45 protein-coding genes and 2 pseudogenes (1 of these 47 running past the window's edge) are annotated in these 57,671 nt (G+C 70.8%); 21 read left to right on the top strand and 26 right to left on the bottom strand.

Annotated features, from left to right (window positions below; translation table 11 throughout):
• Nucleotides 1-680: the 3' portion of a helix-turn-helix domain-containing protein gene (locus tag ACWCQ6_RS05625; protein ID WP_451085724.1), read on the top strand. 169 nt of this gene lie to the left of the window's left edge; the window shows 680 of its 849 coding nt (coding positions 170-849); its start codon lies off the left edge, out of view; it ends in the stop codon at nt 678-680.
• A gap of 13 nt (nt 681-693) precedes the next feature.
• Nucleotides 694-885, top strand: a complete 192-nt coding sequence (locus ACWCQ6_RS05620) for a hypothetical protein (protein WP_451085722.1) — start codon at nt 694-696, stop codon at nt 883-885.
• Between the two features lie 57 nt (nt 886-942).
• On the opposite strand, the gene ACWCQ6_RS05615 is transcribed toward ACWCQ6_RS05620, so the two are convergent.
• Both ACWCQ6_RS05615 and ACWCQ6_RS05610 read right to left on the bottom strand, forming a co-directional pair.
• Nucleotides 943-2,304 (bottom strand): hypothetical protein, encoded by a 1,362-nt coding sequence (locus ACWCQ6_RS05615; RefSeq protein WP_451085720.1) that lies wholly within the window; start codon nt 2,302-2,304, stop codon nt 943-945.
• 445 nt (nt 2,305-2,749) lie between these two features.
• Nucleotides 2,750-6,112: pseudogene (locus ACWCQ6_RS05610) on the bottom strand (protein kinase domain-containing protein); the annotation flags it as partial.
• A 316-nt stretch (nt 6,113-6,428) separates the two neighbouring features.
• Between ACWCQ6_RS05610 and ACWCQ6_RS05605 the strand changes: the two are divergent.
• The 7 genes and pseudogenes from ACWCQ6_RS05605 (at nt 6,429) to ACWCQ6_RS05575 (ending at nt 14,877) form a co-directional block, all read left to right on the top strand.
• Nucleotides 6,429-7,229, top strand: a complete 801-nt coding sequence (locus tag ACWCQ6_RS05605) for a hypothetical protein (RefSeq protein WP_451085718.1) — start codon at nt 6,429-6,431, stop codon at nt 7,227-7,229.
• A gap of 196 nt (nt 7,230-7,425) precedes the next feature.
• Entirely contained in the window at nt 7,426-7,842 is a 417-nt protein-coding gene (locus ACWCQ6_RS05600; protein ID WP_451085716.1) for a hypothetical protein, read from the top strand.
• Nucleotides 7,839-8,645, top strand: a complete 807-nt coding sequence (locus ACWCQ6_RS05595; RefSeq protein WP_451085714.1) for a caspase family protein — start codon at nt 7,839-7,841, stop codon at nt 8,643-8,645. Before ACWCQ6_RS05600 ends, ACWCQ6_RS05595 begins: the two co-directional genes overlap by 4 nt.
• A gap of 137 nt (nt 8,646-8,782) precedes the next feature.
• A complete protein-coding gene (locus tag ACWCQ6_RS05590; RefSeq protein WP_451085712.1) occupies nt 8,783-11,608 on the top strand; it encodes a DEAD/DEAH box helicase in 2,826 nt (941 codons plus the stop codon).
• 59 nt (nt 11,609-11,667) lie between these two features.
• On the top strand, nt 11,668-12,624 hold the full coding sequence (locus tag ACWCQ6_RS05585; RefSeq protein WP_451085905.1) for a DUF2397 family protein: 957 nt from the start codon (nt 11,668-11,670) through the stop codon (nt 12,622-12,624).
• Nucleotides 12,621-13,958 carry a TIGR02678 family protein gene (locus ACWCQ6_RS05580; protein ID WP_451085710.1) on the top strand — a complete coding sequence of 446 codons (1,338 nt, stop codon included), beginning with the start codon at nt 12,621-12,623 and terminating at the stop codon, nt 13,956-13,958. The genes ACWCQ6_RS05585 and ACWCQ6_RS05580 overlap by 4 nt, the downstream gene beginning before the upstream one ends.
• Nucleotides 13,844-14,877, top strand: a pseudogene (locus ACWCQ6_RS05575) (DUF2399 domain-containing protein). The gene ACWCQ6_RS05580 and the pseudogene ACWCQ6_RS05575 overlap by 115 nt, the downstream one beginning before the upstream one ends.
• 445 nt (nt 14,878-15,322) lie before the next feature.
• On the opposite strand, the gene ACWCQ6_RS05570 reads toward ACWCQ6_RS05575, so the two are convergent.
• The gene (locus tag ACWCQ6_RS05570; protein WP_451085903.1) at nt 15,323-17,533 is read right to left on the bottom strand and encodes a HelD family protein; all 2,211 of its coding nucleotides are present in this window, start codon (nt 17,531-17,533) and stop codon (nt 15,323-15,325) included.
• 238 nt (nt 17,534-17,771) lie between these two features.
• On the opposite strand from ACWCQ6_RS05570, the gene ACWCQ6_RS05565 reads away from it, so the two are divergent.
• Nucleotides 17,772-17,987 carry a hypothetical protein gene (locus tag ACWCQ6_RS05565; protein ID WP_451085708.1) on the top strand — a complete coding sequence of 72 codons (216 nt, stop codon included), beginning with the start codon at nt 17,772-17,774 and terminating at the stop codon, nt 17,985-17,987.
• Between the two features lie 685 nt (nt 17,988-18,672).
• The gene (locus tag ACWCQ6_RS05560; RefSeq protein WP_451085706.1) at nt 18,673-19,479 is read left to right on the top strand and encodes an SGNH/GDSL hydrolase family protein; all 807 of its coding nucleotides are present in this window, start codon (nt 18,673-18,675) and stop codon (nt 19,477-19,479) included.
• A 202-nt stretch (nt 19,480-19,681) separates the two neighbouring features.
• On the opposite strand, the gene ACWCQ6_RS05555 is transcribed toward ACWCQ6_RS05560, so the two are convergent.
• Both ACWCQ6_RS05555 and ACWCQ6_RS05550 read right to left on the bottom strand, forming a co-directional pair.
• Nucleotides 19,682-20,071: a nuclear transport factor 2 family protein gene (locus ACWCQ6_RS05555; protein WP_451085704.1), complete on the bottom strand. Its 390-nt coding sequence runs from the start codon at nt 20,069-20,071 to the stop codon at nt 19,682-19,684.
• A 40-nt stretch (nt 20,072-20,111) separates the two neighbouring features.
• Complete coding sequence (locus tag ACWCQ6_RS05550) at nt 20,112-20,948, bottom strand: class I SAM-dependent methyltransferase (RefSeq protein ID WP_451085702.1); 837 nt, start codon at nt 20,946-20,948, stop codon at nt 20,112-20,114.
• A gap of 70 nt (nt 20,949-21,018) precedes the next feature.
• On the opposite strand from ACWCQ6_RS05550, the gene ACWCQ6_RS05545 reads away from it, so the two are divergent.
• Both ACWCQ6_RS05545 and ACWCQ6_RS05540 read left to right on the top strand, forming a co-directional pair.
• The gene (locus ACWCQ6_RS05545) at nt 21,019-22,893 is read left to right on the top strand and encodes a S9 family peptidase (RefSeq protein ID WP_451085700.1); all 1,875 of its coding nucleotides are present in this window, start codon (nt 21,019-21,021) and stop codon (nt 22,891-22,893) included.
• Between the two features lie 107 nt (nt 22,894-23,000).
• A complete protein-coding gene (locus tag ACWCQ6_RS05540) occupies nt 23,001-23,885 on the top strand; it encodes an SURF1 family protein (protein WP_451085698.1) in 885 nt (294 codons plus the stop codon).
• A 133-nt stretch (nt 23,886-24,018) separates the two neighbouring features.
• Here ACWCQ6_RS05540 and ACWCQ6_RS05535 read toward each other — a convergent pair whose 3' ends face one another.
• Entirely contained in the window at nt 24,019-25,263 is a 1,245-nt protein-coding gene (locus ACWCQ6_RS05535) for a hypothetical protein (RefSeq protein WP_451085696.1), read from the bottom strand.
• Nucleotides 25,264-25,302: 39 nt separating this feature from the next.
• Here ACWCQ6_RS05535 and ACWCQ6_RS05530 point away from each other — a divergent pair, with 39 nt between their 5' ends.
• Nucleotides 25,303-25,506 carry a hypothetical protein gene (locus tag ACWCQ6_RS05530; RefSeq protein ID WP_451085694.1) on the top strand — a complete coding sequence of 68 codons (204 nt, stop codon included), beginning with the start codon at nt 25,303-25,305 and terminating at the stop codon, nt 25,504-25,506.
• Here ACWCQ6_RS05530 and ACWCQ6_RS05525 read toward each other — a convergent pair.
• The 7 genes from ACWCQ6_RS05525 to ACWCQ6_RS05495 form a co-directional block, all read right to left on the bottom strand.
• Nucleotides 25,452-26,027: a SigE family RNA polymerase sigma factor gene (locus ACWCQ6_RS05525; RefSeq protein WP_148840622.1), complete on the bottom strand. Its 576-nt coding sequence runs from the start codon at nt 26,025-26,027 to the stop codon at nt 25,452-25,454. The genes ACWCQ6_RS05530 and ACWCQ6_RS05525 overlap by 55 nt on opposite strands.
• Before the next feature lie 357 nt (nt 26,028-26,384).
• Nucleotides 26,385-27,449: an aspartate-semialdehyde dehydrogenase gene (locus ACWCQ6_RS05520; protein WP_451085691.1), complete on the bottom strand. Its 1,065-nt coding sequence runs from the start codon at nt 27,447-27,449 to the stop codon at nt 26,385-26,387.
• Nucleotides 27,446-28,717, bottom strand: a complete 1,272-nt coding sequence (locus ACWCQ6_RS05515) for an aspartate kinase (RefSeq protein WP_451085689.1) — start codon at nt 28,715-28,717, stop codon at nt 27,446-27,448. Before ACWCQ6_RS05515 ends, ACWCQ6_RS05520 begins: the two co-directional genes overlap by 4 nt.
• Nucleotides 28,718-29,323: 606 nt before the next feature.
• Complete coding sequence (locus ACWCQ6_RS05510; RefSeq protein WP_451085687.1) at nt 29,324-31,438, bottom strand: LamG-like jellyroll fold domain-containing protein; 2,115 nt, start codon at nt 31,436-31,438, stop codon at nt 29,324-29,326.
• 106 nt (nt 31,439-31,544) lie between these two features.
• The gene (locus ACWCQ6_RS05505; protein WP_451085685.1) at nt 31,545-32,204 is read right to left on the bottom strand and encodes a DUF5063 domain-containing protein; all 660 of its coding nucleotides are present in this window, start codon (nt 32,202-32,204) and stop codon (nt 31,545-31,547) included.
• Nucleotides 32,205-32,347: 143 nt separating this feature from the next.
• Nucleotides 32,348-32,947 (bottom strand): recombination mediator RecR, encoded by a 600-nt coding sequence (gene recR, locus ACWCQ6_RS05500; protein WP_266417409.1) that lies wholly within the window; start codon nt 32,945-32,947, stop codon nt 32,348-32,350.
• Nucleotides 32,948-33,011: 64 nt separating this feature from the next.
• A complete protein-coding gene (locus ACWCQ6_RS05495) occupies nt 33,012-33,347 on the bottom strand; it encodes a YbaB/EbfC family nucleoid-associated protein (protein ID WP_451085902.1) in 336 nt (111 codons plus the stop codon).
• Nucleotides 33,348-33,719: 372 nt separating this feature from the next.
• On the opposite strand from ACWCQ6_RS05495, the gene ACWCQ6_RS05490 reads away from it, so the two are divergent.
• Complete coding sequence (locus ACWCQ6_RS05490) at nt 33,720-34,466, top strand: SLATT domain-containing protein (RefSeq protein ID WP_451085900.1); 747 nt, start codon at nt 33,720-33,722, stop codon at nt 34,464-34,466.
• A gap of 107 nt (nt 34,467-34,573) precedes the next feature.
• Here ACWCQ6_RS05490 and ACWCQ6_RS05485 read toward each other — a convergent pair whose 3' ends face one another.
• The 4 genes from ACWCQ6_RS05485 to ACWCQ6_RS05470 form a co-directional block, all read right to left on the bottom strand.
• The gene (locus ACWCQ6_RS05485) at nt 34,574-35,224 is read right to left on the bottom strand and encodes a hypothetical protein (RefSeq protein ID WP_451085898.1); all 651 of its coding nucleotides are present in this window, start codon (nt 35,222-35,224) and stop codon (nt 34,574-34,576) included.
• A gap of 125 nt (nt 35,225-35,349) precedes the next feature.
• Nucleotides 35,350-36,108 carry a GntR family transcriptional regulator gene (locus ACWCQ6_RS05480; protein WP_451085682.1) on the bottom strand — a complete coding sequence of 253 codons (759 nt, stop codon included), beginning with the start codon at nt 36,106-36,108 and terminating at the stop codon, nt 35,350-35,352.
• Between the two features lie 146 nt (nt 36,109-36,254).
• Nucleotides 36,255-37,619, bottom strand: coding sequence for an aminotransferase class III-fold pyridoxal phosphate-dependent enzyme (locus ACWCQ6_RS05475; RefSeq protein ID WP_451085680.1), 1,365 nt, complete (start codon nt 37,617-37,619; stop codon nt 36,255-36,257).
• A 477-nt stretch (nt 37,620-38,096) separates the two neighbouring features.
• Complete coding sequence (locus ACWCQ6_RS05470) at nt 38,097-39,368, bottom strand: hypothetical protein (protein WP_451085678.1); 1,272 nt, start codon at nt 39,366-39,368, stop codon at nt 38,097-38,099.
• Between the two features lie 331 nt (nt 39,369-39,699).
• On the opposite strand from ACWCQ6_RS05470, the gene ACWCQ6_RS05465 reads away from it, so the two are divergent.
• Nucleotides 39,700-41,562: a serine/threonine-protein kinase gene (locus ACWCQ6_RS05465; protein WP_451085676.1), complete on the top strand. Its 1,863-nt coding sequence runs from the start codon at nt 39,700-39,702 to the stop codon at nt 41,560-41,562.
• A gap of 308 nt (nt 41,563-41,870) precedes the next feature.
• Here the strand turns inward: ACWCQ6_RS05465 and ACWCQ6_RS05460 are convergent, their stop codons facing one another.
• Entirely contained in the window at nt 41,871-42,701 is an 831-nt protein-coding gene (locus ACWCQ6_RS05460; RefSeq protein WP_451085674.1) for a phosphotransferase family protein, read from the bottom strand.
• 471 nt (nt 42,702-43,172) lie between these two features.
• Here ACWCQ6_RS05460 and ACWCQ6_RS05455 point away from each other — a divergent pair, with 471 nt between their 5' ends.
• Nucleotides 43,173-44,651, top strand: a complete 1,479-nt coding sequence (locus ACWCQ6_RS05455; RefSeq protein WP_451085896.1) for a helix-turn-helix domain-containing protein — start codon at nt 43,173-43,175, stop codon at nt 44,649-44,651.
• Between the two features lie 196 nt (nt 44,652-44,847).
• On the opposite strand, the gene ACWCQ6_RS05450 is transcribed toward ACWCQ6_RS05455, so the two are convergent.
• The gene (locus tag ACWCQ6_RS05450) at nt 44,848-46,131 is read right to left on the bottom strand and encodes an adenylosuccinate synthase (RefSeq protein ID WP_451085672.1); all 1,284 of its coding nucleotides are present in this window, start codon (nt 46,129-46,131) and stop codon (nt 44,848-44,850) included.
• A gap of 185 nt (nt 46,132-46,316) precedes the next feature.
• On the opposite strand from ACWCQ6_RS05450, the gene ACWCQ6_RS05445 reads away from it, so the two are divergent.
• Nucleotides 46,317-47,174, top strand: coding sequence for a diacylglycerol kinase (locus tag ACWCQ6_RS05445; RefSeq protein ID WP_451085670.1), 858 nt, complete (start codon nt 46,317-46,319; stop codon nt 47,172-47,174).
• Nucleotides 47,175-47,306: 132 nt separating this feature from the next.
• Here ACWCQ6_RS05445 and ACWCQ6_RS05440 read toward each other — a convergent pair whose 3' ends face one another.
• On the bottom strand, nt 47,307-47,852 hold the full coding sequence (locus tag ACWCQ6_RS05440; protein WP_451085668.1) for a GbsR/MarR family transcriptional regulator: 546 nt from the start codon (nt 47,850-47,852) through the stop codon (nt 47,307-47,309).
• 101 nt (nt 47,853-47,953) lie between these two features.
• Between ACWCQ6_RS05440 and ACWCQ6_RS05435 the strand changes: the two genes are divergently transcribed.
• The 3 genes from ACWCQ6_RS05435 to ACWCQ6_RS05425 all read left to right on the top strand — a co-directional run bounded on the left by ACWCQ6_RS05435 (nt 47,954) and on the right by ACWCQ6_RS05425 (nt 50,915).
• Nucleotides 47,954-48,886: an ABC transporter ATP-binding protein gene (locus tag ACWCQ6_RS05435; RefSeq protein WP_451085666.1), complete on the top strand. Its 933-nt coding sequence runs from the start codon at nt 47,954-47,956 to the stop codon at nt 48,884-48,886.
• The gene (locus ACWCQ6_RS05430) at nt 48,883-50,517 is read left to right on the top strand and encodes an ABC transporter permease (RefSeq protein WP_451085664.1); all 1,635 of its coding nucleotides are present in this window, start codon (nt 48,883-48,885) and stop codon (nt 50,515-50,517) included. Before ACWCQ6_RS05435 ends, ACWCQ6_RS05430 begins: the two co-directional genes overlap by 4 nt.
• Nucleotides 50,518-50,585: 68 nt before the next feature.
• Nucleotides 50,586-50,915: a hypothetical protein gene (locus ACWCQ6_RS05425; protein WP_451085662.1), complete on the top strand. Its 330-nt coding sequence runs from the start codon at nt 50,586-50,588 to the stop codon at nt 50,913-50,915.
• A gap of 50 nt (nt 50,916-50,965) precedes the next feature.
• Here ACWCQ6_RS05425 and ACWCQ6_RS05420 read toward each other — a convergent pair whose 3' ends face one another.
• The 6 genes from ACWCQ6_RS05420 to ACWCQ6_RS05395 all read right to left on the bottom strand — a co-directional run bounded on the left by ACWCQ6_RS05420 (nt 50,966) and on the right by ACWCQ6_RS05395 (nt 57,402).
• On the bottom strand, nt 50,966-52,195 hold the full coding sequence (locus ACWCQ6_RS05420; RefSeq protein ID WP_451085660.1) for a cytochrome P450: 1,230 nt from the start codon (nt 52,193-52,195) through the stop codon (nt 50,966-50,968).
• Between the two features lie 62 nt (nt 52,196-52,257).
• Nucleotides 52,258-52,935, bottom strand: a complete 678-nt coding sequence (locus ACWCQ6_RS05415; RefSeq protein ID WP_451085658.1) for a response regulator — start codon at nt 52,933-52,935, stop codon at nt 52,258-52,260.
• Nucleotides 52,932-54,233, bottom strand: a complete 1,302-nt coding sequence (locus ACWCQ6_RS05410) for a sensor histidine kinase (protein ID WP_451085656.1) — start codon at nt 54,231-54,233, stop codon at nt 52,932-52,934. The genes ACWCQ6_RS05415 and ACWCQ6_RS05410 overlap by 4 nt, the downstream gene beginning before the upstream one ends.
• Before the next feature lie 118 nt (nt 54,234-54,351).
• Nucleotides 54,352-55,227, bottom strand: a complete 876-nt coding sequence (locus ACWCQ6_RS05405) for an alpha/beta hydrolase (protein ID WP_451085653.1) — start codon at nt 55,225-55,227, stop codon at nt 54,352-54,354.
• Between the two features lie 122 nt (nt 55,228-55,349).
• Nucleotides 55,350-56,561 (bottom strand): kynureninase, encoded by a 1,212-nt coding sequence (gene kynU, locus ACWCQ6_RS05400; RefSeq protein WP_451085651.1) that lies wholly within the window; start codon nt 56,559-56,561, stop codon nt 55,350-55,352.
• Nucleotides 56,554-57,402, bottom strand: coding sequence for a tryptophan 2,3-dioxygenase family protein (locus ACWCQ6_RS05395; RefSeq protein ID WP_451085649.1), 849 nt, complete (start codon nt 57,400-57,402; stop codon nt 56,554-56,556). Before ACWCQ6_RS05395 ends, kynU begins: the two co-directional genes overlap by 8 nt.
• Nucleotides 57,403-57,671 lie beyond the last annotated feature (269 nt).

Raw genomic sequence — 57,671 nt, 5'->3', positions numbered from 1 at the left:
GGGTGCGGACGCTCGCTACGAACTACGGCTGCAACGACGAGAGCTACGTCAAAGCGCTCGTCGCCATGACCGAACCCCGCCCGAAGGGTTGGTGGGAGACCTACAGAGGACAGTTGCCAGCAGGACTGCTCGACATCACCGAGATGGAGTGGCACGCCACGGCGGTGAGAGCTGGAGTGTTCCTGCACGCGCCAGGGCTGCTGCAGACGGACGGGTACGTCAGAGCAGTGGGCACCGCCGCCTTGCCGCCTCTCTCGGAGCACGAGATCGAGCCCCGAGTCGCCATGCGTATGCAGCGACAGCAGCCGCTGCATACGCCCGACCCGATCTCGTACACCGCCTACATCCATGAAGCGGCCCTGCGGATCGAGTTCGGCGGAATGAAGGTCATGCGAGCCCAGTTGCATCATCTGTGCGAGATGAGCGAGCTACACCACGTGGACGTACGGGTGGTGCCGTTCTCGTCCGGCGCGTTCCCCGAGGCGGGGCAGGCATTCCTCTACGCAACGGGAGTCGTGCCCCAACTGGACACGGTGCAGCTCGATTCCGCGCACGGACCCGGGTTCACCCACGCTCCGGCCCAGCTCGACAAGTACCGTGCGCAGCTGGACTGGATGGAGGCCGTGTCCTTCAACCCCGGCAAGTCCCGGGACTTCATACTTGCCCTCGCCAAAGCCTGATGGGAGACGTCACGTGCCGGACATCGTCTGGGAAGATCCCTACTGCGCGGAGAGCTCGAACTGCTTTCGCGTCGGGACCGACGCGAAAGGCAACGCGTACATAGCCGTAGCCGGCCAAGAGGGCACCTACCTCGCGGACACGCGTGAAGCCCTGCGCGCGCTCGTCCGCGACATCAAGGCGGGCAAGGCCGACCACCTGCTGTAGCGGTCCGGGGAGGGCTCTCGCGCCACACGACTGCCACCACCCCGGAGGGCTGTGACGTCAGTCGGCCTCCGGCTCGGCCGGATGGCGCGGGCCGTGACCGGGCGGCGGGGTGAGCGTGGAGGTGTAATTCTCGCCGTCCACCAGGGGCGTGCTGAGGCTAAGGCCGGCGACGGCCATGCGGTCGTACTCGGCTAGGACGAGATCCTTGGTGCGGTAGTGGCCGTACTTGGCGATCTCATTGTTCTTGAGGCCGCCGGTCTCCGACTGGAAGGTTTCCAGGATGTAGTCCGTGTCGTCGCGGCTGATTCCGTAGAGGTGGAAGAAATACGCGTCAAGTTCGGCACGGATCTGGGCGCGGCGGGTTTCGTCCCAGCGGAAGGGGGCGCCCTGGTCCCCGAGGTCACGGGCGAAAGGTGCCATGTCGAACGTCGAATAGAGGAGTTCGGTGGTCCGCGAAGCCAGAAACGCGATGTGGGGCTCTATTACCCTCGGGCTCGGAACCGGCAGCTGTTTCCAGATGAAGAGCCCCATGCTGGTACTACCAATCTTCTGCCTACTGACGTAGTCGAAGACAAGAGAACTCTGAGCTGTGAGCAATCCAGCGAAGAGCTCCGGTGGCATGGCAGAAAGCATCAAAGGGAACTTGTGGCCTACAGCTGCGCGGGGCAGGACTGTTGCAATCGCGGTGCGCTCATCGGTGGCGCGACACACATCTCTCCACCCGTAAAGCCAATCACGCTCCCATGCGAGATCAGAAAGCCGCCCTTGAATTCCAAGAACCTCGACCTCCTTGCCCTTGCGTACAGTCGGAATCTCTTCGGCGTCCTCAATCCAGTACCGAGGCATGGCCGCCACGCTGGCATCCTGCTTCTCAGCTAGGCTGAGGCGTCGGCGGTCCTCGTTGCCTGTGTCGTAGTAGCTGTTCCACCGGTGGTCGAAGTGGTGAGCCATCTTTCCTTCGTACAGGGGAAGCATCCGCCTGCTATTCCGCGTGTACACATTGGCGCGCGGCTCCCACCCCTCCCCCTCCAGCTCCTCGCGGGTGCGAAACAGGTCGGAGTCATCAGACATGTTGAAGAGGTTCTTGAAGACGACGCCCCACGGGTTGCCATCCCTCTCCCCTTCGTTCCACAACACCGGAACCCGCCGATAGATCCCCACCGTAAGATCCGCATCCCGCCGCCCACGGAAAATCGGCAACGTCCCCGTGTTCGGGTTGATGAGCGTGATCTCCTCAGGGCTCAATGCGAACACCCGCTCCGCGTCGCCCAGATCCGCTGGGTCCTCCAGGAAGAACGCGAAGCGCGCCGCAGGATCCCGTAGCTCCCGGCCGGCCAATGCCAGCAGGCAGAACTTATAGCTGGAGTGCACTCCGACGAACAACGGCTTCCGGTTCTCGAAGTCGTACAGCGCCGCCACCGCCCCCCGCCAGGTGAAGTCGCTGAACAGGTACTGCGCCCCCGCCCCCGTCGCGATAGCCGTCGGCACGATGCAGCCGAAGCGGCTCCTGGGAGCGGCGATCGTCGCGAAACGTTCCGCGAACAGCTGGTCCGTCTGGAGAGAGTTGACGCCCTTGATCGTCAGCCCCTTCCCACACAACGGAAACGCCCCCGACGCCCCCGCGAACAGGAACGTCGACTTCACCATCCGCCGCGCCAGCCGGTACCGCCGACCCGCCTCGGGGTTTCCGGCCTTCTCGTTCTCGGCCTCCCACTCCGCGATCTTCGTGCGCCGCGCCGTGCCCGCGATGGCCGCGATCGACGGCTCGACCACGCTGAAATACTTTTTGTCCTCGAAGTCCACCTTGTCCCACGGTGGATTCCCCACCACACAGGAGAACCCACCCGACCAACCTGTAGCGGGGTTCACAGCGCAGTGGGGCGTCAACCTGGCGCAGCGCCGGGTGGGCCCGCTCCCAGCGGTCGTCCCGCTCGGCGAGCCACTGGAGGTCGGCGTAGTCGATCTCCAGGAGGCCGGTCTGCTCCAGGTTCGGCATGGTGACGCGCCAGCCACGTTCCAGATCGAGGTAGAGACGGAAGGCGATCACCTCCCGCAGGATCTTCGCGGCGGCGGCTGTCAGGCGAGGCGGCAGGTCGGCCTCTCCTGTGTAGACGGCGGGGTCGAGTGCCAGCGCGTTGGCGACACGCGTGGCCAGTTCCTCGTGCTGGATGCCGTCCGTACCGGCGTCCACGGCCGCCCGGTACAGCGCCCCACGCAACTCGGTGACCTGGACGAAGTCGTTGAAGTGACCGGCCTGGAGCGAGGCGTCCTGGCGGTTGTCGACGAACGTTAGGAGCTTGCGGGCCTCCTTGGGCAGTGCCGCCTCCGGCACGCTGTCCAGGGACCGCACCACGGAGGCGGAGATCAGCGAGGTCGCCGACGAGCGGCCCTCCTGGTCCAGGGTCGCCAGCTTGGCGAAGTCCTTGCCGCGGGTCTGCTCGTAAGAGATTGAGCACTGCGGGCAGAACAGGAAGGGGGCGGGGATGAACGCCGCGTGCAGTTCGCCCCTGCCCTCGTTGCCGTACGGATCGACGGTGACGGCACGGGGCAGCCGGTCCCGGTAGGACTTCTTGACGACCTCCTGTCCCCGGTCGTCGATCTCCAGCCAGGACTCGGGCAGCCTGCGGTCCGCTATGGCCTCGTCCGGCGTGAGGGGCCAGGGGGAGGTGTCGGGGAAACGGTCAGTGTCGATGTAGAGGTAACCGTCGCCCGCTCGCCCGCCGGTGGCGACCGCGTCGCGGCGCGGTTCGTAACGGATCTCGCCGTCCTTCTCCGTACGCCACACGGTGAGGTAGTCCTGACCGCACTCGCGGCAGAAGGCGAGCGGCATCAGGGCGTGGCCGTCGGTGCCGGGCCGCACACGCTGGTAGTCCCGGGTGACGTGGCGGTCGGCCTTGCTCTCCAGAGTGACGTAGACGGTGTCGCCCTTGGACAGGAACTGGTGCAGCCGGAAGGCGAACAGGGGGCGCTCGGTGACCGGATGGTACGCCTGCGAGCCGGCCTCCAGGGTGTCCCGCAGAGCGTCCGCACAATCCTTCTCGGCGACACCGCTCAGCCGGTGCAGTTCGGCGGCGGCGTCCTCGATCCTCCGGGGCTTCTGCCGTACGAGCAGTCCTGTCGCCTCGTCGGCCGCCAGACCGAAGTACGTCTCGATCCAGCGCGCGAGGGGGTCGGTGACAAGTTCCGCGTAGGCGCTGGGGGCGGCGCGGGCGAGACGTTCGGCGGTCACGGTGGCCGGGGCCTCACCGGTGGCCCGGACGAGCGTCTCGCCGATGACATGCTCCGGGCTAACCTTGGTGCCGAAGAGCTTGGAGGCCATGTCGGCCACCACGTCCTTCTGCTGTTCCAGGCTGCCCTCGGTGGACATGGTCGCGGAGGTACCGATGCACTGCACGTCGTCGGCACAGCAGGCGTCGCGCACGCGGCGAATGAGGAGAGCCACGTCCGCGCCCTGGCGGCCGCGGTAGGTGTGCAGTTCGTCGAAGACGAGGAACCGCAGTCCCTCGGCCATGGCGACGAGACTGTCCCGGTCGTCGGGCCGGGTGAGCATCAGCTCCAGCATCACGTAGTTGGTGAGCAGGATGTCCGGCGGGTTCTTACGGATCTTCCGCCTGGTCTCTTCGTCCTCCTGGCCGGTGTAGCGGGCGAAGGTGACGGGCTCGTCGCCCTCGCCGTACCCGTGGCGCAGGTACTTCTCCAACTCCTTGAGCTGGCTGTTGGCGAGCGCGTTCATCGGGTAGACGATGATCGCCCGAACCCGCTTGGGCGCGTCGGGGCCGGCCTCCTGCCGCTCCTTGAGCACCTGGTTGACGATCGGGACCATGTAGGCGAGGGACTTTCCGGACCCTGTTCCCGTGGTCAGGACGTAGGAGACCCCGGCCGCCGCCGCGTCGATCGCCGCGCGCTGGTGCCGGTGCAGGGTAAGTGGGCGTCCGTCGCACACGGTGGAGTCCTCGGACTTGCCCGCCTGGAAGATCCTCGCGCACTCGGCGTGCAGGACCTGCTGGGCGGCCAGTTCGGCGACCGTGCCGGCGGCGGCGAAGAAGGGGTTGAGCGACAGCCAGGGGTTGGGCCACTGGGACTTTGCGTCGAGGTCCTTCTTGACGAAGTCCTTCACACGCTCGTCGCGGATGACTGTGCCCGCCTCGGTGAACGAGCGGTAGTCGTCGATGAGCTTCGCGTGAACGCCGAAGACGTCCATGGCGGAGCCGAACAGGGGGCGCTTCGCAAGCTCCAGTACCGCCGGGGCGGCGGGCTGAGACTCTGCCACCGTGACGGCCTCCTCGGTCGAGCGCAGCAGCCACTTCACGGGGTCGAGGTCCTGCCCCTGCCACACCGGGAGGGAGGCGCCCTCCGTCACGAAAGGCAGCAGGGCATCCCGTACGGCGACGGCGTCGGCCGGACGGTCGGCCGGGTCCTTGGCGAGGAGGCGGTCCACCAGACGAGCCAGGGCCTCCGGCACGTCCGCACGGACGAGCCTCACGGGCGTCGGCGCCTGGTTGCAGTGTTTGTCGCGGAAGTCGAAGGCCGTGTTGCCGACAAAAGGCGGGGTGCCCAGGAGCATCTCGTGCAGCACGCACCCGAGGGCGTACAGATCGGCGGCCTGGGTGACGAGGCCGGCATCGAACTGCTCCGGCGCCATGTAGCGGGCCGTACCGACCGTCATGCCCGTGCTGGTCAGCTTTGTTCCGTCGGGATCGTCGACGATGCGCCCGATCCCGAAGTCCAGAACCTTGACCACGCCGCCACGGGTGAGCATGACGTTGCGGGGCTTGAGGTCGCGGTGGACCACGTCGGCGGCGTGAGCGGCGGCCAGGGCGTCGGCCATCTGCGCCCCGACGGCGGCGACCCAGGAGACCGGGAGCTGCCCCTCGTCGGCGATCAGGTCGGCGAGCGTGTGGCCGTCCAGGAACTCCATGGCCAGGAACGGCAGATCATCATTGATCTCGTCAACTCCGCCGTCGATGGTGCGGGGCAGGTTGGGATGGCTCAGCCGGCGCATGATGCGTACCTCGCGGGCGAACCGCTCCACCGCGTGCGGGGCTGCCTGGGTCTGCATGAGCGCGCCCGAGCGGCGGCGGCGGATGAGCTTGAGGGCGACGATCCGCGAGGGTGAGTCCTCGGCCTCGTCCAGGTCCTCGGCGCAATGCACCACGCCCATGTTCCCGGAATCCAGGGGGCTGAGCAGACGGAACCGCCCCGCGATCGTCCCGGCGTCCTCGCTCATCCCGCTGCCTCCCCGTACTGCCCTGCGAGAGGGCCTGTGGCTTCCCCGTGTGACGGGCGCGTCCATCGTGGCAGACGGCACCCTGGAGGCAAACGTACACGCAGCACCGAACCCGCACAACTATCATTATGTTTACATCGTCAACGCATTGACCATGGTAGCGTGCTGCCATCGAGCTCTTCCGCCCTGGAAAGCGCAAGGGGCCGAGGCAGCAGCGCGTCCGGACGAGAGCGGGCGAAGGTGTGCTGCCCCGGACCGGCGAAGGTGCTGGATAGGCCGGGCAAGCAGATCATCGCAGCCGAAACGGAGACACGACATGGGCGATCTGGCCAACACGGTGGCGAAACTCGAAGAAGAGGCAGCGAACGGCCGCGAGCTGCGGAAGATCGTGGAACGGCTCGACACGGAGATGTCCTTCCGCATGGAAACGATCGAGGAGGTCGGCGGGGAGCTCCTCGAACTCCACGGATCTCTCGACGACCAGATCGCCGAGCACGACTACATGGCCGTCGAACAATCCGCCGCGTCCGTGCGAGGGCTCGTGGACGTGGAGACCGTCCTCCCCGCAATCGACACCGTGCTTCTTCTCACCGCGCTGCGCGACGACGGGGCCATGCCTGAGCTCACCCTGCCTCTCGCGTCCTTCGCCGACGATGACTCCTGGGACCACCCTCGGCTCACGCAGGGAGACCTGGACCGCGCCTTCGAGGCCGCGCTGGTCAGTGCTGATCAGCAATGGCAGAAGATCTGGGCTGATCACATCTGGGCCGACGGGGGCGAGCGGGATTCACACAGGGCGGAGCACCGGGCCGAGGCCGAGAAGGAAGCGATCAAGGACCGGGCCGCACGAGCCGGAGCCCACCTCATGGCTCTCGTCGACCACATCGGCGAGGCGCTGTGGCCCGAGGTCGTGGAGGCCGTGGAATTCGGCGACCGAGAGCGTGCCATCCGGGCACTGGCTGCCGCATCTTCCGCGGCGCGGGAGACTGAGGCCGCGTACAAGCTGTACGAGGTCAATCTGTCGATCCAGTTCGAAACGTCGCCGGAGTCGATGGGCGCCATGGGCGAGTTCCTGAGCGGCGCACAGGACTGGTTGCTGTCGCAGAAGCCCGGGTGATGGAGCTGACGGCGCTCCCGTCCTCATGCCTGTCGGGATCCAGCCGGTCGGCGGGTCGGACACCGTTCCTCCGAAGCTCGGAGGTGGCCGGATGCCGTCACTCCCAGTCAGCCTCGGTTGTCCCTGACGAAGGCCCGCATGCCAAAGTCGCTGGACAGACGCAGCAAGCACATACGCGAAACGCAAGGAGCAGCACATGCGCGATGGGGGATCGCCGTGGACACTCACCGTGCCCACAGGCGGCGACACACTCCGGCAGGAACGCCTCACCCTGGATCTCCACGAAACCCTGCACAGGGCGGACGGTCTCGTCATCGGCTTCCATGACGCCGGCGGGCCCACCGAACCGGGCCGCAAGGGGACGGGCGTGGGTGAGGTGGCTCTCTGGGCCGCCACTACCGCCGCCGTCGCCCGCCCGGCATCCCAGGTCCTGATCACCCTGATCAAGGAGTGGTGCGCCAAGGAGCGGCACCGCAAGGTCGTGGTCACCATCGGAGACGACTCCGTCGAGATCACCGGGCGTCCGGACGCCGCACAGGAGCGCATGGTCCGGGAGTTCCGGGACCGGGTCGTCGGCGACAACGGTCCCGAACCGGATGACGGCGCAGCGTGACCCGCCTCCACAAGCGCCGGGCTCTCCTGATCGGCAACGAGCACTACGACGACGGCCGCTTCTCGCCGCTGGCTTCCGTACGGGCGGACGTATGGGGACTCGCCCAGGTCCTGAAGCACCGCAACATCGGCAACTTCGTCTCCGTCCAGACCGAGTCCGATCTCACCGCCGACGACATGCGGGCGGTCATCGGGGAGTTTCTTCAGGAGCGCGACGAGGACGAACTCGCGCTCGTGTACGTCTCCGGGCACGGTGTGCGCACCGTACGCGACGGCGGCGAGTTCCACTTCGTCGCCAAGGACACCGACTCCGACCGGATGGCCGCGACCGGAGTCAGCGCCGGGTTCCTCAACGACGCGCTGGAGGAGTGCGTCGCGCCGCAGAAGATCGTGATGATCGACTGCTGCCGCAGCGGCGGATTCGCCATGGGCCTGCGCACATCGGACCGACGACCCGAGAGCTCTGTGTCCAAGTCCGGCGAGCAGCCCCCGCTGACCAGCAGGGGCGTGTACGTCCTGTCGTCCTCGCGGGCCGGGGAGGACTCTTACGCGGACGCGGGCGGCGGCGATGACGTGAAGCCGTCGGCGTTCACCGGCGAGGTCATCGAGGCGCTGCGCACGGGGAAGGTCAGCAAGGACGGCGGCAGCGCGGTAACGGCCAGTGACCTGTTCCACTACGTCAACCGGCGCATGCGTGCCCTGGACGGCGGGCGTCAGGTGCCGGTGCAGTCCACACACGGCGTCGACGACCGCATCGTCATCGCGGACAGCCCCTTCGGCCGGGCCCCATCCTCGATCCTCTGAGCTCCTGGCCCCGGGCCGCCGCCGGAGAAGCGGCACAACCGCGTGCCGCGAAATCCGCTCACGCGCAGCCCGCCTGGGCCAACCTGCTGGACTACTACCGCGAGTGCGTCCTGGCCGAGAGCGCCGAGACACCTCTGATGGACGTGAGCCATCAGGACACATCGTACGTGTGCCTGGACGGCGCGGAGAGGTTCGTCTCCGGCGAGGTCGACGACGACGGCTGCGTCGCGCTCCCCAAAGAAGCGGCACCGCTGGTGGATTCAGCGGCCGAGGAGGACGCCGAGCTCTGGGCGGGATACCCGGCCGTGGTCCTCACCGGGCCTCGCACCGGACGCCCCTGGCGGCAGCCGAAGTTCGCGCCTCTGCTGGTACGCCGGGTCGAGATCGTCCAGGACGAGGGCGAGGTGCGGCTGAAACCGTACGGCCCGGTCCAGCCGCATCCTCAGCTGGCGCACGACTGGCTGGGCGAAGACGAGGCGAACCAGCTCATCGACACGTTTCAGCCGTCCTGGCATCGAGGACAGCACGACCGTATGGCAGTGGAGGTACGGAACCTCCTCACGCAGGAGTTCGAGCTACCGTGCGTACAGGAGCTCCGTCCCGACCAGCTCGCCGACCGCATCGATGTCCGCACACCCAGCCACGGAGCCCGCAACACCGCGGTCCTGTTCGCGGCGCGCCCCCAGACAGGCTTCACGAAGAACCTCCTCAAAGACATCGCCGGCATCGCCGAGCGGACGGACCAGATCGGGAAGACCGCCCTCGGGGCCCTCGCGCCCGACACCTCGCAGCGCGCCCGGTCCCTCGCCCACACGGACCCCGAACCGGTGCGCCTCGTGACGCCGCTGCCCTGCAACGAGGCCCAGACGGCGGTTCTCCGGTCCGCCATGACCCGCCGCCTCACCGTGGCCACCGGCCCGCCCGGCACCGGCAAGAGCCAGTTGGTCGCCAATCTCGTGGCCACGGCGATCGCGGCGGGCCAGACCGTACTGGTCGCGTCCACCAACAACGATGCCGTGGACGAGGTCTGGCGCCGCTGCGACGAGCTGATGCCCGGCAGCGTCGTCCGCACCGGTTCGGCGCGGAAGAAGAACGGCAAGAGCAACGCAGAGCACGAGGCCGCCGCGCTGCACGCGCTGCGCACCGGCCCGGAGCCGTCCACCACCGTGGCCACGGCGTCCATGGCGACCGCGCTGGCCACCGACCGCCTGGCAGAAGTACGGCAGCGTCTGGCCGACATCGCGGAGACCGAGCTGCGGCTTCGCCAGGCAGGCGAAGCCCGCGCCCACCACGCGGGACAGTTCGGGATCACCGTCACCGAACTCCAGGACCTGCTCGGTGGCCCGCCCCGGCCGAGGGAGCTGGAGGACAAGGCACGCCGTCTCTCCCGCGCGCGTTTCCTCGGATCGTGGCGCCGGGCCCGTTTCCTGCGCAAGGCCGGTCTGGAAGGGTACGCCGGTGATCCCGCCGCGGGCTGCCTCGCGCTCGCCGGCTTCGCCTCGGCCGAGGCGGAATGGCGTGACGGGCGCGAGCACGCGGCCACCGTTGACGACACAGCGCTCACGCGTGCCCTCCGCGATGCGGAGAGCACCGTCCAGGACGCTTCACGCACGCTCCTCGCCACCACGGTCCAAGCCGCCGCCTGGACCGGACGCCGCCGCATCCTGGACCTGTTGACGGCTCGGGACGGCAAACGCGGCGACTGGCCTCAGTTGGGAAGGGTCCTCGGGCGCTCGGGAACCTCGATGGACGCGCCAGCAGTGGCCGGATGGGCAGTCACCAGCCTCTCCGCCCGGCGTTTCCCTCCGGACCCGGCCCTGTTCGATCTCGTCGTCGTCGACGAGGCCAGCCAGTGCGCCATCCCCCACGTCCTGCCGCTGCTGTTCCGCGCGCGACGCGCCCTGGTCATCGGCGACCCCATGCAGCTTACGCACATCACGCAGACCAGCCCGCACCGCGAGGCTCTCATCCGGCGCGGGAACGGGCTGCGGTCCGTCTGGCTGGAGAAGCACCACCTCGCCTACCGGCGCCACTCCGCCTTCCACGCGGCCGAGCAGTCCACGGGCGGCACATTGCTTCTCGACGAGCACTTCCGCTGTCATCCGCGCATCGCCGCGATCTCCAACGAACTCTTCTACGACGGTGGGCTGACCGTTCTCACCGACACCCGTGGCCGTCCCGCTCTGGCCCGCCGCCCCGCCGTCATCTGGACGGATGTGACCGGGCGGGCCGCCCACCCTCCGTTCGGTGGCTCCTGGGTCAACGAGGACGAGATCCGCAAAGTGCACGACAGCGTCCGCTATCTGCTGGAACAGCTCCCGCCCGAGGCCACAATCGGCGTTGTCACTCCCTTCACGGCGCAGGCCGAAACGCTGCGCAAGCGGCTGCGTCCGTACGACGAGGAGCGTCTGCGCATCGGTACGGTGCATACCTTCCAGGGCGGCGAACGCGACGTCATGGTGTTCTCCCTCGTCGCCGGCGAAGGCATGCATCCGGGCGCCGTCGAGTGGGTCAGTGGACAGCTGAACCTGTGGAACGTCGCCATCACCCGGGCACGCAGTCACCTCATCGTGGTGGGGGACAAAAAGCTCTGGCGACAGCGGGGAGGCGTGGGCGCCGCGCTGCTGGGGGCTGCGGAGCGGGACGGCGTAGCCCCGGGAGGCGGAGACGAGGACGTGCTGCTCAAAAGCCTGTACCGGACCCTCTCCCGCTCGAAGGAAGCCACCATCACGCTGGGCAAGACCGTTCACGGGCATCCTGCGGACGCCGTGGTGCGTGGCGTCGGCGGGGCAGCTCCCCAAGCCGTGCTACTCGATCGAGGAGTGGAAGAGGACGGCGACGCGGCACGCCACCTCCGGCTCATGCTGCATCGCCGGAACCTGCTGGGCGGTGGTGACGGCGGAGCCGAAGCGGCGCGTTGGCCGGCCTGGCGGCTGTACGACACCGTCGTGCAGCAGGAGTGACTTCTGTCCCTGCGAGGCCTCCCCACTCCGTACGCCCGGCTCCAGCGTGACCTGGGCAGCTGGACGCTCACGCGCAGGGGCTCGCCGGGCTGCCGGCGCAGAGCAAGGGCCGTACGGAGACCCGCGTGCAGCGCAGCCGGGGTCGCGAGCTCGCGGACTGGGAGGGGCTGCGGGGTTGGTTCAGGAACACCGACGGGCAAGGCAGCCAGGTCGACCAGCTGCGCGACGCCACCCGGCGGGCCCTTCAGTCGCTGCTGGCCAACGCCAAGCGGATGCTGCGCTCGGCCACCGGCGAAATGTCGCGGCGCCGGGACCTGTTGCGGCTGGCCCGGTGGTTCGACGAGGCCGCGCCGCAGGATGCGCACGACATCGCCGTCGCCGCCTTCGGGCTGTACGGCGCACGCCATCTGGGCATACCGCCCGCCGCCGACGAGGTGGTGCCCGCCTACACCAGCTGGTGGATGGGACCTGTGGTGGAGGTGCCGGTCGCGTTGCGCGAGAGGGGAAGCCGCGCCCAGCGAGGCCGGACGGCATCAGTGGAGGACCATTCCGCGCAGAAGGAACGGCTGCGGGTGGCGGCACGCCAACAGGCCGCGGACAGAAGCGCTGCGGCGGACAAGCTGTGCAGCGCGTCCGCCCGCTTCGACGGCATACGGCTCACTTCGGCGGCGCTCAGCCTGCTCCTGGAACTGCTGGCAACGGCGCTCGGGAACGCGCAGCTCAGGCGACGATCCGACGCGGACGGGCAGGAGGAGCGGAGCTTCGGGCTGGACGCGGCGCGGAGCGAAGACGCCGATCTGGGCGTCCGGCCCACCGCGCACCGTACGGCGGGTGCGCGCACGCTTCTCCGCTCGGCCGACGGGGATCTGCTGCTGGACGACCTGGGGCTGGTCGTCCACAGGACGGCCGGTACGGCGAATGGTGGCGCCGACGAAACCGAGCCGACCAGGAGCGAAGCACCTCCCACTCGGTCACGCGGCGCGCACCCCAACGGGGCGGAGATGAGCGTGTCATGACGCTTCCCTCCGCCCACGACGTGGCTCTGACCACCGAACGCCGCACCGCGGCAAGGCTGTTGCTCGCCCACCCGCTGGTCACGTCCGACGGCCCGCACGCCGACCTCTTTCCGCTGGTCCGCAGGCACGCCGACTGGCTGGGCGGCCGGTTCCAGCAAGTGCTCGGCTACCACCTCCTGGTCGACAGCTCCTACGCCCGGCTGTTCAAGGCCGGGCTCGGAGCCCGGTCGGGGCACCGGCTCGTACGGTCCACCGGCACACCCTTCACACCGCGCACCTACGCCTGTCTGGCTCTGGCCCTGTCGGTGCTGGTCACCGCGCCGGAGCAGTTGCTGTTGTCGCAGCTCGTCGACGACATCCGGGCCGCGGCGGCCGACGCGGACGTCGAGCTGGAGGAGACCGGACGGGCGGCCGGGAAACGGACGCTGGTCGCGGCTCTGCGGCAGCTCGACGAGTGGGGCGTCCTGATCGAGACCCACGGCCACGTGGGCGTCATCGCCCAGGAGGGCGACGGAGAAGCGCTGATCACGGTCGACCGGGAACTCGCCCACGTAATCGTGGCCGGACCGCTCGCCCAGTCGCGGAACGGTGTCGACCTGGTCCGGCGGGCGGCGGACCCGGGGCTCGGAGGGCCGCGTACCTACGTGCGCCGGATGCTTGTCGAGACCCCTGTCGTCCATCTCGACGAACTGACCGACACCGAACGCGACTGGCTCCACACGCGCCAGCGCAGGGAGGCCCAGGCGTTCCTCGAACTCTTGGGCCTGGAGACGGAGATCCGCGCCGAGGGGGTGGCCTTGGTCGACCCTGAGGAGGAGCTGACCGATCTCCACCTGCCCGGGACGGGGACCTTCGCCCAGGCCGCGTTGCTGCTGGTGGAACGACTGGTGGAGCGGCTCCGCCCGGCCGAGCCCGGACGTCCCGCGACCGGAGGTGTTCTCGTCGTCGGGGTCGCCGTTCCGGACGGTGTGGTGGATGAGCTTCTGGCCGAGCTGGTCGCCGAGTACGGGCAGCGCAGTAACTGGCAGCGCGGTTACCTCGAAGACCCCGATGCCCTGCGTGAAGCCGGGCTGGACCTGCTCTCCCGTATGCGCTTGATGGCCCCTGCCGGCCCGCTTCGATCCGAGGGTGAGGGGCTGCCGGAGGAGTACGCCGGAGAGCTGCCGGAAGGCCGCCAGGTCACCGACGTCCGTGCGGCCAGGCCCAGCGGCGGCGAGGGCTGGGTCCTGCTCGCCTCGGCAGCCCGATACGCCACCCGCGTCACCGTGCGGACAGCCGGCGAGCGGCCCGCGAGGAGAACGCCGCACAGCGACAGCACGTCTGGGCATCGCTAGCCGCGTCGCTCGCTGCCTCCCCGCTTGCCGGGCAGGAGTGGACAACACGGTGGTCGGATGTGCTGCGCCGCGCCGGTGTCCCGAAAGGCGTGACACCGGAAGCAGCAGCACGGACGCTTCAGCAAGCGGTCCAGGTACTCACCGTGCTGCTCGATCCAAAACGCACTGGCACACGGGGCCGCGGCGAGCTGGCCGCGTCGGCAACGGGTTCGACGCACGGTCTGGACGACGGCACCTGGCTCGCCCGCCTCGTCCAGCGCGGCATCGCCCTGGCCTACGGCACGGACCTTCCCGGCGACGCGGCCGGCCGGCGGGCGCTGTGGCGGCTGGTCTCGGTCACGCCGGACGAAGTCTCCAGCACCGTGCTGACGTACGGCCTCCGGCCCCTCGGCGAGGACTGGCGTGCGAGGTCACTGCGGGAGCGGGCCGATCACCGTGCTGAGACCCACCTGACATCCCGGGACCTGCTCGACGTGCGGCTTCACCTGCCCGCCGGAACCGTCGTCCACATCTGCGAGAACCCACGTTTGGTGGAGGCCGCAGCGGACGCGGGCTGTTCGCAAGCCCTGGTCTGCACCTCCGGCAGCGCCGCGACGGTGGTCCTCACCCTTCTCGACAACCTCGCCTCCGTCGGCTGCCACTTCGCTTACCACGGGGACTTCGACTGGCCGGGCATCGCTCTGGTGAACCGGATCATGCGCCGTTACGGAGCCCAGCCGTGGCGCACGGGTGCCGAAGATTACGAGCACCTGGCCACTCGCGCCAGGCCGAGGGAATCCCTCAGCTGCCGCTGGTCGGTCAATCCGTCAGCGCGGTCTGGGACGCGGGTCTCGCCCCTGCCATGGCAGCGCTCGGGGTGGCGCTCCATGAGGAGGCGACGCTTGACCTGCTGCTGGACGATCTGTGGGGTCCCCGGTAGGGGGACAAGGTGCCCTACCTGGCTCGGTCCCGCTCGCGCTGCCGATTCCTGGGAGCCATCTGGGAGCCAACCCGCTCCTCCAGCCCCTCCCAGACCACCCGAGGCCACCCGATCCCAACCCTCTGACCAGGCAAAACACCAAACTAACTGGCCCCGCCCCCGTCTCACCCTCGTTCGGGACGAAGAGGTCGTGGGTTCAAATCCCGCCACCCCGACAGTGAAGTACCAGGTCAGGGGCCTGATCTGCTTAGCGGGTCGGGCCCCTGAGTGGTTTCCCGGACCTCCTCGGGAGCCGTTTGGAAGCCGGCTTCGAGATTCGGCCGGCGCCCTCTGCACCAGCAGGCCGGCCGATTCCTTCACCTCCGCAGGCGGCGGCGCCGGAGCCGCGAACGCCGGTGGCGAAGTGGCGCAGATGACGCCCGAGGCGCTGCGCAACCTGCGGGCCTCAGCGCAGCGGCTCGGGCAGTTCTTCCCGGTGGACGATGCCCAGGCGCTGTGTCGCCCGGGTGAGCGCCACGTACAGGTCGCTGGTCCCGAACCGCCCCGGCTCCACGACCAGGACGTGGTCGAATTCGAGCCCCTTGGCCTCACGCGGGCCGAGCAGCACCACGGTACGGGTGAGGTCGGGTTCGGCACCGGCCGTGACTCCGTCGAGCGCGGATGCGATCTCCTCGTGCAGGGCGTGCGGCGCGATCACCGCGAGGCGCCCCTGCTCGGGCGTCATCTCCGCGACCGCCCTCGCCACCGTGCCCGCCAGATCCGCCCCGGCGTCCCGTGTCCACGGCGTCCGGCCGGTGGACCGTACCGACCCGGGCGGTTCGAACGAGGGGTCCTCGGCGCGTACGACGCCGGCCGCCAGCTCCATGATCTCCGCAGGCGTACGGTAGTTGACCCCCAGCCGCACGTGCTCGAAGCGGTCGCCGACGTACGGCTCCAGGATCCTTTCCCACGAGCCGACGCCCGCCTCCTCGGAGGTCTGCGCCGGATCGCCGACCAGGGTCATCGATCGCGTCGGTGACCGGCGCATCAGCAACCGCCATGCCATCGGCGACAGTTCCTGTGCCTCGTCGACGATGATGTGCCCGAACGCCCACGTCCGGTCGGCGGCGGCCCGCTCGGCCGCGCTCCGGTGGTCGGCCTCCTCGTGCCGCTCGGCCATCCGTTCGGCGTCGATGACATCGTGGGCGGCCAGGACCTCGGACTCCTCGTCCTCGAACTCGTACGTCCGCGAGCCCCGGGACAGGTCCAGGACACCCTGCGCATAGGCGACCCGCCGTAGTCGCTCGGCCTCGGCGGCGGCGCGCTCGGCGCTGTCGTCCGAGCCGAGCAGTTCGGCCGCCTCGTCGAGGAGCGGCACGTCGGCCGGGGTCCACTCCCGGTCTCCGGGACCGCGTCGGATGGCCTCGGCGTCCTCCTCCGGCAGGTACACCGGCTCGGCCAGATAGTCGGCGAGGAAGTCCTCGGGGGTGAGCACCGGCCACAGCCCACCGACGGCGGCGTGCACCTCCTCGCTCGCGGCGACCCCCTTGCCGAGCTGGGCGATGTCGTCCGGGCCGAGGAAGTTGGGGCCGCCGTACGGATCCGCGCCGATGCGTTCGGTGAGCTGAGCGGTGAGGGCGTCGATGACGTGGAACGCGAAGTACGGACGGGCCAGGTTGTGCGGCAGACGGGTCTCGCGAGCGGCCTGCCGCGCCTCGTAGGCGGTCTCCCGGTCCAGGACGAGGTCCCCGTCGTCGTGCGGGATGACCAACGGGGCGCCGGGCTCGGGCAGCCCCTGCCGGTCGCGTACGGCGAGGGCGAGTGCCTCGGCCATTCCCGCGCCGCCCTTGACGGCTGCCGCGCGGGGGGTGTCGGTGCCGCGGGCGTGGACACCGGGGAAGAGCTCGGCCTGCGTGGCGAGCATGACCCCGGTCTCGCCGAGGGCGGGCAGCACCTCGCCGATGTAGCGGAGGAAGGCCGGATTCGGGCCCACGACCAGGACCGCGCGCTTGGCCAGCAGCTCACGGTGCTCGTACAGCAGGAAGGCCGCGCGGTGCAGGGCGACCGCCGTCTTGCCCGTGCCGGGGCCGCCCTCGACGACGAGGACGCCGCGGTGCGGGGCGCGGATGATGCGGTCCTGCTCCGCCTGGATGGTCCGCACGATGTCGCCCATGCGGCCGGTGCGGGCGGCGCCGAGCGCGGCAAGCAGCACGGCATCGCCGCTCGGGTCCTCGAAGCCGCTGCGTTCACGGTCCCCGAGATCGAGGATCTCGTCGTGCAGTTCGGTGACCGTGCGGCCATCGGTGGTGATGTGCCTGCGCCTGCGCAGCCCCATGGGCGTATGTCCGGTAGCGAGATAGAAGGGCCGGGCGACCGGTGCCCGCCAGTCGATCAGAAGGGGCGTGTGTTCCGTGTCGTCCTCGCGAATTCCGATGCGGCCGATATGGTGCGCCGCACCGTCATTGAGATCGATTCGGCCGAAGCACAGTGAGCCGTCCACCGCGTTCAGGGCTGCCAGCAGACCGGAACGTTCGGCAACGAGCACATCGCGTTCGAGGCGGGCCTGCAGCCCGTTCCCCACTGGGGTCAGCGCGTCCTCGACGTGCTGCGCGGTGACCCCGCGCAGCGTGTCGACGCGGCCGTAGAGCCGGTCGATGAATTGCTGCTCCTTCTGCAATTCGACGTTTTCGCGAGTTGACAAAATCACTCCCTGCCGGATATGGTGATTCTTGTTGGCCCCCATTGAGGGGCCTTTTTCATGACACACAGAACCACACAATATACGCCGGGAAATCCCCGTTCCGCAATTGCGGAACGGGGATTTCCTGTGCTTATGGCGCGGCCCGCGGGCACCATGAGGCCCGGACACCGAGGGTCGTACGCTCCACGGCGAGACAGGCCGGCTCATCCGCTCGATGCCCGCCACGGCCGTCCACAGCGGCAAGGAGTGCGGCGAGGTACCGCTCGACACCGATCCGGCCTCCGCCTCCCTCGAACTCCACTGCCCGACCGAAGGCCTGGCCCTGGAACTCGGCTCCGCCCCAGACGCCGACGCCTCCGCCGCCGTTCTCGGCCTTGTCGCGGCGCGCGTCCGGGCCGCCATTCCCGGCCGGTGCCGCCAGTACGAGTGATCTGCTGCCGGATCCGGACCCGGGGGAGTCGCACCAGGCACTCACCACCCGGAATGCACCTTTCGCACCTACATGCGAGTCTGGTGATGGCCCATCGTCCGAGATCCGCAACAGGAGGCACGATCGTGGGCAAGAAGCAGAGTCGGCAGAACCGCGGTGCCCGCACCGGCGGCCACGAACGCAGCGCTGCTCCGGAAGCGAAGGAGCAGACGCGGCCAACGGCTGCCCCGGACACGGTGCGCGCGATCTCAGAACAGGTCTCCCACCGGAAGCAGCGGAGGTTCGGCCACAACTGATCCTCTTAGAACCACGACAACCGCCCTCTGCGGCGGCATCCCCCTTGGGGACAGCCGCCGCAGAGGGCGGTTTTTTTGTGTTGCGGACACCCGCTGAGGGGGCGCCAGGGGGCGGGCGGGGTGCCGAGCCGATCCGTCCACCGGATCCCGTAGCTCCGCATACCCGTTGAGCGGACGCGCGCCGCCGTGCCGAACTCCCGCCGACAGAGCGCCCATTCGGGGCGCTCCCGGAGGTATGTCTACGCGCGGAACCACAACGCCCGAACGATCATTCGGGCATATCAGACCAGTTCTTCCGCAGCTATTACCGGCCGGTACCCGTAGCTGCTAGAAACGTGGCGCTCAATCAACCCCCCACCCACCCCCCACACTTCGGAGGGCTGACAGCCATGTCAGTACGGAGATTCTGGGCGTCCGCATCCACTCTGGTCCTCGCCGCCGTGGCCGCGCTGGGCGTTGCCCAGCCGGCCTCGGCGAACTCCTCGGCCGCCGCCGGTGGGTACGTCGCCCTCGGCGACTCGTACTCCTCCGGCGTCGGTGCGGGGAGCTACCTGTCCGACAGCGGCGAGTGCCGCCGGAGCACCAAGGCCTACCCCTACCTCTGGGCGGCCTCGAACTCGCCTTCTTCCTTTGCCTTCGTGGCCTGTTCCGGTGCCACGACCAGTTCGGTGGCCGGCACCCAGTTGGGGGCGTTGAACTCGTCCACCGGCCTGGTCAGCGTCACCGCGGGCGGCAACGACGTCGGGTTCGCCGATGTCATGCAGGACTGCGTGCTGTCCGGCGAGGCCACCTGCCTCAGCAGCGTCGGCTCGGCCGTCTCACAGATCCAGAACTCGCTCCCGGCCGGACTGAGTTCGCTCTACGGAGCCATCCGGTCGCGGGCCCCGCAGGCCCATGTCGTGGTGCTGGGCTACCCCCGCTTCTACCAGCTGAGCGGCAGCTGCATCGCCGGGCTCTCGGAGAAGGAGCGGTCGGCCATCAACAATGCGTCCGACGTGCTGAACGGAGTCATCGCCAAGCAGGCGGCCGACGCCGGATTCACGTTCTCCAGCGTGGTCGACGAGTTCACCGGGCACGAGCTGTGCTCCGGCAGCGCGTGGCTCCACAGCGTGTCGTTGCCGATCTACAACTCGTACCACCCCAAGGCCGCCGGTCAGTCCGGTGGATACCTTCCGGCCCTCCGCTCGGCCGCGTAGGACGCGGACGACGGAGGTGCAGCGGTGCGGCGGGCCGCCGGGGGTCTCCCGGAGGCCCGCCGCACCGCTGTCACGATTGGGGGCGGTTGCTGTGGCGCCCAGGTGGTGCAGCATCAGAGATCCGGGAACGGGTCCTCGCGGTGCGGGCGGGCGTCGGGCAGCGGGTCGGCGTCTGCTCGGGAGGGAAGCCGGCCGTCGGGCGTCAGTACCGCTCGGCGAGATGCCCCCGCCCCGCCGGGGGTTCGTACGGCTCCGGCCAGAAGTCGGTGATCCCGCTGATCCGCCCCGTCGCGTCGAACACGAAGAAATGAACGGCGGGCAGCTCCTCGGCGCCGACCGTGAAGCGTGTACGAATGGCTGCCTGCCGCCCCTGGCCGTCGGCCACCACCCGCTCGACGCGGACGCGCCAGTCCCCCGGGTGCTCCCGGTTGAACCGCAGATACCGCTCCTTGCCGCGAATGCGCTCGCGGGTCTGCGGCAGGTCGTACAACACCTCGTCGGCCAGCGTCGCGGCGAAGGCGTCCCAGTCGCGGGCGTCGGCCGCGCTCCAGTACGTCTCCACCACGGCGCGCAGATCGCCAGTCGTCGTCATGGTCGGAGTCTGGCCTCCGCCACTGACAGTCGGCCCTTGTTCAGGAATCGGCCGCCCGCGACGCCTTGATGGAGTACATCAGCGGGATGCGCGGCCGGTCGGTGGGGAAGCGGTAGGAACCGTCGCCCTGTCGTTCCAGATCCGAGAAACGGGCGAAGAGCGAGATGTCGTGCTCGTGCAGGAACTCGATCCGCAGCCCGGCGGCGGCGAGCGCCGACACCACCTCGCCGATCGGGTGCTGCCATTCGACGCTGCGGTTGTGGACGGTGGGCGCGTCGAAGTCCGCGTACGTGCCGGGCGTCTCGTCCACCCAGGCGTCGCGGCTGAAGTAGTCGTGCTCGACCTTCGTCCCGGTGGAGTCGTCGAGGCAGTCCGTTATCGGGTGGAACTCCGCGAGGTAGAGGAAGCCGCCGGGCGCCACGAGCGATGCGGCGGTCTCGGCCCAGCGGCGGGTGTCGGGCAGCCAGTTCAGCGCGCCGATGCCGGTGTAGACGATGTCGTACGACGAGTCGGGGACGGCCTCCGCGGCGTCGTGGACATCGGCCGCGACGAACACTGCCCGGTCCTGGCCGAACCCGAGCTCGCGGGCCAGTGCGCGCGCGGTCTCGACGGCCGGCTCGGAGAAGTCCAGACCGACGACCTGTGCGGCGCCGTGCCGGGCCCAGGAGAGGGTGTCGACCCCGATGTGACACTGCAGATGCAGCAACGACTTCCCCGTCACGTCCCCGACCTCGGCGAGCTCGAAGTCGCGCAGGGCGTCCTTGCCGGCGCGGAAGGAGTCGAGGTCGTAGAAGTCGCTCATGGTGTGGATGGGGACCCGCTCGTCCCAGTGCGCGCGGTTCGCCTCGTGCCAGTCGGCAGGTGTCGGTGCATGCATGTCGGGAGGTTATCCACAGGCTGAGGACGAAGCGAACGAATTGTCGGCGTTCCGACGCAGAATGGAGGGCATGACTGAGATCACTGGCTCGACGCCTGCCCCTTCCGACCAGGCCCCCGCCTACGTGCCGGCGTGGGAGCAGCGCTTCCGGGCGCCGCGGGTGTCGTTGCCCGACTGGGCGGAGGACGCACCCGAACGCGCTCTGTTCGTCTCCAACGCGACGGGGACGCACGAGCTGTACACCTGGGACCGTGCCACCGGAGAGCAGCGCCAGGTGACCGACCGGCCGAACGGCACGACGGACGGGGCGCTGACACCCGACGGGGAGTCGGTCTGGTGGTTCAGCGACACCGATGGCGACGAGTTCGGGGTGTGGATGCGCCGGCCGTTCCACGCCGGCAGGGCCGGGGAGCCGGACACACCGGTGGACGAACCGGCGACGCCCGGACTCGGCCCCGCGTACCCGGCCGGGCTCGCGATCGGGCGGGACGGCACGGCGGTGGTCGGCCGCTCCACCGACGAGGACGGGACGACGATCCATGTCGTACGGCCCGGAGCGGAGCCCGTGGAGATCTACCGCCACCGCGAGTCGGCCGGCGTCGGCGACCTCAGCCATGACGGGACGCTGATCGCCCTGGAGCACACCGAGCACGGAGACGCGATGCACTCCGCGCTGCGCGTGGTGCGCCCGGACGGGACGACGGTCGCCGAGCTGGACGACACCGAGGGCGGTACGAAGGAGCTGGGCCTGTCCGTGCTGGGCTTCGCCCCCGTCGCCGGGGACACGAGGCTCCTGGTCGGGCACCAGCGGCGGGGCCGCTGGGAGCCGATGATCTGGGATCCGACGACGGGCGAGGAGACGGACCTCGCGATCGATCTGCCCGGCGATGTGGTCGCCGAGTGGTATCCGGATGCCTCCGCGCTGCTGGTCGTGCACGCCTTCGAGGCCCGCAGCGACCTGTGGCGGTGCGAGCCGGAGGCGGGCTGCGCCCCCGTCCGGGTGGAGACCCCCGCGGGTTCGGTGTCGGATGCCACAGCCCGGCCGGACGGCACGGTGGAGTACCTGTGGTCCTCGGCCGCGCAGCCGCCCGTCATCCGGTCCACCTCGGGTGCGGTGGTGCTCGATCCGCCCGGCGCGAAGGCCCCGGCGTCCGTGCCGGTGGAGGACGTGTGGGTGGACGGGCCCGGCGGCCGTGTCCATGCGCTCGTGCAGCGGCCCGCCGCCCCTGCCGAGGGCCCGTTCCCCACGATCTTCGAGATCCACGGCGGCCCGACCTGGCACGACAGCGACACCTTCGCCTCCGGCCCTGCCGCCTGGGTGGACCACGGCTACGCGGTCGTCCGGGTCAACTATCGCGGCTCCACCGGATACGGCCGCGCCTGGACGGACGCGCTCAAGCACCGGGTCGGCCTGATCGAGCTGGAGGACATCGCCGCGGTGCGGGAGTGGGCGGTGAAGTCCGGCCTCGCGGACCCGGAGCGGCTGGTGCTGGCCGGCGGCTCCTGGGGCGGCTATCTGACCCTGCTCGGCCTCGGTACGCAGCCGGACGACTGGGCCCTCGGCCTGGCGGCGGTCCCGGTCGCCGACTACGCCACGGCGTACCACGACGAGATGGAGGACCTGAAGGCGATGGACCGCACGCTGCTGGGCGGCACGCCGGAGGAGGTTCCCGAGCGCTTCGAGGCGTCGTCCCCGCTGACGTACGTCGACGCGGTCCGGGCGCCGGTCTACATCTCGGCGGGCGTCAACGATCCGCGCTGCCCGATCCGCCAAGTGGAGAACTACGTCGACCGGCTGAAGAAGCGGGACGCGGTGCACGAGGTGTACCGGTACGACGCGGGACACGGTTCGCTCGTCGTGGAGGAACGGATCAAGCAGGTCCGACTGGAGCTGGACTTCGCCCGGCGCCACCTGCCCCCTCAGCCGGACCCGAGCGGAGCGTAGCGGACGGGCGGACGGGGCGTGTGTCCCCTGCCGCACAAGGCCGGGGACACGGCTCTCGGTCGGTACCCCGCTCCGGGCGACCGGAGCGGGGACCGTACCGTGGAGGGGTGTACCGGTTCCTGCTGACCCCGCGATGGTGGGGGATCAACCTCTTCGTCGTGCTGGCCATCCCGTTCTGCGTGTTCATGGGCACCTGGCAGCTCGGCCGCTTCGAGGACCGCGTGCAGACGCACGAGGCCGCCGAGAAGCAGCCCGCCCCGGGCTCCAGGCCCGCCAAGCCGATCGACGAGCTGCTGCCCGTCGACACGGTGACCTCCGGCCGCCCCGCCACCGCCACCGGTCGGTACGCCGACCAGTTCCTGGTGCCCGGACGAAAGTTGGACGACAAGAGCGGCTTCTACGTCCTGAACATGCTCCGTACGGACAGCGGCAAGGCACTGCCGGTGGTGCGTGGCTGGCTGCCCGGCGAGCCCGGCAGCACCGCCGTGCCCCCCGCGCCGACCGGTGAGGTCACGGTGACCGGCGACCTCCAGGCGTCCGAGAACGCCGGCACCGCGGGCGTCGACACGGCAGGCGGGCTCCCCGACGGCCAGCTCGGCATGATCAGCGCCGCGTCCCTGGTCAACCTCGTCCCGTACGACGTCTACGACGCATGGGTGACGCTCCAGGACACGGGCGCCGAAACCGGCGGGGACAAGGCGGCCGACGCGCTGCGTCCTGTCCCGGCCACCCAGGCGCAGGGCACCGGGCTCGATCTGAAGGCCTTCCAGAACCTCGGCTACACCGGCGAGTGGTTCGTCTTCGCCGGGTTCGTGCTCTTCATGTGGTTCCGGCTGGTCCGCCGTGAGGCCGAAGCGGCACGCGATCTGCAACTGGGCCTCGTCGCGGAGGCGGAAGAGGAAGCAACGCCGGAAGCGGAGGCCAAGTCCGGGCCGGAAGCCGAGTCCGGGCCGGAGTCCGGCAAGGACGCCGTGGGCACCGGAGCAGTCTGAGACACACGCAGACGCAGAGACATACGCAGGCACCGGCGCAGGCAGAGACACACGCGAGGGGCCCGCTGATCGATTGTCGATCGGCGGGCCCCTCGCCCTTCATGCGTCGTACGGCTTCATACGTCGTACCGCCTCACGTCGCGGGAGCGAGCACCCCGGTCCGGTAGATCGTGCCCGAGCAGGCGTTGGCGATCTTCGCCTCCGCGACCGGTGCCCCGGCCTCCGGCGTGTGCGTCACGGCGACGCTGCCGTCCTGCGTCCCGCCGCCGTCCTCGCTGCCGAACTGCGTGTCCACCGCCGTCGTCCCGTCACCGCTTCCCGAACCGGGGCCGGCAGTCGTGCCACCGCTCGCACCGCCCGCGTCGTCGGTCGGTGTCGGGCTCGGTGAGCCTCCGACGGTCGGGCAGGTGTCCTTCGGCACCCAGGCGAACTTCACCTCGTACGCCATCGACGGCTTCAGCAGCACCGTCCCCTGTTCCTGCGAAGGGTCGGGCAGCCCGACCGCCGCGTCACCCGCAGTGTGCTGGACAACCGTGATCCTGGCCGGGTCGGCCGCGCCCATCGCCTGGAAGCCCACGCTTCCGCCACCGCTCAGCGAGCAGACCGTGCTGGAGACATTGGCGATCCGGAAGGTTCCGTACACCGTGCCATCGGCACCGGCCGCACCGGTCTCGGCCGAGGCGACACCGAGCTGCTGCGGCTCGCAGGTCGGCATGGAGACCATCGCGGGGCCGCTCGGATCGGCGCCCCCTCCCGACAGGTGTCCGTCCCCGTCCTGGCCACGGCTGTCGGAGGGGCTGCTTGTGCTCGTGGGCCGGTTCCGGTCGCCATCGGCCTGCCCGTCGGCGTCGCCGCCGCTGTTCTTGCCGCCGGACTGCGAGCCGGTGTCCGTGCCGTTGCCACCCTGCGCCTGCTCGCCGTGGCCGGCCATCTCGGGGTTGGCGGTGCTCGAACCCTCGGAGTTCGCGACATGGACGAAGGCGGGCACCGCGGTGCCGATGAGCAGCGCCGCGGCCGCCAGACCGACGACGGCCTGCCGCCGCTTGGCGCGCCGGAGGGGAACCGCGCGCTGCAGACGGTCGAGCGTGCCGTCGCTGGGCTCGATGTGCTGGACGGCTCCGCGCAGCATGCGGCGCAGCGCGACCTCGTCGAGGTCCGCACCGCCACCGGCTCCCGGTCCGCCGTGCGGGCCCGCATCCGGGCCCGAGCGCGGACCCGAGCCGAAGAGACTGCTCAGACTGCCGAGCGCGGCGGTCTCGGCCGCCCCGGCAGATTCAGCAGTCCCATCAGCCCCGTCGACCCCAGCAGCCCTGGTGCCGGCGGCCTCCGCGTCCGCGTCCCCGCTCGTCCGCGAGGCGTTCTCCGGCCCGTGGTTCACAATTCCGTTTCCAGTCCGGTCAATCCGACGCTCACGCCGATGCTCACGTTCGGAGCCGTGCCCACGTTCTTCGGAGCCGTGCTCGCGTTCATCGAAGCCGTGCCCGCGTTCGCCAGGACCCTGCCCGCGTTCATCGGGACCCTGCCCGCGTTCATCGGGGCCGTTCTCGTACTCGCGGTCGCGCCGGCTCATCCCTGGGCCTCCATCACGACGCGCAGCGCCGCGATCCCGCGGGAGCCGTAGGCCTTGACCGAGCCCAGGGATATCCCCAGCGTCTCGGCCACCTGGACCTCGGTCATGTCCGCGAAGTAGCGCAGCACCAGCACCTCCCGCTGGCGCCGTTGCAGCCCCCGCATCGCCTTGATCAGCGCGTCCCGTTCCAGCTGGTCGTACGCACCCTCCTCCGCGCTCGCCATGTCCGGCATGGGTTTGGAGAGCAGCTTCAGCCCGAGGATGCGGCGGCGCAACGCGGAACGCGAGAGGTTGACGACGGTCTGGCGCAGATACGCGAGTGTCTTCTCCGGGTCCCGTACGCGGTTGCGGGCCGAGTGGACCCGGATGAACGCCTCCTGCACCACGTCCTCACAGGAGGCCGTGTCGTCCAGGAGGAGAGCCGCGAGACCGAGCAGCGAACGGTAGTGGGCCCGATAGGTCTCGGTGAGATGGTCGACGGTGGTTCCGGCAGCCACGCTCTCCTCAGCGCCCTCGCGCTGCGAGGGCAGCCGTGCGGGACGTGCAGCGGGCATGGGCGCAATCACCGGCATACCGCCGGGTGCGCGGGGCCGTCGGAGCGGACGCACCGAAGCGCCGCGCAAGGGGCCCACCACTGTGATTTCGAGAACCTCTGCCACGCCAGTTGGACACGTTTCCCCCCGTCAGGGTTGTACGCGCGCGGCACCACGTTCGGCGCTGTGCGACATGCCCTCATACGTACCTGCTCTTCCCCGAATACCCCGAATGTGCGCCCCGCCGCGCCAGAGGTGACGGCTAAGACGCGCACTCCCGGGCCAGTGGTTGCAGCAGGCCGAAAGTCATCGTCGGCTACCCGACACCCCAGCTCAAGAGGTTGAGACGTTCAACTTGCTCACAGAGTATTCACAGACAGTACAAAACAGGTTCGATCAGGACCGGGGGAATTCCGCGGCCACCGACTCGGCGATCTGCGCCACGTTCAACGCCGCCCCCTTGCGGAGGTTGTCGCCGCATACGAACAGCTCCAGACCCCGCGGATCGTCCAGTGACCTGCGCACCCGCCCGACCCAGGTCGGATCGGTGCCGACGACGTCGGACGGTGTCGGGAAGTCCCCCGCCGCCGGGTTGTCGTACAGCACCACACCCGGTGCCGTCGCCAGAATCTCATGAGCCCGGTCGACCGCGATCTCGTTCTCGAACCGGGCGTGCACGGACATCGAGTGCGTCGCGACGACGGGCACGTACACACATGTCGCCGCGACCCGCAGGCCCGGCAGGTCCAGGACCTTGCGGCACTCCTCGCGGATCGCCAGCTCCTCCGACGACCAGCCGTCCCCGGCCTCGGTCCCGGCCCAGGGCACCACATTGAGGGCGACCGGAGCCGCGAACGGGCTGCCTTCCGTGTCCCCCAGGGCCCTGCGCACGTCCCCCGGCTTCGTGCCCAGCTCCGTACCGGCGACCATCGACAGCTGTTCGCGCAGCACCGCGACGCCGTCCCGGCCGGCCCCGCTCACCGCCTGGTACGAGGAGACGACCAGTTCCCGTACGCCGTATTCGGCGTGCAGCGCACCGACCGCGACGATCAGCGCGAGCGTCGTGCAGCTCGGGCTCGCGACGATGCCGCGTGGCCTGATCCGTACGGCATGCGGATTGATCTCGGGCACGACCAGCGGAACGTCCGCGTCCAGCCGGAACGCGGCGGAGTCGTCGATGACGACGGTGCCCTTGGCGGCGGCGATCGGCGCCCACTGCGCGGAGACCTCGTCGGGCACCAGGAACAGCGCCACGTCCACGTCGTCGAAGACGTCCTCGGTGAGTTCGAGTACCTCGCTCTCCTCGCCGCGCACGACCAGCTTGCGGCCGGCCGAGCGCGGTGAGGCGATCAGCTTCACCTCGCCCCAGACATCCGCGTGCTGCGAAAGGATCTGGAGCATGACACCGCCGATCGCCCCGGTCGCTCCGACGACCGCGAGCGACGGACGGCGCGCGGTCATCGGCCGGTGCCCCCGTAGACGACGGCCTCGTCGGAGTCGCTGTCCAGGCCGAAGGCGGTGTGCACGGCGCGCACGGCCTCGATGACGTCGTCGGCGCGGGTGACCACCGAGATGCGGATCTCGGACGTCGAGATCAGCTCGATGTTCACACCGGCGTCCGACAGCGCCTCGAAGAAGGCCGCCGTGACCCCCGGGTTGGTCTTCATGCCGGCGCCGACCAGGGAGATCTTCGCGATCTGGTCGTCATAGCGCAGCGACTCGAAGCCGATGGTGCCGCGGTTGCGCTCCAGGGCGTCGATGGCCTTGCGGCCCTCGGCCTTCGGCAGCGTGAACGAGATGTCGGTCAGGCCGGTCGACGCGGCGGAGACGTTCTGCACCACCATGTCGATGTTGATCTCCGCGTTCGCGATGGTGCGGAAGATCGCGGCGGCCTCGCCCGGCTTGTCGGGCACTCCGACGACGGTGATCTTGGCCTCGGAGACGTCATGGGCGACTCCGGAGATGATCGCGTGCTCCACCTTCTGGTCCCCTTGCGGCTCGTTGCTGACCCAGGTTCCGCGCAGTCCGGAGAAGGACGAGCGGACATGGATCGGGATGTTGTAACGGCGTGCGTACTCCACGCACCGGTGCAGCAGCACCTTGGAACCGGACGCGGCCAGCTCCAGCATGTCCTCGAAGGAGATCCAGTCGATCTTCCGGGCCTTCGTCACGACCCGCGGGTCGGCGGTGAAGACGCCGTCGACATCGGTGTAGATCTCGCAGACCTCGGCGTCCAGCGCGGCCGCGAGCGCGACGGCGGTGGTGTCGGACCCGCCACGGCCGAGGGTGGTGATGTCCTTCTTGTCCTGGGACACACCCTGGAACCCCGCGACGATCGCGATGTTCCCCTCGTCCAGCGCCGTACGGATACGGCCCGGCGTCACATCGATGATGCGCGCTTTGTTGTGGACCGAGTCGGTGATGACGCCCGCCTGGCTGCCGGTGAAGGACTGGGCCTCGTGGCCCAGGTTTTTGATCGCCATCGCCAGCAGGGCCATGGAGATCCGCTCTCCGGCTGTCAGCAGCATGTCGAACTCACGCCCGGCAGGGATCGGGGATACCTGCTCGGCGAGATCGATCAACTCGTCCGTCGTGTCGCCCATCGCTGACACCACGACAACCACCTGGTTGCCGTTCTTCTTGGCATCGACGATTCGCTTGGCGACGCGCTTGATGCCCTCGGCATCGGCTACGGAGGAGCCTCCGTACTTCTGCACGACAAGGCCCACGTGCGCTCCTCGCTCAGTCCATTACTGCGGTCGACTCAGTTTAACGAGCAGTCCGAAAACGCCCCGCTGATACCACATGGTGAGATATCCCGCTCAGCACGTGATCATCGGCGTGTGCCGGACTGCCCGTACACGTCCTGCCCGCCGCGCAGCCCCGCACGCCCGTATGTGGTCCAGCGCACACGCCCGGCCATCCGGGTCCACGATTCGGCGGCCCTTCTCCTCCAGCGTGGACCGGAACCCAGCCGTCCGCTCTTCGGAGGCCCTGCCATGCGCAAGCCGCTGCGCGCACTGCCCCTGCTACTCGCCCTGGCCGCACTCCCCCTGGCGGCAGCCCCCGCCCACGCGGACGGCACCTGCTCCGCCACCCGCGCCGATGCCCCGATCCACGCGGGCGCGAACCCCTGGACCGACATCGTCGGCCACCCGGACCCGGGCACTCCGGTGAACGCCTCCCGCCAGGGCCGCGGACGAACTGTGGCGGGTGTCCCGCACGGACAACGGCGCACCCCTGGGTTATATGCGCAACGGCGACGGGGGGTGAGAGCGGGGGCACGCCGGGCGCTGTCCCTTCCCGCCGCGCCCCCTCACCTCACCCGGCGCCGGCTACCACAGAGCGCTGATCTCGCTGTCGGTCAGCGCGCCGGAGAAGGCCCGGACCTGGTCCACGGCCCCGTGCAGGTACTCGCCCCACCCGTCGGCCGTACGTCCCCGGCCCACCTGAAGGCCGCCGCCGCCGGTCCAGCCGCCACGGAACTCGGAGGTGCCCGCGGTCTCGGCGTAGCCGTCCACGAAGAGCGTGATCCGGTCCGCCGCGATGTCGTGGACGACGGCGATCCGGTGCCCCGCTCCCTGGCCACCGTCCGGCTCCGTGTACCGGGCGACCACCGTCTCGGCCGCTCCCGGGCCGTCCGCGTGGGACATCACCAGTTCCCAGCTGGAGGTGGACGGCTCGTAGCGCACCTTGAAGGCGTCGCCGTGCGCCCCTCCCTGGGAGAGGACGGTCATCGGGTGGTCCGGCTCCTGGTCGGCCAGCCGCACCATCGCGCTCACCGTGTAGCTGTCACCGGTGTCGACGACCGGCTTCTCCGTGGCCGCGTAGCCCGAGACACCGTCCAGGTTCAGATGGCCCTCGTCCGCGAGGGGCCAGTCCCCGGGGTTGCAGTCGGGGTCCAGCGGATCGCACGTCTCGTCCATCCGGAAGATCGAGGCGCCCGGGCCGAGCTTCAGCGGTTGCCCGCCGTCCGACTCGGCGCTGATGCCACCAGGAGCAGTCTCCAGCGCCCAATGGCCGAGCAGCTGTGCCTTACGGGTGCCGAGTCCCGCGACTTCGTCCGGCACCGCCACACGGTCGTAGACCCGGACGTCGCCGACCTCGCCCCGCCAGCGGTCCCGGTAGCCGGCTGCGCCCTGTGCCCGGCCGATCTGGAAGCTCCCGTCGCCCGCCGCCGGGGTCACGGTCCGCTCTTCGCCCACCGCCCTGCCGTTGACGTACAGCCGGGCCTTGCCCGTCCGGGCGTCGTACCGTCCGAGCACATGCGCCCACTCACCCGTCTCGGGCACGCCCCCGGTCAGCGGCATGCCGCCGACGGCGAACGACCAGACCGGCTTGCCGTCGTCCTGCCGGAGGCCCAGCGTGAACGCGGGCCCCTGGCCGGTGTCCTGGCTGACGACGGTCCGGGTGCCGTCCACCGCGGCGGGCCGCACCCAGGCCCCCACCGAGAAGGTCCCGCCCGTCGCGACGACCGGGGCGTCCGGCGTCAGGAAACCGTGCCCCGTCCCGTCCAGGCTCACCGAGGAGGTCACGTCCGTGCCGGACGGAGCGGCCCCTCCGAACGCGGCTCCCGCTCCGGCACGGGCCACTGGACCGGCCTCGGCGGCGGCCGTGTGCGAGCCCGCCGCGTCCGCCAGCTTCCAGCGCGCGGCCGGCGCCCTCCCGGAGGCCACCCGGAACTGGTAGTTCGTGGGCGTGCTGCCGTTGCCCGCACGGTCGAACGCCTGGACCTCCAGACCGTGGAGCCCAGGCGACTCCGGAAGGTAATCGATATCCGCCGCACGGTCCGGGCCCGACGCCTGGATGGTCAGCTGTCGGCCGCCCAGAAAGTTGTACCGGTAGAACTCGACATCCTCGGACGGCGAAGTGACGTGGAAGGTCCCGTGAACACCGACGCCGTCCGTCCAGGCGTCGCCGTCCGGATAGTCGGCCGACGACACCACCGGGGCCTCGGGAGCCTCGGGGTCGTACACGAACTCGCAGGCCGCGCCCGTTCCTTCGGAACTCCAGGGCGAAACCGTCCCACCGCTGAGGGCGCGCACGTGCCACGAGACCACGGTGTCGGCCGGGATCCCCTCGGGCAGCTGCCAGGAGAACACCGACCCTTGGGGCTTGGCAGTCGTGGTCGCCTGCCGGCGCTCGGTGCCGCCGCCGGCCGCCCACCACGCCTCGAACTCGGCCGCGACCGGAGGCGCGTCCGGCTGCCCGCCGTTCACCGGGTCCGACAGCACGGCGCGCAGCGACGGCATGGTGCGGGCGTACGCTCTGGCCTCCCCGTCCCCGCACGCCCGGCCGCCGGTCTCCAGCTCCGAGGACCACGACCGGTCCGGCACCGGGTCGGCGACCGCGACCGCCATCCCCTGCGTTGTCAGCGCCACCCCTGCGACCAGTGACAAGGCCCCCAGCCGTGCCGATCTTCGACGGCCCGCCCCAACATTTTCACGCATACACCCCTCCCTCGTCACGATCTGTGAGCACGACAGATCATCGGGAGGCTAGCAACACGCGCCGACAACAGCACGGGGTTTCGAACGAACGACGGGACAGGCCCCGCTACTGCACCGGCCGCAGCCCCAGCGGTCCTGCGATCTCCTCGGCCATGACGCGACCGGCCTCCTCGGCGAGGTCGTCGTCGATGGTTTCCGAGTCGGTGTCCAGGCCGTCCAGCTCCTGGAGGGGCTGGTTGAGGCGGATGTGGGCGATCAGGGACTGGAGGGCGCGCAGGGCGGCGGAGGCGGTGGAGCCCCAGTTGGAGAAGTAGGAGAACTGCCACCACCACAGGGCCTCGGTGGCGCGGCCCTCCTGGTAGTGGGCCAGGCCGTGGCGCAGGTCGGTGACCAGGTCGGCCAGGTCGTCCGAGATCCGGGCCGGGACCGGGGCCTTGCGGGGCTCGTACGGGTCGAAGACCTCGGAGTAGACGTCGATCGGCTCCAGCAGGGCGGCAAAGCGCTCGCGCAGCCCGTCGGCGTCCGGCTCCGCGCCGAGGTCCGGCTCGTAGCGCTCGTCGGGGACGATGTCCTCGTACGCGCCGAGCCGGCCGCCGGCCAGCAGGAGCTGGGAGACCTGGAGCAGCAGGACGGGGACGGCTTCCTCGGGCTCCTCGACCTTGGACACCTCGGTGACCGCGACGATGAACGTCTTGATCTGGTCGGCGATCTGGACGGCGAAGTCGTCCGGGTCCTGCGTGACGGAGTTCAGCGTGGCGTCAGACATCGAGGGGACCTCCCGTGGGCACGGTCGCGAACGGTGAGTAGAACATATCGTCGCTGAACGTAAAGCCGCCGTGAGTCGCGAGAACGGTCATGGAACCGGTCGCGGAACCGGTCACCGGAGGAACGTCGGAAAACGTAAGGGCGTCAGACATCGAGCAGGCGCCTCCCCTCGAAGGCACGGCCCAGGGTGACCTCGTCCGCGTACTCCAGGTCGCCGCCCACCGGAAGACCGCTGGCCAGCCTGGTGACCCGCAGCCCCATCGGCTTGACCATCCGCGCCAGGTACGTCGCCGTGGCCTCGCCCTCCAGGTTGGGGTCGGTCGCCAGGATCAGCTCCGTGATCGACCCGTCGGCGAGGCGGGCGAGCAGCTCTCGGATGCGCAGGTCGTCCGGGCCGACGCCCTCGATCGGGCTGATCGCGCCACCGAGCACGTGGTACCGGCCCCGGAACTCACGGGTCCGCTCGATCGCGACGACGTCCTTCGGCTCCTCGACCACGCAGATCACCGACGGGTCCCGGCGCGCGTCCCGGCAGATGTTGCACTGCTCCTGCTGGGCGACATTGCCGCAGACCGAACAGAACCGGACCTTGTCCTTGACCTCCAGGAGGGCATGGGCGAGGCGGCGCACATCGGTCGGCTCGGCCTGCAGGATGTGGAAGGCGATCCGCTGCGCGCTCTTGGGACCGACGCCGGGCAGCCTGCCCAACTCGTCGATGAGGTCCTGAACCACGCCTTCGTACAACGGGAACGCCTTCCTTTCCTGTTCTGTTCTGTTCTGGGTGAGCCGAGCCGGAGGACTCAGCGGGTCAGAAGGGGAGACCGGGCATGCCGCCCAGCCCCTGGGCCAGCGGGCCCAGCTTCTGCTGCTGGAGCTGCTGCGCGTTCTCGTTCGCCGCCTGGACCGCGGCGACGACGAGGTCCGCGAGCGTCTCGGTGTCCTCCGGATCGACCGCCTTCGGATCGATCACCAGATTGCGCAGCTCTCCGGAGCCGGTCACGGTCGCCTTCACGAGACCGCCACCTGCCTGACCCTCGACCTCGGTCCTGGCCAGCTCCTCCTGGGCCACGGCGAGATCCTGCTGCATCTTCTGGGCCTGCTGCAGCAGTTGCTGCATATTGGGCTGACCACCACCGGGAATCACGGTCACTCCTGGCATTTCGACGACAAAATGTTTCGGTATGCCGAGCCTACGTGGTCACCGGGCAGCGTGCTCCACCCGTTGGCGAGCAACTCTTTCGAGTGAGTTTCAGGCAGCCCTTGCCGGGCTCCTATACCTGATCACAGGCCCCGCACACCCGGGCGTACGGCGTTTTCTGCCCCATGGCCCACCATTCGGCGGTAGGAAGGGCATGCGCATCAGGACACCCAGGCCCACCGTTCGTCACGCAAAGTTACCCACGCGGGACCGTCGGCCACGCCGGAAAGCAGTGAGCACCCCGCCGCCTCGGAACACATCGCCACATCAGGCGTCGCTACGCAGAATGCAGAGGAGTACCCGGTGAGTCAGCCGGAGATGCAGCCCGAAGGGCCGCCCCGCAACGAGCCCGGTCCGGCCGGCTCGGACTCCCGCGCACGGGGCCGGGATCTGACCGGTACGCCGTTCCCGCTCGGCGACTGGGGCGAACCCGCCGACCGCCTCGACGAGCTGTACCGCTGTGTAGAGGCCGACGCGCTGCGCACCGCCGACTGGTATCTGAACGACCGTATGCGGAAGCGGCGCGGGGCCAGGGCGCTGCGGATCGGCACCGCGCTCGGAGCCGTCGCGGGCACCGCGCTGCCGCTGCTCGATCTGACCGGGGCGCTGCACGGGGCGGCGGGCTGGGGCTATCTGTCGCTGCTGCTGGGCGCCGCGAGCATGCTGTGCGACCGGTACTTCGGCCTCACCTCCGGCTGGATGAGGGATCTCGCCACCGCCCAGGCCGTGCAGCGGCGCCTGCAGGTGCTCCAGTTCGACTGGGCCTCGGAGTGCGTACGGGAGGTGCTCGGCCCGACCGAGGGGACGGCCAGCGAGGCGGCCGAGCGGTGCCTGGGGGTGCTGCGACGGTTCTCGGAGGACATCACGGAGCTGGTGCGCACCGAGACCGCGGACTGGATGGTGGAGTTCCGGGCCGGACCGGCGCCGATGGGGATGCAGGCGCTGTCGTCGAACGGCGGCAGCGGCGGGCGTACGGACCACGGGGTGGCGCCGGGGCGGTTCCCGCTGCAGACGATGGCCCGGCCGAACATGCCGCGCCAGCGCCCCCCGGAGTCCCCGCGCTGACCGCACGGGCGCCGGGAGCGGGCGCCCGGAAGCATCGAAGCGGTCGGGAGGCGTCGAAGCAGGCCGGGGGGCGTCGGAGCCGGTCGGGACCGAGGGGTGTCCCGACCTCAACTGAAGATGATCATGGATCCCTGGGCGAGGCTGCGGGTGGCCGCCGCGTGCAGCCCCAGCCAGACGTGCCGCTCGCGGGCGAACGGGCTGTTGTCGTACGGCATCGGGGCCGCCGGTTCCTCCAGGGAGGTCGGTGCGGCGGGCGGTAGCGGGGCGGCCGGCGGGTTCGCCGGGTCGATGCCGATGGACGGGGCGACGTACTGCAGCTCCCGCAGCAGTCCGTGCGAGGAGCCGAGCGGACCGCCGCCCTCCAGCAGGTCGTCGTCGGAGAGCGGGGCTGCGAAGTCCAGCGGGACGTACGCCCCGGCGTGGTCGTAGTGCCAGACCAGGTGGGACTGACGGGCCGTCGCCTCGAACATCTCCAGCAACTGCTCGTAGTCCCCGCCCAGTTCGCCGACCGGCGTGACGGCGAGGCCGCTGAGCTGGAGCAGGAAGGCGCGGCGCAGGAAGTGCAGGGCGTCGTAGTCGAAGCCCGCGATCGGGGCGACGTCGCTCGTCAGCCCCGGCATGTAGGCGTACACGGGGACGGGCGGCAGTCCGGCCTCGCCCAACGCCTTGTCGTAGACGGCTATTTCTTCGGCGAACGGGTTGTCGGGGCTGTGACACAGCACATCGACGAGGGGGACCAGCCACAGGTCACAGGCCACGAAGTCTCGCTCTCCCACGGTGCGCATCGGATGTTCAGGATGGTCGGGACAGCGTAATGCGGTGGGCGCGTTGCGCACAGGTGGCCGTCGGCGGCCGGGGCCTGTCCGGCGGGGCAGGGCACGGGTTACGACTGCGGCGCCCCGGGGTCCGGCGCCCGTCCGGCCGGGCGGCCGCCGTGTCGCGGATGTCCGAGCTCACCGGCCGCGAGCCGGTCCGCCCAGTTCAGCGCGTGGGTCCTGTAGTCGTCCAGCACCGCGCGCACCGCGTCGTGTTCGCCGAGCGTGATCGCCGCGACGAGGTCCTGGTGGCCGTGCCAGAGCCAGTCCCGGGCAGCCGCTTCATGGCGCAGGTACGGCACCGCGAACACCCAGGCCTGGACGCGCAGTCGGTGCAGGAAGTCGTTGATGTACGCGTTGCCCACGATCGCGCCCAGCTCGCGCCAGAACCGCAGGTCGTAGCCGATGAGAATGTCGAGGTCGCCGCCGCGGGCCGCCCGTGCGGCCTCCTGGGCCCTGCGGCGTACGGAGACCAGGCAGTCCCGGTACCCCGACAGTTGCACGGTCGAGAGCCCTGCGCCGAAGAAGATGCCGCGGACGACTCCGTCGATGACCAGGCTGCGGGCCTCGACCAGGGAGCGGTAGTCGGCAACGGTGAACTCCCGTACCCGAAAGCCCCGGTGCTGGTCCGATTCCAGAAGTCCCTGCGCGGACAGGTCGAAGAGCGCCTCGCGCACCGGTGTCGCCGAGACGCCGTACTGCTCGGCGATCTGCTTGACCGTGAACTCCCGCCCCGGCTGCAGACGCCCGGCGAGCACCTCGTCCCGCAGCGCGTCCGCGATCTGCTGCCGCAGCGTACTGCGGGTCACAGCTCCGCTCGCGCACATGGCGCCCCTCCCCATTTTTTGCCTGCGGTCACCTTAAGCCAGGGCCGCTGTGCCCGGATCCGGGCAGGGGAGGGGCGCGTCGCACTTTCGGACAGCGATGTCGGCCACGCGCTACCGGCTGTACTGCCGGGCCGCGCGGGCCCGGGTCACACTGTGTGCTCGTCCGCGACCGACAGCGCCGCGTCCAGAGCCGCGAGGCCCTCCTTGGCCTCGGCCTCGGTGACGTTGCAGGCCGGAACGGCGTGCGTGCGGTTCATGTTGATGAAGGGCCACAGGCCGTTCTTCTTGGCCGCGGCGCCGAAGGCCGCCATCGGCGCGTTGGCCTCGCCCGTCGCGTTGTACGGGACCAGCGGTTCGCGGGTCTCCTTGTTGCGGACCAGGTCCAGCGCCCAGAACGCGCCGAGGCCGCGGACCTCGCCGACCGACGGGTGGCGCTCGGCGAGTTCGCGGAGGCCGGGGCCGAGGACCGTCTCGCCGATGTGGGCGGCGTGCTCGACGACCTTCTCGTCCTCCATCACCTGAATGGTGGCGACGGCCGCCGCGCAGGCCAGCGGGTGACCGGAATAGGTCAGCCCGCCCGGGTAGGCGCGGGTCTCGAAGGTCGCTGCGATCTCGGCGCAGATGGCGACACCGCCGAGCGGTACGTAACCGGAGTTGACGCCCTTGGCGAAGGTCATCAGGTCCGGCACCACGTCGAAGTGCTCGGCGGCGAACCACTTGCCGGTGCGGCCGAAGCCGGCCATGACCTCGTCGAGGACGAAGACAATGCCGTACCGGTCGCAGATCTCGCGGACGCCCGCGAGGTAGCCGGGCGGCGGCGTCATGATGCCGGCGGTGCCGGGAATCGTCTCCAGGATGATCGCGGCGATGTTGCCGGGGCCCTCGAAGGCGAGGGTGTCCTCCAGGTGCTGGAGCGCGCGGGCGCACTCCTCGGCCTCGGTCTCGGCGTGGAACGGCGAGCGGTAGAGGAACGGTGCCCAGAAGCGGACGACGCCCGCCGAGCCGTTGTCGGACGGCCAGCGGCGCGGGTCACCGGTCAGGTTGATCGCGGTGGAGGTGGCGCCGTGGTACGAGCGGTAGGCGGAGAGCACCTTCGTACGGCCGGTGTGCAGCCGGGCCATCCGGATGGCGTTCTCGACGGCCTCGGCACCGCCGTTGGTGAAGAAGATCTTGTCCAGGTCGCCGGGGGTGCGCTCGGCGATGAGGCGTGCGGCCTCGGAGCGCGCCTCGATCGCGAAGGCGGGGGCGAAGGTGGCGAGCTTGCCCGCCTGCTCCTGGATCGCGGCGACGACGACGGGGTGCTGGTAGCCGATGTTGGTGTAGACGAGGCCGCTGGTGAAGTCCAGGTAGCGGTTTCCGTCGTAGTCCCAGAAGTACGCCCCCTCGGCGCCGGCGACGGCGAGCGGGTCGATCAGGCCCTGGGCGGACCAGGAGTGGAACACGTGCGCGCGGTCGGCGGCCTTCACGGCCGCGCCGGCGGCGGGGTCGACATGAGGGGCATGAGCGGTCATGCGGTGAGCGTAGGTCGTCCCCGGAGCGGCCGGACATGGCCACCTTGTATGGCGTGGGGCCCTTTCGGGTCGGCAGGGTGTCGGGGGTTCCGGCAGCACACCGCCCGATACGCCTTCCGGCACATCGACGCCGCGATCTGCGACGCGACGGCGGGCCCGGCCCGCGAGGGCCTGCTCGACGACCGCGCGCACGAGCGCGGTCTCCTCCGCCCACCGTCGCGCCAAGCTGCCGCGCCCCACCGACGAGGGCGCGCCGCGGTCCGGCGCATCGACCCCGGTCACGTCGGCCTGGCCGCCCGGCTCGCCGCCGAACTGGGCGAGGACGGTTCGCGAGACCGTACGGGTACTGGAACGGCTGTCCGCCGCCATGGCGGGCCTTGCCGAACCGCAGGCACCCCGCTCCGGCGAAGACAGGCCGAGACGGGTGGGGGCGGGCCGGGACACCGACGGCGTCCCCACCGTCCCCACCGCCCGGAACTACCGGGACACCCGCATCCCGAACACGAAGCGCCGGTCCGCGTACTCGGTGAGGCCCCACACCCGTCCGGTGCTCCGGGTGATCCCCTGGTAGCTCAGGTCCTCGGGCCCCTTCGGCATCTCCCACAGCTTCCGCGCCGTGCCGACCCCATGGGAGTCGAGCCGCACGCCGCTGTAGTACCCGTTTCCCTGGCCCCTGCTGACCGACAGGCAGAGCCTGCCCCTGATGCTCACCGCCCCCTGCACACCGCACCGCCGCGGCAGCCCCGACCCGCGCTCGACCCGGTACACGGCCGACGAGACCGCGCTCGCCGCACCCTGGTCCATGCGCGGGTACGGGCTGTTGTGGCCGATGTCCCAACGGGCCACGATCGCATGGTCCTTGCCTGGCTCCCACTCGTTCACGACGAGCGACCGGTACCGGCGGTCCGGGTCCCGGTCGACCGACACCTGGGAGAACTTGAGCCGCTCCCGCCCCTGCGCGTCCACCCGGTAGACGCGGCTGAGCGGCATCGCGTACGGCTCCCCGAACGCGTGGAAGACCCCTCGGGAGTCCTTGCCGCAGCGGTCGCGCCGACCCTTGACCGGAAACATGTCGTCGGTGTCGAACACGAAGAGCGCACCCGTGCGGCTCTCGGTGACGTACAGCTTGTTCCCGTACCAGGCCAGGCCCCCGGCGTGCAGCCCGTACAACGGCTCGAAGTCGTAGCCGCCCGTCTTCCGGGTCGGCAGCACCAGCAGGGCGTACCAGTACTTCGGTGTACGGCCCCTCAGGTCGATGATCGCTATGCGACCGCCCCGGTTCGCCGAGTGGTCCTCCTCCCGGTCGTACCAGGAGACCAGCAGGATGTTCCTGCCCCGTAGTTCGGTGGCGTCGTAGACGGTGGAGATGCCCTGGGGCCGCCAGAGGTCCCCCTTGGCGAGGCGGTCCTCCGTGCTCCACCGGAACGCCTCGTCGGGCCGTCCCGCCGATCCGGGCCACCAGTTCCGGGGAAACCCGTTCCTCCCCTCGTACTGCGCCTTCTTCCCCCTCAGCACGCCGGCCACGCCGATCCGGCCCAGCCCCTCCTTGCTGCGGAGCCCCCTGATCGATTCCTCCAGCAGCGCGGAGTGCGCCGCGTCGTACGCGAGGCTCATCGGGCGCTCGGCGGGCGTCGCCGCCACCCCGTTCGACGCTGCCGCCGCCTCCCCCGGCACCAGCAGCCCACTCGTCGCCGCGACGACCGGAGCCGCCGCCATCCCCTGCAGAATCGTTCTCCGTGTGGTGTCCATGTCGACGGACCATAGGGGGGAACAACTCGTCCCAGAACAGCAGAAGTTGTCCCGGACCTGTCCCGGACACGCTCAGGACGGAGCCACGCTCCACCACCGGTACGCGCGTGAGGCGTGAGCCCCTGACACCCAAACCCCTGAAGGGCCCCGAAGTGCTCCGAAGCGCTCCGAAAGCCCGCCCACCCAGGACGGTCCTTCCTCACGTTCCCGGCCGAAGCGGCAGCCGAAGCCGCAACCGGCCCGCCCGCACCGCGCGTGGATCCCTATGATCGAGCGAGCCACGCCAGGCACCGCTCACAGCTCAACCCCCGGGGGAAGGACGTCCAGCGCCATGCAGAGCCTGACGCCACAGGATCCGCGCGCCATCGGCGCGTACCGGCTGCTGGGCCGGCTCGGCACGGGCGGCATGGGCCAGGTCTATCTGGCCCGGTCCGACCGCGGCCGCACCGTCGCGATCAAGCTGGTACGTGGCGATCTCGCCGAACAGCAGGAGTTCCGCGACCGGTTCCGCCACGAGGTACGGGCCGCCCGCCAGGTCGGCTCCACCTGGACCGCCCCTGTGCTGGACGCCGACACCGAGGCCGCCGTGCCCTGGGTCGCCACCGGATATGTCGCCGGCCCCTCGCTGCAGGCCACCGTCACCGGACGCCCGCGCAGACCCGAGGGAGCGGCCTCCGGTGCGTACGGCCCTCTGCCCGAGCGTTCGGTCCACATCCTGGGGGCCGGTCTCACCCACGCCCTCCAGGACATCCACACCGCCGGGCTCGTTCACCGCGACCTCAAGCCCTCCAACATCCTGCTGACGATCGACGGACCGCGCGTCATCGACTTCGGCATAGCCCGGGCACTCGACACCGTGACCGGAGGCGGTGTCACCCGCACCGGGGCCCTGGTCGGATCGCCCGGTTTCATGGCGCCCGAGCAGGTGCGGGGCGAGCGGGTGACCCCGGCGTGCGACGTGTTCTGTCTCGGCTCGGTGCTGGCGTACGCCTCGACCGGCCGCCTTCCGTTCGGGGCGTCCGACAGTGGTGCGGCCGCGCAGATGTTCCGGATCGCGCAGGAGGACCCGGACCTGACCGGTGTCCCCGTGGACCTCGTCGAACTGATCCGGGACTGCCTGCACAAGGACCCGGCCGCCCGCCCGACGACGGACACGATCCTGGAGCGCCTGGCCGACGGCGAGGCGGCGGAGCCCTGGCTCCCGGGTGCGCTGATAGCCCAACTTGGCCGTCATGCAGTGGAGTTGCTCGACTCGGAGGACCCGGAGGAGGTTCCGCAGGAAGTGCCGGCGGCAGCCGCGCAGGCCCCCGTGCCGGACCCGACGCCCCCGACGCCCACGCCTCCTGCGGACTACCTCCTGCACCCGCCGCCCACGGCGGCCGGCACCCCGGCCCCGCCCCCGGTCGCCGCACCGGCGCCGCACAGCGCCCCCACCTACGGCTACCCGCCGCTGCCCGCCCAGCCGCACCCCGGCCAGGGGTTCGGCCCCCCGCAGAGCCAGGCCGGGTACGGATATCCGCCGCAGCAGCAACAGCCCTACCAGCAGCCCGGGTTCGGCCCCACGCCCCCGTACGGCCCCGCCTACCCCACCGCCGCGCAGCCCGAACCCGCCCGCCGGGGCAGGGGTTCGACCATCGCGCTCATCGCCGTCGCCGTGCTCGTGGCCATCGGTGCGGGTGGCTCCGTCTACGCGCTCATGAACGGCAAGACACCGGACCACGCGTCGGGCCCCACCGCTTCCTCGTCCTCCTCGGGCGACTCGTCGGGCTCCCCCGCGACCGACGGTCCGTCGTCGCCGGACCCCTCCGCCACCGAGGACCGGAAGAACGGCGACGGCCCCATCCCGTCCGGATACCTCGGCAGTTGGTCGGGTTCCATAGACAACTCGGCCGGCCGCTCCACCCGGAAGCTCGTCATCCGGCAGGGCGCGGTCGGCGAGAGCGTCCTCACCCTCACCGCCGACGGCCCCCTCGACAGCGGCGGCTCCTACCACTGCGTCTTCCAGGCCGACCTGACCGCAGCGCCGTCCCCGGGCGGCCCGGTCGAGATCGGCCCCTCCACGGTCACGGTGGGCGAGCCCATGGCGTCCTGCACCCCGGGCAAGGCGACCACGCTCACCCTGCTCCCGGACGGCACCCTGCGCCGCGAGAACAACGACAGCGGCGAGAAGCTCACGTACACCAAGGCCCCGTAGCGGACCGAACGCTCGGCCCAGCAGCGCGGAAGCCGCGTTGAACAGCAAGAACGCATGGACGAACCCGCCCGGCAGGGTGGGCGGGAAGTACCACGCCGACGGCCGTGTCCGGCCGCTCAGGGCCGGGATCGGTATGTAACCGACCCGGCCCGCCGTGGCGTTCGGCTCGGTGACCCCGGCCGGCCACGCCTTGCCCGCCGTACCCCTCACCGGAACGAGGAAGTTCACCGCCCGCCGCCCGTTCGCCTCGTGACGACGGGCCCCGGCTCGCCACGGACCTGGACACCACGCGTCGGTGTCCACGTCGATCAGCCCAGCAGCTCACGCAGCCGGCCCGCCTGCCGATCAGCCGTACCGGGCGGGTTCCGTCGATGCGCGGGATCTTCGAACGAGAGGATGAACAACCAGGTCAGCGCGAGCAGCCGACGACACTCCCGCAGACGGACGCGCTCCTCGGCGGTCAGATCGAAACAGTCGAGAAAGGCCGTGGTGTCGAAACCCCCGTCGACCCAGCCCGAGACATGCTCGGTGATCTCCGCAAGTTCGAAAGCCCGGTCGCTGCGGCCGGAGTCCTCGAAGTCCACCACCCGGATCCGCGAAGCGCTTTCGTCCCAGAGGTAGTTGGCGAGGTTCCCGTCACCGGGGCCGAAGACCGCCGCACCGGGGATGTCCGGCGCGGCAGCGAGGCCCGACCGGTCCAGCCAGGCCATGCCCTCGCGCAGCGCTGCCCGCACCACGGCTCCGACAGCCGGTCCGGGCTCCCGGCCATGCCAGGTGCGCAGCCGCGCGACCAGCCCGGCCTGATGGTCCGGACGCATCGGCACCCGGGCAAGACGGTCGTACGGAACCGCCCCGTACAGCGCACCGAGCGTCTCGGCCAGCGCCGCCACCTTCGCCGCGTCCACCGAAGCCCCCCGCAACGGGACCCCCGGCACGCGTGACATCACCACCGTCGGCGGAACGGCGTCACGATCGACAGCGATCGGTGCGGGGGCGAGCCCGGGCGCATGAACCTCCAGCAGGGTCAGGGCCCGCCACTCACGGTCGAGCAGGGCACGGACGTCGCCCTTCCGGAACCGCTTCGTCACGTCGTCGCCGCAGATCTCGACCGCATGGGTGCTCCACCGCACGGAGTTCATGACGCCGATCCTGCCGAGCGGGGCGCGTCCGGGCCACTCCTCCCGGGCCACCGCCCCCGGGAAACGGCCCCTCAGAGCAGCGGCTCGGCCGACATCAGCAGGTGCTGGCATGGCGGCGGCCTCTCCCAGTCGGCTCCGATCGCGGTCGTGATCGCGGTCGTGATCGGAGCCGACACCAGGGGCCGCCACCGGCAGGGGCCGCCACTGACAACGGAAGTAGAACGGTTGCGGCCGACGCGACAGCGGCCACCCCCGTGAGCCGCTGCTGTCGCCCCCGTACCCCTCCCCCGAGGGGGCCGCAACCGTGTTCGGACTCTAGATCCTCGGGTAGGCACTCGGAAGCTTCAATTCGCACTGTGTGGGCCGCGACGGGTATCAGTCCGCACAATCAAACCGGTACCCTGCATTCCGGTTTTGGGCAGCTGTGGAGGATCTGTGCACGCGCGGGAACGGGCCGACGACGTACTGCGGATGTACCGGCTGGCCCGGTCCGGCGGGTCGCGGGAACTTCTGCACTGGGTGTCCGGCCGGGCGGCGGGCTGGGCCGGGCTGCTCGACGGGGACGGCACCGTGCTGCACGGCGTGACCCGCAGCCCGGACTGTACGGGCGTCGCGGCGGCCGCGCTGGCGGGCGAGTGCGCGAAGGGCCTGTCGGGGCTCGACGCGCGCTCCTTCGCCTTCGACCGGGGCCCGCACACCGCGCTGCTGTTCCCGCTGGACGGCCCGCCGGACGCCGCTGCCCCGATCCTCGCCGTGGTCGCGCCGCGCCCGCTGCCGGACGGACTCGCCATCCTGCTCTCCGACGTGGCGATGCCGCTCGCCATGTGCTGGGCCGCGGAGGCCGTGGAGCGCAAGCGGCGCCGCGTCGACCTCGCGGAGTCCCGCAGCCGGGAGGCGGTGCTGCATCTGCTCATGACGGGTCAGCTGTCCATTGCGCACCAGGTGGCAGGCGCCCTGCGGCCCACATTGCCCGACCCCGTGCAGGTGTATGTCGTGGAGTGCCCGGTCGGGCGCCGGGACGAGGCGGCGCGGATCTGCACGGAACTCTCCGGCGGGCGGTCCTGGATCGTCCGCTGCCCGGTCTACGCACGCCACCTGATCCTCGTCGTGCCGGCGGACGCGGACGCGGCCGAACAGCGGCTCGGTCTCCGGGTGGCCGAGGTGGTGACCGAGTGCGTCGTCGGGGTGAGCGAGGACCTGCCGCTGCCCGACACGGCGACCGGTTACCGCCAGGCGTTCCACGCACTGGCCGTGGCCCGGGGGTTGCCGGACCGGCATGCCCGCTTCGGCTCGGCGCCGGACCCGGCCGTGGTCGTCGGGGCGGCCGGCGCGCGGTGGGCGGACGAGCTGCTGCACCCGTTGCTCACGTATCTGCCCCGGCGCAGCCAGGACCCGGGCAGCCAGGAACTCTCGGCGACGCTCGCCTCCTGGCTCGCGTTCTCCTCGCACGCGACCCAGCATCTGAAGATCCACCGGAACACCCTGGCTGCCCGGCTCCGGCTGATCGGCGAACTGCTCGGCCTCGATCTGAACCGGGTCGGCGACCAGGCCGCCATCGACCTCGCCCTGCGCATCCGCGCCACCCCCACCGGCCCGGGAGATTCCCGCCGGGACGCGCGGACGGCCCAGCCGCCCCTCGGCCTGGACGACATCCTGTGCGTCCCTGCCGTGCGGGAGTGGGCAGTCCAGCAACTGCGCCCGCTCACCGGGTCCGACGCCCCCAAGAGCGGCGCCGGCCCGCAGGAGACCCTCCGCGCCTGGCTGCGCTGCGAAGCCCAACTCGCCGCGACGGCAGAGGCGTTGGGCATCTCGGTGCCAGGGATCCGCAAGCGCCTCACCCGGCTCGAATCGGTGCTCGGCCGCTCACTGCTCCAGGCGCCCAGCGCCCGTTACGACCTGTGGCTCGCCTTCCGGTCCCTGGATGCCGCGGGAGCGGACACCGTCCGGTGAACCGAAGGGGGCGCGACCGGCCGGAGCCGGACACGCCCCGTCGCGTGGGGGCCACAACCGCGGACCGCCAGGAGGGCCGGAACGCCGAGAGGGCCGGGACTCGTCGTCCCGGCCCTCTCGGTGGTCGCCGCTCCTGAGGCCTCTCGCCCGGATCACGCCCGGCTCGCGGGGCCCGGCGGGATCCAGACGAAAGAACCTAGAGGAAGGAGTTGATCTCGATGGTCTCGGTGCGGCCGGGGCCGACGCCGATCGCGGAGATCGGGGCGCCGGACATGTCCTCCAGCGCCTTCACGTACGCCTGCGCGTTCTTCGGCAGGTCACCGAAGGTCTTGGCCTTCGTGATGTCCTCGGACCAGCCCGGCAGCATCTCGTAGACCGGCTTCGCGTGGTGGAAGTCGGTCTGGCTGTATGGAAGTTCCTCGACACGCTTGCCGTCGATCTCGTACGCCACGCACACCGGGATCTGCTCCCAGCCGGTCAGCACGTCCAGCTTGGTGAGGAAGAAGTCGGTGAGACCGTTGACCCGGGTCGCGTATCGCGCGATGACCGCGTCGAACCAGCCGCAGCGACGGTCGCGGCCGGTGGTGACACCGCGCTCGCCACCGATCCGGCGCAGCGCCTCGCCGTCCTCGTCGAACAGCTCCGTCGGGAACGGGCCCGCGCCGACGCGGGTGGTGTACGCCTTGAGGATGCCGATGACCCGGCTGATCTTCGTCGGGCCCACACCGGCACCGGTGCAGGCACCGCCCGCAGTCGGGTTCGACGAGGTGACGAAGGGGTACGTGCCGTGGTCGACGTCGAGCAGCGTGCCCTGACCGCCCTCGAAGAGGACGACCTTGCCCGCGTCGATGGCGTCGTTCAGGACCAGGGTCGTGTCGGCGACGTACGGCTTGATCTGCTCCGCGTACTGGAGCATCTCCTCGACGATCTTGCCGGACTCGATCGCGCGGCGGTTGAAGACCTTGGCGAGGAGCTGGTTCTTCTGCTCCAGGGCCGCCTCGACCTTCTGCTCCAGGATCGACTCGTCATAGAGGTCCTGGACACGGATGCCCACCCGGTTGATCTTGTCGGCGTACGTCGGGCCGATCCCGCGCCCGGTCGTGCCGATCCTGCGCTTCCCGAGGAACCGTTCCGTCACCTTGTCGATCGTGACGTTGTACGGAGTGATCAAATGGGCATTGCCGCTGATCAGCAGCTTGGACGTGTCCACACCGCGGTCGTTCAGCCCACTCAGCTCGGAGAGCAGGACGGCCGGGTCGACGACGACACCGTTCCCGATGACCGGGGTACACCCCGGCGAAAGGATTCCGGAGGGGAGGAGATGCAGTGCGTACTTCTGGTCACCGACGACCACCGTATGGCCGGCGTTGTTGCCGCCTTGGTAGCGCACCACATAGTCCACGGATCCACCGAGGAGGTCGGTGGCCTTTCCCTTGCCCTCGTCACCCCACTGAGCACCGAGCAGCACAAGTGCGGGCACAGGCGTACACCCCTTCCGGGCGGGGCATGTCCAAGGTCAGGGGGCGTACGTAAACGCCGTACATGCCGTACGACGATGTACGACAAGGCCTGAACCGTCGAACCGGTGCCCCGGAATAGACGAAGCCCCTGGCGCAATAGCGCAAGGGGCTCTTGCACCAAGATGCTACCCGAGGAAGGACCGAGGTGTCGGCTGCCCAGCCCCCCGGCGACGGTGCGCACCAGCTGCTGGTGGTCATCGACCCGGTCGCCCGCCGGACCGACGGCGAGTCCGTTCGTATCGCGAAGGACGTGCTGAGCGCCGGTTCGCACGCCAAGATCTGCCTGCCCGACGGGCCCGAGGAATTCGCCCGGGCCCTGTCCCGGCGGGGCAGCCGACGGCCGGTGGTGATCGGCGACGACCGCGCGCTGCGGCGGGCGGTGACCCAGCTGCACCGGGAGCGCGAGCCGGCCGGGAGCACGCTCTCGCTGATCCCGGTCGGCACCGCAGCCGCGCTGGAACTCGCGCATTCGCTCGGCGTGCCGATGGGCGCGGTGGCGGCGGCGCGCACCGCGCTGGACGGTGCCGCGCGCAAGCTCGACCTGCTGGTCGACGACAGCGACGGCGTGGTCCTGGGCGCGCTGCACATCCCGGCCCTGAGCACGCTGCCGGGCGCCGCACCCGGGCACGCGGGGGTCACCGCGGTCTGGGACACCTGCCGCAACCTGGTCCGCACCCTGGTGCGCCCCACCCCGGCGACGCCCGCCGCCCCGCTGCCCACGCACCGGCTGCGGGTCGAGGCCGACGGCGTCCTGCTGAACGATCTGGACCGCCCGGTCGAATCGGTGACCGTGACCTCGCAGGGCCGTGACGGGGGTCTGGCGAACGTGGTGGTCCGCCCGCCGTCGGCCGATCCGGTGACGGCGGAGGCGAAGGCCGTCACGGTCTCGGGCGCGGACTTCCGCTACCGGGCCGACATACAGGTCGGCGGCCCGGTGCGGACACGGACCTGGACGGTGCGGGCGGGGGCCTGGGGACTGATGCTGCCGGTGGCGCAGGGGTAGCCTCCGGCCGAGGGGCGGAGTGAGAAGAATCTCGGACGTTTCGGGGAACGCGGACAGACCCGGCCCGACGTGACGGGCCCGCACACCCTCCAGGCCCCCGGGCCCCGCACGCCTCCAGGCCCCGCGCGCCCGTCAGGCGTTCGCCCGCCCGCCGCGACCCGGGAGGTCGAGCGTCTCGCGGTGCTCGTGCCAGCGGTCCATCATCCCGGCCAGTTCCGCCTGCAGGAACTCGAAGAACGCCACCGTCTCGGCGATCCGGGCGCCGGCCGGGGTGTCCTCGCCCAGGATGCGGACGCCTTCCCTGAGGGCGCTCTCCCAGCGGGTCAGCACCCGGTCGCGGCTGGCGAAGGTGGCGAACCAGACCTCGTCGAGCAGGCGGTACCGGTCGCGGCGCGAGCCCGGGTCGCGTTCGCGGCCGACCATGCTGACCTGCGTGAGGTAATTGACCGCGCCGGACACGGCCGCCGGGCTGATCTGCAGCGCCATGGCGAGTTCGGCGGAGGTCATGGAGCCGTCGTCGTCCGCGAGGAGCGCGGCGAAGACCCGGGACGCCATCCGCTGCATCCCCGCCTCGGTCATCTCGGACGCGAACCGCTCCACGAACCGTGACACGGCCTCCGCGTCACGCCCGAAGCTCGCGCCCTGTCCGGTTTCGCCGGTCTCGGTTTCGCTGGTCATCGTCCGATCGTCTCCCCTGATTTCCCGGCCCCCGCCGCAACGCCAACTTTATATGCTTCCTTAACTTCACAAGTTTGTGAAAGTAGCGTACGTTCAAAAACATGACGAAGGCAATCACGGTGGCCGGACTGCACAAGTCGTTCGGTCGGACACACGCGCTGGACGGGCTCGACCTCACCGTCGAGACCGGCGAGGTCCACGGCTTCCTCGGGCCCAACGGCTCCGGGAAGTCCACCACCATCCGGGTGCTGCTGGGTCTGCTGCGGGCCGACTCCGGCGCCGCCCAGCTGCTCGGCCGCGACCCGTGGCGTGACGCGGTGGAGCTCCACCGCAGAGTCGCGTACGTCCCGGGTGACGTCACGCTGTGGCGCAACCTCTCCGGCGGCGAGGTGATCGACCTGTACGGGAGCCTGCGCGGCGGCCTCGACCGGACCCGGCGCGCCGACCTGGTCGACCGGTTCGAGCTCGACCCGACCAAGAAGGGGCGTACGTACTCCAAGGGCAACCGCCAGAAGGTCGCCCTCGTCGCCGCCTTCGCCTCCGATGTGGATCTGCTGATCCTGGACGAACCCACCAGCGGGCTCGACCCGTTGATGGAGGAGGTCTTCCAGGACTGCGTCGCCGAGGAGCGTGCGCGCGGGCGGACGGTCCTGCTCTCCAGCCACATCCTCAGCGAGGTCGAGACGCTCTGCGACCGGGTCAGCATCATCCGCCAGGGGCGGACGGTGGAGACCGGTTCGCTGGCCGACATGCGCCATCTGACACGTACGAACATCAGCGCCGAGCTGGCCGGCCCGCCCAACGGGCTCGCCCGTCTGCCCGGCGTCCACGACCTCCAGGTCCAGGGTCTGCGGGTCACCCTCCAGGTCGACACGGACAAGCTGGACGCCGTGCTCAAGTCGCTCACCGCCTCGGGCGTACGGACGCTGACCAGCACCCCGCCCACGCTGGAGGAGCTCTTCCTGCGCCACTACGCGACCGACGGGGCGAGCGCGCCCGGAAGCGGCGAAGATGCGGAGGTGGCGGCGCGATGACCGCCGTGACCACGACCGTCCCGGCCGGCACCCGGCACCGGGCCGGGGCCGCGACCGGACAGCTCGCCGGTACGTGGACCCTGCTGCGGCTCGCGCTGCGGCGCGACCGCGTCATGCTGCCGATCTGGGTGCTCGCCCTCGGCGGCTCCTTCTCCTCCGTCGCCGGCTCCATCGCCTCGCTGTACGGCACCGCCGCCCAGCGCGCCGAGCTCGCCGCGTCGATGAACGGCAACAGCTCGCTCCGCGCGATGTACGGACCGGTCTTCGACGACTCGGTCGGCGGGCTCGTGAGCTGGCGGATGGCCGGCTTCGGGGCGGTGCTGGCGGCCGTGATGAGCCTGATCGTCGTCATCCGGCACACCCGGGAGGAAGAGGAGACCGGCCGCCAGGAGATGCTCTCCGCCGCGATGGTGGGGCGCCGCGCACCGCTGACCGCCGCGCTCCTCACCGCGCTGATCGCAAACGCGGCACTGGCGCTGGTGATCGCGGCGGGCCTGGCGGGGGCCGGTGCGGGCGGCGCCGGGGCGGTGGCGCTCGCCCTGGCGGTCGCCGGGACGGGTGTGCTGTTCGCCTGCACGGCCGCGATCGTCGCGCAGTTCGCCGAGAGCGCCCGGCTCGCCAAGGGGCTGACGGCGGCGGTGATCGGCGCCGCGTTCGTCCTGAAGGCGGCGGGCGACTCGGCGACGGACGACGGCTCTTCCGTGCTGACCTGGCTCTCCCCCGTCGGCTGGGCGGAGAACGTACGGGCGTATGCCGATGAGCGCTGGTGGGTGCTGCTCGTCCTCGCTGCGGCCGTGGCGGTCCAGGCCGTCCTCGCGTACGGCCTGGCCGGGCGCCGCGATGTCGGCATGAGCTTCCTGGCCACGAGACCGGGGCCTGCGCAGGGGCGGATCACCACGGCGTTCGGTCTGGCGCTGCGGCTCCAGCGCGGTGCGCTGACCGGGTGGACGCTCTCCTTCGCCGTGGTCGGTGTCGCCTTCGGCGGGCTGACCGACGGGGCGGCCGATCTTGCCGGTGACAGCGCGAAGACCAAGGAGATCTTCGAGCGGATGGGCGGTCAGGCCGGGCTGACCGACGCGTTCCTCACCGCGATGGTCTCCGTGCTCGGTGTGGTCGCGGCGCTGTACATCGTCGCGTCGGTACTGCGGCTGCAGGACGAGGAGACCGCCGGGCGCGCCGAGCCGGTGCTGGCGGGCGCGGTGAGCCGGACCGGGTGGGTGGCCGGTCATCTGGTCATCGCGTTCGGCGGCGCGGCCCTGCTCATGACGGCCGGCGGTCTCGGCCTGGCCGCCGGCTACGGCCACGAACTCCCGGCCGTGCTCGGGGCGTCGCTGGTGCAGCTGCCGGCGATCTGGCTGCTGGGCGGGGTGACGGTCCTGCTGTACGGGGCGTTCCCGAAGGCGGCGGTGGCGGCCTGGGGCGTCGCCGGGATCTGTCTGGCCCTGGGGTGGCTCGGGCCCGCCCTCGACATGCCGCAGGCGGTGACGGACGTATCGCCGTTCACGCATCTGCCGAAGCTGCCGGGCGGCACGGGAATGGCATGGGGCCCGGTGCTCACGCTCACCGCCGTCGCGGCGGTGCTGGCCGGAGCCGGAGTGGGGGCACTGCGCAGGCGCGATGTCCTGACCTGACGGTGACACGGGGTCAGGGAGCCCCGGCGGGTGCAACCCCGCCGGGGTACCCCTGCGTCACTCCGTTCATGGGGAACCGAAGCGAAGCCGTCCGTGGGATCGCCGGATGTCTGGTCGTCGCCGCGGGCGGGATCGCCGGGATGCTCGCCTGGGCGCCGTACGGCAGGCACGGCATCTTCGGCGGCTTCGAGGACGCGACGGAGTGGAACGTGCTCTGGCTCGGGCTGCCGGTCATGACGCTCGGCGGCATCACGGCAGGGCTCACCCTCGTCGCCCTCGCGGGGCGGAAGTGGCGGCGGGCGCTCGGAGCGGCGGCCGTGCTCACCGCCCTCACCGGTTTCGGGGTGGCCTTCGACGTACTGGAGGGCCCGCCCCTGGCCTGCGGACCGGGATGCTGAACGCGGGGAAGCCGGGGCCCCGGCAGGCCGGGGGCCGGCCCGCCGCCTCGTCACAGCTCCACGCGGAGTTCCTTCAGCCCCCTGATCACATAGCCCGGGTTCCACTCCGGTTCTGCCGCCAACCGCATGCCCGGGGCGCGGCGCAGCAGCTCACCGAAGGACGCGGCCAGTTCGACCCGGGCCAGCGGGGCGCCCAGGCAGAAGTGGATGCCCGCCCCGAAGGTGATGTGCGGGTTGTCCCGCCGGGCCAGATCCAGCGTGTCCGGGTCGGTGAAGCGGGCCGGATCGCGGTTGGCGGAGCCGAAGAGCAGGGCCACCTCCGAGCCGCGCGGAATGACTGTTCCGTCGATCTCGATGTCGTCCAGGACCCAGCGCTCGAACATCTGCAACGGGGTGTCGTACCGCATCAGCTCCTCGATCGCCGTCGGCAGCAGCCCGTGATCGGCGTGCAGCGCGGCCAGTTGCCGGGGGTGGCGCAGCAGGGTCCACCAGCCGTTCACGGTGGTGTTGACGGTCGCCTCGTGGCCGGCGTTCAGCAGCAGCACACAGGTGGAGATCATCTCCTGCTCGCTCAGCCGCTCCCCCTCGTCGTGGGCGGCGATGAGAGCGGAGATCAGATCCGTACCGGGGTTCTTGCGCCGCTCCTCGATCAGCTCGCGCAGATACGCGGAGAAGTCGAGCGAGGCGCGGACGGCGGCGCGGGCGGTCTCCTCGGACGGGTTCAGTTCGAACATTCCGCAGATCGCCGCGGACCAGGGCCGCAGCGGGGCCCGGTCGGACTCCGGGATGCCGAGCATCTCGGCGATGACGGCCACCGGCAGCGGCTCGGCAACCGCCGTGAGCAGATCGCCGCCGCCGGCCTCGACGAAGGAGTCCACCAGCTCGGCGGCCAGCCGCCGCACGGTCGGGACGAGCCGCTCGACCGTACGCGGGGTGAACGCCTTGGAGACCAGGCGCCGGATCCGGGTGTGGTCGGGGGCCTCCAGGTCGAGGAGCCCCTGCCCGTTGAGGGTGTGGAAGGGTTCGTGCTCGTCGGGCGGCGGTGTGCGGCCGAACTCCTCGTGGGTGAAGCGGTGCAGATACGTGCGGCCCAGACGCCGGTCGCGCAGCAGCGCGGACACATCGGCGTGGTGCGGGACGAGCCACTGGTCGGCCGGCTCGAAGCGGTGCACCCGGCCGGTGGCGCGCAGCGCGGCGTAGGCGGGGTACGGGTCGGCGACGAAAGCCGGGGACCAGGGGTCGAAGCGGGCATCGGCCGCGGAACGGTGAGACGGGTGCATAGGCGGACGCTAACCTCACCCCATCGCCGCCGACCACCCGCCCCTCACCTGGCCCGGCCCCCTCAGGACGGTGTGACCAGCCGGGCCTCGTACGCGAAGACGGCCGCCTGGGTGCGGTCGCGCAACCCCAGCTTCACCAGGATGCGGCTCACATGCGTCTTGATGGTGGACTCGGCGACCACCAGATGCGAGGCGATCTCGGCGTTGGACCGGCCCTGCGCGATCAGGACGAGCACCTCCGTCTCGCGCTCGGTGAGGTCGCCGACCCGGGCGAGGGCGGGAGAACGCGGGGACTGCGCGAGCTTCGAGAACTCGTTGATCAGCCGCTTGGTGACGGTCGGGGCGAGCAGCGCCTCGCCCGAGGCCACCACCCGTACCCCGTCGGCGAGCTGGCGCGCGGATGCGTCCTTGAGGAGGAAGCCGGACGCCCCGGCACGCAGCGCCTGGTACACGTACTCGTCGAGGTCGAAGGTGGTCAGCACCAGCACCTTGGCGTCCGCGTCGGCGGCGACGATCTCGCGCGTGGCCTCGATGCCGTTGAGTTCCGGCATCCGGATGTCCATCAGGACCACGTCGGGGCGCAGGGCCGCGACCTGTGCGACGGCCTGTCGGCCGTCGACCGCCTCGCCGACGACCTCGATCCCCGGCATGGCGTTGAGGAGCACCGAGAAGCCCTCGCGGACCATCATCTGGTCGTCCACGATCAGCACCCGGATGGTCGGGGCGGTGGGAGTGTTCATGCCCGGTCCGCCTGTTCCCGGGGCTCGGAGCCGGCCTGTACGGGGATGAACGCGGCGATCTCGTAACCGCCCTCGCCCGTCGCCTCGGCCGTCATGTCGCCGTCCAGCATCGCGACCCGCTCCCGCATCCCGGTGATCCCGTGCCCGGCCCCCGGCGAGGGCTTCACCGGGCCGGTGGGCGGCCCGTTGACCACCCGCAGGCCGAGCCCGCCCAGCACATAGCCGATCTCCACCTTGGCGGTGGCGCCCGGCGCGTGGCGCAGGGTGTTGCTGAGGGCCTCCTGGATGATCCGGTACGCGGACAGCTCGACCCCCTGCGGCAGTTCGCGCACCGCGCCGGTGACCGTCTTCTCCGTCTCCAGGCCCGCCTCGCGGACATTGGCGAGGAGCCCGTCGAGCTGGGCGAGGGTGGGCTGCGGGGCGTCCGGGGCCTGGTAGTCCTCGGCCCGTACGACACCGAGGACCCGGCGCAGTTCGGTGAGGGCGGCGACGGCGTTCTCCCGGATCGTGACGAAGGCCTGCTCCAGCTCGGGCGGCGGATTCTCCACCCGGTACGGGGCGGCCTCGGCCTGGATCGCGACGACCGACATGTGGTGCGCGACCACGTCGTGCAGCTCACGGGCGATGGTGGTGCGCTCCTCCAGCAGCGTGCGCCGGTCGCGTTCGACAGCGGTCACGGTGCGCTGCACGGTCACCTCGCGCTCCGCGTCGTGGCGGATCTGCACCACGGCGACCACGAGCAGGGCGAGCGCGGAAGTCACGGCCATGGCCACGGTGGTGGTCCCGGGCCGCCAGACGAGGTTCTCCATGACCGTGCCGAGCAGCACGGTCAGCCCCCACATCCAGCCGGCGCTGCGCGGCCCGGTCCTGGCCGCGACGACGACCAGCACGACCAGGTGCGCGAAGAACGAGCTGGGCCCCCAGGGCCACCCGCCGTGGCCGACCACGGCGGTCACCGGGGTGAGCAGCAACGACATCCAGAACGCCCCGACCGGCCTGACCAGCGTCATCAGGACGCAGACGGCGGGGAACACGGCGAGCAGCTCGGCGAGGGGGAATTCCGCCACGGCGGTCCCCGCCAGGAAGGTGATGAGTGCCGCGGCCACCACCAGGGCGTGCGGCGCCCATGCGGCACGCGCCCGTATCCGCTTCGGCAGCCGGCGGATCAGCGGTCCGTCGGTCCGCAGCTGCGGCATCGGGCGGTAGGCGAACGCATCGCGCATGAGAGCCTGCCGGAGGCCGCCCACCACGCCCGCGGCCATCCGGTACTCCGGACTTCTGCTCTTGGTCTCGGTCACGCCTCCACGGTAGGTGGCGGTCCGGGGACCGGTCGTCAGCACTGATACGGATCCTGAGCCGTCCCTCGCAAGTACTACGGGCTCCTCCGCACCGCGCCGTCCCGCCGTGTCCCGGCGCTCACCAGGCCAGTTGGGCGAGCTCCTCCGCCACCACCGCGCACGCGTCCGCCGCCGGGTCGATCAGCGGGTAGTGGCCCACCTCGGGCAGCAGGGTCAGCCCCACCGTCTCGCCCGCCTTCGCCGCCGCGTCGACGAACGCCTCCGAGACCGCCTGCGGCACATCGAGATCGGTGGTGCCCTGCACCACGGTGGTCGCGATGCCGGTGGGCAGCAGCACGGCCGGGTCGGCGTGTGCCGCCCGCGCCTCGAAGTCCTCCTCGCGGCCGAGGAACTGACCGACCGCCCCGGAGCACACGTCCAGCGCTACGGCGGTGGCGAAGTCGGCGATCGGCGCCAGGGCGACGACGCCCCGCAGCTGCGGCGGCGCGGGCAGCCGCCACAGCGATCCCTCGGGCAGTACGTGCCGGGCGGCGGCCCACAGCGCCAACTGCCCGCCCGCGGAGTGCCCGGTGAGCACGATCCGCCGGACATCGGCCTGCGCAAGCTCTTGGGCCAGCAGCGCCGGCAGCGCGTCCATGGCCGCGGCGACGTCGTCGAAGGTCTCCGGCCAGCGGCCCGCCACCGGACCGGTACCCCGCTGCTGCGGGATCCCGCCGCCGCGCCGGTACTCGATGCTGGCGACGGCGAATCCGCGCCGGGCCAGGAAGTCCGCGAACGGCGACACATGCTGCCGGTCGTACGGAGCCCGCCACGACCCGCCGTGCAGGACGACCACGACCGGCGCCCCGGTCCGCCCGTCGCGCGGGGCATAGAAGTCGATCAGCTGGTCGGGGTGGCTGCCGTAGGCGGCGGACGCGTCGGGGGCGACCGGTGGATGCGAGAAGGCCGACTCGGTCTCGGCGGCGTCCCGATCGCGCGCGGCAGAATCCGACATGCTGCTCCAACCGTCCTGTAGCTGAGCCCAACCGGCCTGATCTGCGGGGACGGTACCAGTACGGAAGGTTCCCGTCCCCGCAGAGGATCACCGCGGGAGCCCGGCTCCCGCGGAGGATCCCGCTACCGCTGCGCCAGCACCTCGCCCAGCACCCGCGCCGCCCGCTCCACGTCCGCGAAGCCCACGTACAGCGGGGTGAATCCGAACCGCAGCACGTCCGGCCGGCGCAGGTCCCCGACGACGCCCCGGGCGATGAGTTCGCTCATCACCTGCTCCGCGTCCTCGCAGCGCAGCGCGACCTGGCTGCCGCGCTCGGCGCGCGCGGGGGTGATGGAGGGGACCCGGCCCTCGGGCACGTACCCGGCGACGCACTCCAGGAAGAAGTCCGTCAGCGCCAGGGACTTGGCCCGTACCTCGTCGATCGACACCCCGTCCCACACGTCCAGCGATGCTTCGAGCGTCAGCATGGAGACGATGTCGGGGGTGCCGACCCGACCTCGTACCGCGCCGTCGGCCGGGGTGTATTCGGGTGTCATGCCGAACGGGTCGGCATGCGATGTCCACCCCGGCAGCGGCGAGTCGAAGGCCGCCTGGTGGCGCTCGGCGACGTAGATGTAGGCGGGCGAACCCGGGCCGCCGTTCAGGTACTTGTACGTGCAGCCGACCGCCAGGTCCACGCCGTGCTCGTCGAGGCCGACGGGCAGGGCGCCCGCGCTGTGGCACAGGTCCCAGACGGCGATGGCGCCCGCCTCGTGCACGGCGGCGGTGAGTCCGGGCAGGTCATGGAGCCTGCCGGTGCGGTAGTCGACATGGTTGAGCAGCACGGCCGCGGTACGGGGGCCCAGCGCGCCGGGCACCTCGCCGGGGGCGACCGGGACGAGCCGGTGGCCGGTCATCCGGGCCGCGGACTCGGCGATGTACCCGTCCGTGGGGAAGGTCGTCGCGTCGACGAGGATCTCGTCGCGCCCCTGGGGCGCCAGCCGGGTCGCGGCGACGACGGCCTTGAAGACGTTCACGCTGGTGGAGTCGCCCACCACGATCTGCCCGGCGGCGGCCCCGACGAGCGGGGCGATCCGGTCACCGATCCGTTCCGGCGCGGTCCACCAGCCGCTCTCGTCCCAGGACCGGATGCGCAGCTCGCCCCACTCGCGGGTGAGGACCTCCTGCACCCGGGCGGGGACGTGCGCGGGCAGCGCGCCGAGCGAGTTGCCGTCGAGATAGACGGTGTCGTCGAGGGTGAACAGCTTCCGCCGGTCCGCGAGCGGGTCGGCGGCGTCGAGTGCCGCGGCCCGCGCGGCAAGGGTCCGGGGCATGGCGGTGAAGGTCTCAGACATGGCTGCGCGCCGTCCACAGCTCGGGGAAGACATTCTTCGTGGCCCGCTTCTCCAGCCAGGCGACCCCGGCGGAGCCGCCGGTCCCGGTCTTGGAACCCATCGCGCGCCGGGTGGCGACGAGATGGTCGTTGCGCCAGCGCCACACCAGCTCGCCCACATCGGTGAGCGCCTCGCCGAGCCGCACCAGGTCCTCGTGGGCCTCCGGTTCGGTGTATATCTCGGCCCAGACCGCCTCGACCTCGGGGGACGGTTCGTACTTCCGGGTCAGGTCCCGGGAGAGCACGGACTGCGGCACGGCGAACCCGCGCCGGGCGAGCAGGGCGAGCGTCTCGTCGTACAGGCCCGGCTCGCCGAGCGCCTTCTCCAGCTCGGCGTGGACGCGGGGCGCGCCCCGGTGCGGGACCAGCATGGACGCGGACTTGTCACCGAGCAGGAACTCCATCCGCCGGTACATCGCCGACTGGAATCCGGAGCCCTCGCCGAGGGCCGAGCGGTAGGAGTTGAACTGGGCGGGTGTGAGCTGGGCGAGCGGGGTCCAGGAGGCGTTGAGCGCCTCCAGCTCCCGCACCGACCGCTTGAGCGCGTCGCGTGCGACGGTCAGCCGGTCCTCGCGCAGGGCGTGCGCGGCGGTCTCCCACTCGTGGACGATGACGGTGAACCACAGCTCCATGACCTGGGTGGTGACCAGGAAGACCATCTCGCCCGGATCGTCGGAGCGAGGGTGCTGGAGATGGGTAAGGACATCCGCCTGGACATAGTCCTCGTACGGAGTCGTTCCCGCGAAGTCGAGGTGCGGGGTCTGCGCACCGGCGGCTTCGGGGTCGGGGTGGATCGTCGACATTGCTGTCTCCTCGACACAAGCTTCCGGGTAGCGGTCCGCCCCTTCCGTGAGGTGGTGGAGCTCCGGTCCCCTGTCGGCATCCTAGACGCACGCCCCGGGAGTGCGCAGACCCCACAGACGTACCACCGTCCCGGGGTCCGGCGAGAGGTTCCAGGGCGTGTTGCGAAAGTCCCGTGTACCTGACGGAGAAGCGGGGCGGCCGGGTCTTCGACACCGAGGACGAGACCGTGCTGTCGACGCTTGCGGTGGCGGCGGGAGTGGCCATCGAG

The sequence above is a fragment of the Streptomyces sp. NPDC001880 genome, from assembly GCF_053594575.1.
Note: the sequence above shows the minus strand (reverse complement) of the source record. Positions and strands in the feature narration are given on the sequence as shown.

Coding starts and splice junctions, on each gene's coding strand:
- ACWCQ6_RS05475 (WP_451085680.1), bottom strand. CDS start 37,619: ATGACCGCTCATGCCCCTCATGTCGACCCCGCCGCCGGCGCGGCCGTG.
- ACWCQ6_RS05435 (WP_451085666.1), top strand. CDS start 47,954: ATGACGAAGGCAATCACGGTGGCCGGACTGCACAAGTCGTTCGGTCGG.
- ACWCQ6_RS05580 (WP_451085710.1), top strand. CDS start 12,621: ATGACGCTTCCCTCCGCCCACGACGTGGCTCTGACCACCGAACGCCGC.
- ACWCQ6_RS05420 (WP_451085660.1), bottom strand. CDS start 52,195: ATGCACCCGTCTCACCGTTCCGCGGCCGATGCCCGCTTCGACCCCTGG.
- ACWCQ6_RS05520 (WP_451085691.1), bottom strand. CDS start 27,449: ATGACCGCGCGCCGTCCGTCGCTCGCGGTCGTCGGAGCGACCGGGGCG.
- ACWCQ6_RS05550 (WP_451085702.1), bottom strand. CDS start 20,948: ATGCATGCACCGACACCTGCCGACTGGCACGAGGCGAACCGCGCGCAC.
- ACWCQ6_RS05465 (WP_451085676.1), top strand. CDS start 39,700: ATGCAGAGCCTGACGCCACAGGATCCGCGCGCCATCGGCGCGTACCGG.
- ACWCQ6_RS05545 (WP_451085700.1), top strand. CDS start 21,019: ATGACTGAGATCACTGGCTCGACGCCTGCCCCTTCCGACCAGGCCCCC.
- ACWCQ6_RS05510 (WP_451085687.1), bottom strand. CDS start 31,438: ATGCGTGAAAATGTTGGGGCGGGCCGTCGAAGATCGGCACGGCTGGGG.
- ACWCQ6_RS05555 (WP_451085704.1), bottom strand. CDS start 20,071: ATGACGACGACTGGCGATCTGCGCGCCGTGGTGGAGACGTACTGGAGC.
- ACWCQ6_RS05605 (WP_451085718.1), top strand. CDS start 6,429: ATGGGCGATCTGGCCAACACGGTGGCGAAACTCGAAGAAGAGGCAGCG.
- ACWCQ6_RS05565 (WP_451085708.1), top strand. CDS start 17,772: ATGCCCGCCACGGCCGTCCACAGCGGCAAGGAGTGCGGCGAGGTACCG.
- ACWCQ6_RS05530 (WP_451085694.1), top strand. CDS start 25,303: ATGCTCACGTTCGGAGCCGTGCCCACGTTCTTCGGAGCCGTGCTCGCG.
- ACWCQ6_RS05425 (WP_451085662.1), top strand. CDS start 50,586: ATGGGGAACCGAAGCGAAGCCGTCCGTGGGATCGCCGGATGTCTGGTC.
- ACWCQ6_RS05405 (WP_451085653.1), bottom strand. CDS start 55,227: ATGTCGGATTCTGCCGCGCGCGATCGGGACGCCGCCGAGACCGAGTCG.
- ACWCQ6_RS05600 (WP_451085716.1), top strand. CDS start 7,426: ATGCGCGATGGGGGATCGCCGTGGACACTCACCGTGCCCACAGGCGGC.
- ACWCQ6_RS05455 (WP_451085896.1), top strand. CDS start 43,173: ATGTACCGGCTGGCCCGGTCCGGCGGGTCGCGGGAACTTCTGCACTGG.
- ACWCQ6_RS05430 (WP_451085664.1), top strand. CDS start 48,883: ATGACCGCCGTGACCACGACCGTCCCGGCCGGCACCCGGCACCGGGCC.
- ACWCQ6_RS05560 (WP_451085706.1), top strand. CDS start 18,673: ATGTCAGTACGGAGATTCTGGGCGTCCGCATCCACTCTGGTCCTCGCC.
- ACWCQ6_RS05460 (WP_451085674.1), bottom strand. CDS start 42,701: ATGAACTCCGTGCGGTGGAGCACCCATGCGGTCGAGATCTGCGGCGAC.
- ACWCQ6_RS05490 (WP_451085900.1), top strand. CDS start 33,720: ATGCAGCCCGAAGGGCCGCCCCGCAACGAGCCCGGTCCGGCCGGCTCG.
- kynU (WP_451085651.1), bottom strand. CDS start 56,561: ATGTCTGAGACCTTCACCGCCATGCCCCGGACCCTTGCCGCGCGGGCC.
- ACWCQ6_RS05525 (WP_148840622.1), bottom strand. CDS start 26,027: ATGCCGGTGATTGCGCCCATGCCCGCTGCACGTCCCGCACGGCTGCCC.
- ACWCQ6_RS05590 (WP_451085712.1), top strand. CDS start 8,783: ATGGACGTGAGCCATCAGGACACATCGTACGTGTGCCTGGACGGCGCG.
- ACWCQ6_RS05480 (WP_451085682.1), bottom strand. CDS start 36,108: ATGTGCGCGAGCGGAGCTGTGACCCGCAGTACGCTGCGGCAGCAGATC.
- ACWCQ6_RS05415 (WP_451085658.1), bottom strand. CDS start 52,935: ATGAACACTCCCACCGCCCCGACCATCCGGGTGCTGATCGTGGACGAC.
- ACWCQ6_RS05440 (WP_451085668.1), bottom strand. CDS start 47,852: ATGACCAGCGAAACCGAGACCGGCGAAACCGGACAGGGCGCGAGCTTC.
- ACWCQ6_RS05470 (WP_451085678.1), bottom strand. CDS start 39,368: ATGGACACCACACGGAGAACGATTCTGCAGGGGATGGCGGCGGCTCCG.
- ACWCQ6_RS05505 (WP_451085685.1), bottom strand. CDS start 32,204: ATGTCTGACGCCACGCTGAACTCCGTCACGCAGGACCCGGACGACTTC.
- ACWCQ6_RS05395 (WP_451085649.1), bottom strand. CDS start 57,402: ATGTCGACGATCCACCCCGACCCCGAAGCCGCCGGTGCGCAGACCCCG.